Origin of the sequence: Afifella aestuarii (assembly GCF_004023665.1) — a bacterium.
GTDB classification, from domain to species: Bacteria; Pseudomonadota; Alphaproteobacteria; order Rhizobiales; family Afifellaceae; genus Afifella; species Afifella aestuarii.
The window spans coordinates 1-57,671 of the sequence record NZ_SAUF01000001.1; the positions used below are offsets into that span (position 1 = coordinate 1).

A 57,671-nucleotide genomic window follows, 5' to 3' on the forward strand; every position below is an offset into this window, starting at 1 on the left:
CCCCCCCCCCCGTATCCGGGTCATCTCCTGTGATGAAGGATCCTCCTTAACGTCTCACTGCACCGACCCCGCCGAAGGTGAGTTCGGCGATCGCCGGCGGTGCGGCTTATGCTGCCGCAGCGTCACCAACGCCTTAGAAAAGGCGATCTTGTGGAGACACAATTAAGTTCGAGAAAGATTTGGCCGAGAGGGCGCGGCCTCCGCGCGGAGAGCAGGTTGGTGGCCGAGCTTCGTCCCCTCACCAGACCGGCGGCGTGGTGACCCAAAGGATGCGCGTCCTCGCCTCTGCGAGGTTGCGGAAGCGGTGCGGCAGTCGGCTTTCGAAGGCGAAGGCATCGCCCTCCTTCAAACGGTAGACACTGCCGTCGACGAAGAGCTCCAGGCGGCCTTCCAGCACGACGCCCGTCTCTTCGCCATCGTGGCTGTAGGCTTCCTCGCCCGAGCCGCCGCCAGGCTCCAGGACGATCTCCATCATTTGTAGCGTGCCTTCCTCGTTCGTCGTGAGGAAGGATTTGACCATGCCTTTGGCGCCGAAATCCACCTGCCGGCGCTCAGCCGCACGAACGATGCGCCGGGCTTCGAGTTCGGACTTCGCCTCCATGTCGCCGAAGAGCGTGAAGACCGGCATGTCGAGCACATTGCAGATCGCCCTCAGCGCCCGCACGGAAGGCGAAGAAATGCCCCGCTCGATCTGGCTCAAGAGACCGACCGAGATTCCGGCGCCGTCGGCGACCTGCTTCAGCGAAAGACCGCGGCCGCGGCGGGCTTCGCGGACCGCCGAGCCGAGCGAACGGTCCTCTTCCCCCGGCTCGTTGTCGAGTTCCTGAACGGCCAGGGCTTCGCGCGGGTTCGAACCCATCATCCGTGCGCTCTCTTTTTCATCACCATGAACACAATATGGGATTTCTGCTTTCTGGGAAACCGTTCGGCAGCGGGGTTCGCATTCTAACTCCCCCTGGCTCCTCGAAGCCAATGAACACGCCGACCCTGCCACAAAATCATTCAATTCGCGGGTTTGCGCGTTTATCGGATTTCATGATAATGAACGTATGCGCGTTTTCTTGACGCGTCCGATCGTTAGGCCTCGCTTCAGTTGCGGCGCTTTTATCGATCACAGCGGAAGAAATAAATGGGGAATTTCATGAATATGAAACACGTCGCCTCGCTCGCCTTCGGTCTCGCGATGGCGTTTGCAGCCCCTGCCTATGCCGAATCCGTCAATGTCGGCGTCACCACGACAGGCGTTCCCTTCACCTTCGTCGACACGGCAAGCCAAGAGCCGACGGGCGCGATGGTCGATCTCGCCAAGGCCATCACGGCGGATATCGGCGACGAGGCCGAGTTCAAGGTCGTGGCGTTTTCCGCGCTGATCCCGGCGCTTTCGAGCGGCAAGATCGACCTCATCTCGGCCGGCATGTTCGCCACCGACGAGCGCAAGAAGGTGGTCAACTTCTCCACCCCCGTCTATTCCTACGGCGACGCCATGTTCGTCGCGGCAGACGATACGACGGACTACACCCTCGATGATCTGAAGGGGGAGACGGTCGGCGCGCAGATCGGCACGACCTTTGCCGACAAGCTTCAGGCTCTCGGCACGTTCGGCGAGGTGAAGCTCTACGATTCCATCGCCGACATCATGCGCGACGTGAAGCTCGGGCGCATCAAGGCGGGCTTCGGTGACAAGCCGATCGTCGCCTACCAGATCTCTGAAAAGCCGCAACTCGGCGTGCGCCTCGTGGAAGGCTACGAGCCCATGCAGAAGGGCGATGTCGCTGTGGCCGTCTCCAAGGAAAATTCCGCCCTTCTGGAGAAGGTCAATGGAGCGATCGCGAAGCTGAAAGAGAGCGGCGAGCTCGACAAGATCTTCGCCAAATACGGCCTGTGAGAGGGGCTCTCGAACGTCGCGGTATGATGATCCTTCTCATGCGTGAGGCGGCCTTCGGGCCACCTCACCGGCGAGGTCTCGCATGAGCGACTTCTTCGTCAGTGCGCAAACCTACCTGCCCATCCTCCTCAAAGGCATGTGGCTGACGATTTCCGTCACGCTCCTGTCGCTGGCGCTTGCCACCGCGCTCGGGCTGGTCTGGGCGTTGTTTCGCACCTCGGGCCTCCGCTGGCTTTCCATCTCGACACGCATCGTGGTGGAATTCGTGCGCGGCATCCCGATCCTGGTCGTTCTCTTCTACATCTATTTCGTGATGCCGGAATTCGGCCTCGACCTCACCGCCTTCCAGGCGGGCGTGGCGGGCCTCGCACTCACCTATTCCTGCTATATTGGGGAAACCTTCCGGGCGGGCATCGAAGCCGTCGACCGGGGCCAGGTGGAGGCCGCCAAATCGATCGGCATGAAGACGCCCTTGATGATGCGGCGGGTGGTGCTGCCGCAGGCTTTCAGGATCGTGGTGCCGCCCTACGCCAACAACATGGTGATGCTTCTGAAGGATTCCTCGCAGGTGTCGGTGATTTCGGTCGCCGAACTCACCATGCAGGGCAAGATGCTCGCCTCCTCCACCTTCGACAACATGACCGTCTTCACGCTCGTCGCACTTCTCTATCTGTGCCTGACGGTCCCGCTCAATTTCGCCATGCGCTATGTCGAGGTGAAGATGGGGCCGGCGCGATGATCAAGCTCGAAAACGTCCACAAGAGCTTCGGCGACCATGAAGTCCTGAAGGGCGTCGACGCGGAGATCGACAAGGGGCAGGTCGTGTGCCTGATCGGGCCGTCGGGTTCCGGCAAATCGACGCTTCTGCGCTGCATCAACGGGCTCGAAACCTACCAGGCCGGCCGGATCAGCATCGACGACGAGACCGTCGACGTCACCGCCCCTTCGATCCACGATCTGCGCACGCGCGTCTCCATGGTCTTCCAGCGCTTCAATCTCTTCCCGCACAGGACGGCGATCGAGAACGTCATGGAAGGGCCGCGCTACGTCCTGAAGCAGGACAAGGCTGCGGTGCGGGAGAAGGCGGAGCGGCTGTTGACGCGGGTCGGGCTCGCCGACAAGCTCAACGCCTATCCCGCGGCCCTTTCCGGCGGCCAGCAGCAGCGCGTGGCGATTGCCCGGGCGCTCGCCATGGAGCCGGAGGCGATCCTCTTCGACGAGCCGACCTCGGCGCTCGATCCCGAAATGGTCGGAGAAGTCCTGCAGGTCATGCGGGCGCTGGCGGAAGAGCACATGACCATGCTCGTCGTCACGCACGAGATCCTGTTTGCGCGGGAAGTCGCCGACCGCGTGCTTTTCCTGGACGGTGGCCGCATCGTCGAGGAAGGTGCGGCCGACGAGGTGCTGCGGCAGCCGAAGAACGAACGCACCCAGGATTTTCTACGCCGCGTCACCCATCCGGTTTGATCATCGAACCTTCGGAGACTGCCATGTCAGAACATGTTGCTTCTCTTTGGGCCGCCACCGCCACGCCGGCGCCGGAGACACCGCCGCTCATCGGCGAGGTCAGTGCGGATGTCGCCGTCATCGGCGCGGGCTTTACGGGTCTTTCCACCGCGCTCAGGCTCGCCGAAGGCGGGGCCAAGGTCGTCGTCATCGACGCATACGAGCCGGGCTTCGGCGCGAGCGGGCGCAATGGCGGCCAGGTGATCCCCGGCCTCAAATACGATCCCGACACGCTCGACAAACTCTACGGCGAGGCCACGACAGAATTTGCCGGGCGCACGGCAGATACGACGTTCGCGCTCATCGCCAAACATGGCATCGCCTGCGATGCCGCCCAGCACGGCTGGATCCAGGCATCGCTCAAAGAGAGCCACCTGCCGCTCCTGCGCACCCGCATGGAAGAATGGCAGCGGCGCGGGGCACCGGTGGACATGCTCGACGCGGCGGGCATGGCGGAAAAGACCGGCAGCGAGCGTTTCGCCGGCGGCTGGATCGATCGCCGTGCGGGGCGCCTGCACCCGCTCAATTACGCCCGTGGGCTTGCCAAAGCCGCGATCGCGGCCGGCGTCCGCGTCTGCGGCGACAGCGAGGCGCGTTCGCTCACACGCACAGAGAGCGGCTGGATGATCGCGGTCGGCTCAAGGGGCAAGCTCCGCGCCAATGAGGTGGTGGTGGCGACCAACGGCTATACCGGCAGCTTGTGGCCCAAGCTGAAGGCGACGGTGGTGCCGGCCACCAGCATCCAGATCGCCACCAGACCGCTTCCCGAGGACCTTCTCGCCAAAATCTTGCCCGAGCGCAGCGTCGTCTCGGACAGCCGGCGCATCGCCAATTATTTCCGCATCGGCCCGGAGAACCGCTTCATGATCGGCGGGCGCGGCCCCTTCGGCGCCCCGGAAGTGCCAGGCCATTACCGCCGGCTGATTGCGGCCATGCACACGCTCTACCCGCAGACGCGGGAGCTCGCGATCGACTATTTCTGGGCCGGACGCGTGGCGATGACGCGCGATCACCTTCCGCATGTGCATCAGCCGGCGCCCAATCTCACCATGGCACTCGGCTACAACGGCCGCGGCGTCGGGCTTGCGACCTCGCTCGGCCAGGCGATCGGCGCGCATCTTCTCGACCGCTCAGCACCCCTGCCGCTGAAGCTCACCGACATCACGCCTTTGCCGGCGCACGGCCTGCACCCGATCTACGCCACGGCGATGATCAACTATTATCGGCTGAGAGATTTTTTCGAGAAGTAGGGGCGACAACTTTCGGCGCCCGTTCGCGAGGATGGGCGCCGAGCGTCTCCGCCAAGCCCCAAACCGCACGCCTACGCAGGCGGCAAAGCATCAAAAATGTCGTTGGATGAACGCTTTGGCGGGGTGCCGGCGCGCCGTATTCGGCGCGCCTCCCGAAGAGTGGTGCCCAGGAGAGGACTCGAACCTCCACGCCTTGCGGCACACGGACCTGAACCGTGCGCGTCTACCAATTCCGCCACCTGGGCTCGGGAGCGGGCACCCCCTTAAGCCCTGGCGAGGGGTGAAGTCAATCGGAAGTGTCGCTCGATGACGGACTTTCCGTCGCGCGCGGCTTATCGGCGATCTGAAGGGCCGGCGGGGACCCGGATGGGGCCGGCAAAGCGGGGTCTGCGGCCTGGCGGCTCTTCACCCTTTGCACCAGCCGTCCCTTGCGCCGCTCGCGGATCCTGACCCGCTTGATGCGGCGCGGATCGGCCTCCAGGATCTCGATCTCGAAACCGTCGAGCGCATTGACGATCTCGCCCCGGACCGGGATGCGACCAAGCAGCGTATAGATGAGCCCGCCCACGGTCTCGACCTCCTCGCCGAGCTCGCCCATCTGGAAGGCGGGGCCGATCACGTCGGCCAGCTCGTCGAGTTCGGCACGGGCATCGGCGACGAAGACGCCTTCCGCCACTTTGGCGATATCGGCATCTTCCTCGTCGTCGTGCTCGTCTTCGATTTCGCCGACAATGGTTTCCACGAGATCCTCGAGCGAAACGAGACCGTCGGTGCCGCCATATTCGTCGATGACGAGCGCCATCTGCGTGCGCCCCGCCTGCATCCGCTCCAGGAGCATGCGCGCCGGCATGGAAGGCGGCACGAAGAGAATGGGGCGGATAATGCCGGACGAGCGCAGCGGCTGGCTGAGATCAACGGGCGAGAAATCCAGCGAGGCTGAGAAACGGAAGCGGCGTTCCGTCTCCTCCTCGGCCGCCGCCATGCTTTCAGGCTGCTCCAGATCCTTGCGCGCATGCTCAAGCATCCAGCCCATGACGTCCTTCAGATGGACCATGCCCATCGGATCATCGAGCGTTTCGCGGTAGACGGGCAGGCGCGAATGCCCGGCCTCCTTGAAGGCCATCAGGACGGTGGCGAGCGGCACGTCATGGTCGACCGCGTCGATATCGGCGCGCGGCACCATGACATCGTCGACACGCATATCCCCGAGCTTGAGGACGGCGCGCAGCATGGCGCGCTCTTCCGGCGCGAAGGCTTCTCCGTCGACTTCGTCGGCGGCGAGCACATGTTCGATTTCGGAGCGCGCGGAGCCGTTCGACTTGCCGCCGATCAGGACCTTGAAGCTCGCGCGCAGGCGATCTCCCACACTTTCGGGCGTAGATTCATCGTAAGAAAGCCCCGCAGGACTTCGAGATCGGTCGTCGTTCATGATCCTGGGACCGGAAAGGCAGCATCGGCCTGACGATAGGGATCGGCAATGCCGAGCCGGGCCAGCGCGTCCTTCTCCAGCGTTTCCATCTCCTCTGCTTCACTGTCTATTTGGTGATCATGGCCCAGCAGATGCAAGCAGCCATGCACAAGTAAATGGGCGAAATGGTCGAGAAAAGCTTTCTTCTGCTCTTCGGCTTCACGCTCGATCGTCTCAAAAGCGAAGACGATGTCGCCCAAAAGCGGTCCCGGCGGCTGCGGATAGGACAAGACGTTCGTCGGCTTGTCCTTGCCGCGCCAATCGCGGTTGAGGCGCGCGATCGTCGCATCGTCGGTCAGGACGATGCTGAGCTCCACAGGCTCAAGGACACCTTGCGGAGGCGTCCAGCCGGCCACGGCAAGGGCCGCGTCAACGGCCTTGTCCATCAACGGGTCGAGCTCGCTCTGCGAAGGCCAGGCCTCCGTCTCGCGAATCACGTCGATCGCAACGGGAGACATGTGTCCTCAGAGCTCGCCCTTGGAGACCGCACGGCTTTGCTTGTCATAGGCATCAACGATGCGCTGCACGAGAGCGTGGCGCACCACGTCCTCCGCGCCGAAGCGCACGATCTCGATGCCTTCCACGCCGTTCAGGATGCGCGTCGCTTCCATGAGGCCGGAAATGTCGCCTTCCCTGAGATCAATCTGCGTCGGATCGCCGGTCACCACCATTTTCGACCCTTCGCCGAGGCGGGTCAAAAACATCTTCATCTGCATCGCGGTGGTGTTCTGCGCCTCATCGAGGATGACGACGGCATGGGAGAGCGTGCGCCCGCGCATGAAGGCGAGCGGCGCGATCTCGATCGTGCCGGAAGCGAGAAGCCGCTCCACCTTGTCGGCGGCCATCATGTCATAGAGGGCGTCGTAAAGCGGCCTGAGATAGGGATCGACCTTCTCGCGCATGTCGCCCGGCAGAAAGCCGAGCCTCTCGCCGGCTTCGACCGCGGGGCGCGATAAGATGATGCGTTCGATGTCGCCGCGCTCCAGAAGGGCGGCGGCGAAGGCGACCGCGAGATAGGTCTTGCCGGTGCCGGCCGGACCGATGCCGAAGATGAGCTCGCAACGGTCCATCGCCCGAATATACGTGTCCTGGCGCGGCGTGCGGGCGGTGACGGAGCGCTTGCGCGTGCCGATCTGGGCAAGCTGCACGCGCGAGCCCGTCTCCAGGCTCGGCAGCGACCATTGTGCGCCCGGCGTATCGGCCATGCGGATCGCACCCTCCACGTCGCCCTGCAGCACGTCGTGACCTTCCAGGAGACGCTGATAGAGCGTGTTGAGGATGGCGCGCGCCTGACGCAGCTCGTCCGGCTCGCCGATGAGGCGCACGACATTGCCGCGGGCGACGGCTTCCACGCCGATCCGCCGCTCGATCAGGGCAAGGTTCTGGTCGTATTCGCCGAAAAGAGCGCTCGCCAGACGGTTGTCGTCGAAGACGAGTTCGATCTCTTCCGAAGTCGCGGATCTTTCCCGCTTCGGCCGCGGACGCGACACTGCCATCAGGCGGAAAGCCTTTCCAATGGGGGGCTCATCAGGCTGGCGAAAAGAGAGTTGGCGCCGATCTCATCCACCTTCACGGTGACGATCTCGCCGATCAGATGCGCCGGCGCATCGACATGCACGGCCTGCAGGAAGGGCGAGCGGCCGACGAGCTGGCCTGGACGCCTGCCGGGCTTTTCCAGGAGCACATCGATGACCCTGCCCTGCATGGCCGCATTGAAGCGCGTCTGCTGTTCGCTCAAAAGCGCCTGAAGGCGCTGCAGACGTTCCGACTTCACGGCTTCGTCCAGCTGCTCACGCTCGGCCGCCGGCGTGCCGGGACGAGGCGAATATTTGAAGGAATAGGCCGAGGCATAACCCACGCGGGCGACGAGATCCATCGTGGCGGCGAAATCGTCCTCGCTCTCGCCCGGAAAGCCGACGATGAAATCGCCCGACAGAGCAAGATCGGGGCGCGCCTCGCGCAGCCGGTCGACGAGACGGAAATACTCATCGCGCCCATGACGGCGGTTCATGGCTGCCAGGATCTTGTCGGAGCCCGACTGCACGGGAAGATGCAGATACGGCATCAGCTTGTCGCAGTCGCGATGGGCGGCGATCAGATCGTCAGCCATGTCGCGCGGATGCGAGGTCGTGTAGCGGATGCGCTCCAGCCCCTCGATCTCCGCCAGCTCAAGCACGAGACGGGCAAGCGACCAGTCGGACCCGTCCTCGGCCTCGCCGTGATAGGCGTTGACGTTCTGGCCGAGAAGCATGATCTCGCGCACGCCGGAGCCGACGAGACGCCGCGCTTCGGCGAGGATCTTGGCGACCGGACGGGAGAATTCGCCGCCGCGCGTATAAGGCACGACGCAGAAGGTGCAGAACTTGTCACAGCCTTCCTGCACCGTGAGGAACGCCGTCGGATTGAGCGCGAGCCCGGGACGTGCGCGGGCGCGCGAGGGAATATGGTCGAATTTGTCTTCCGCCGGGAATTCGGTTTCCACCGCCGCGCCGCCTTCACGGGCGCGCGTAAGCGCGGCGCCGAGACGATGATAGCTCTGCGGGCCGACGACGACATCGACGATCGGCGCGCGGCGGATGATCTCCTCGCCTTCGGCCTGCGCCACACAGCCGGCGATGGCGATCTCCACGCGCCGGCCTTCCTCCTTCGCCGCCTCTTTCAAGGGGCGCAGGCGGCCGACCTCGGAATAGACCTTCTCGGCGGCCTTTTCGCGGATATGGCAGGTGTTCAGGACAATAAGATCGGCGTCTTCCGCCGTCTCGACAGCATCATAGCCGTCACGTGCCAGCACGTCCGTCATACGATCGGAATCGTAGACGTTCATCTGACATCCGTACGTCTTGATGAAAACTTTGCGTCTCGCCGTGTTCATGAAAAACGGCGCGTGCTCCTCGCCAAGCGCATCATATACCAGCTTTAACCGAATTGAGCCGCGCTCGCTAGGCCCTTTCAGGCTTAGGTTCAAGCGATATTTCTTCGGCCATGCGCATCACTTTTTGGGGATCGCGGCCGGCATTGAGCTCAGCCACCACCTCTTTGACGAGCGCGCCCGCCGCGCGGGTGACACGCTTGCGGTCCCCGTCGCGCGTGATCGTCACGGGCGGCAGGAAGGCGACATGCACGTCGACGGCCCCCTGTGACATCAAACGGCTCAAATGCGGCAGGAGATCCATATCGCCATACCAGGCGACCCACGGCCGGTGCTGGCGACCGAAAGGCATGCCGAGCATACGGGTATAGGCGATCGCGACCGGCTGCAGCGTGACGGGCCTGCCGTCCGAAAAACTGCGCTGGGCGGCACCGACGATGGCGGAGCGAAAGGCGAGCACCTTGTTGCCATCGGACGAGGTACCTTCCGGGAAAAGCACCATGACATCGCCAGCGACGAGACGCCCTGCGATCTCATCGGCCGCCTTGCCGGTCTGATGGCGCCTCTCCCGGTCGATGAAGACGGAACGCTGCAATTTGGCGAAGAGACCGAAAAGCGGCCAGTCTGCCACCTCCTTCTTGGCGATGAAGGAGACCGGGGCGATCGCGCTCAAGACCGGGATATCGAGCCAGGAGATGTGATTGGCGAGGAGAAGCAGCGGGCGTTCGCCGGCGATCTTCCCATGCACGAAAAGGTGGATATCGAAGAGGCGCAGAACGAAGCGGTGCCAGTAAAGCGGCACGATCTTCGCCCAACGGCCACCGAGCCAGAGGCCCAGCGCCTGTGCCGGAATGGCAAAAGGCAGAGACAGGAGGAAGAGAAAGGCCGCCGCGGCAAGCCGGAGATGTGCAAACATCCGAGCCCTACCCTGCGATCGGCGCCGGCACGGCGCGCACCAAGCGTAGCGAGAGACCGCCGCAACGGCAGGCACTCGCAGGATGCGGACAACGCGGCGTGTCGTGCATGGGCTTGCCTCCGGAGCTGCGGCTAGAGGAGATCCCGGCGCATGACAAGCGCCGGCAGGCGGGTCTGATCATCGCGGGCATAATAGGCCGGCCTTTTGCCGACCTCCTCGAAGCCGAGCTTGCGGTAGAGCGAGACGGCCGCCGCGTTGCCGGCCTCCACCTCCAGATGCAGAGTCGCCACCCGCTCGTGGTAGAGCCGGCGCATCGTCTCTTCGACGAGCCTCTGGGCGATGCCGCGCCGCCGATAGGCGTTCAAGACGGCAAGCGTCAGAACCTCCGAATCGTCCGCTGCCTGACGATAAAGGATGAAGCCGGCCGGCGCCCGACGCGTCACGCGGCCGGTATGGAACGCCACCAGCGCCTTCACGCCATTCTGAGACAGGAAGGACGCGAAATCGCCATCGGTCCAGGCGTGACGGAAGGCGTCGGCGTGGATGCGGGCGAGAATCGGGCTGTCCTCGGAGGTCGCCTCGCGCAGGGTAATCTCGGTGCGGGGTATCATGATGTCTTAAGGCGCCGTCTCAGGGATTTGTCCGTCTGCGGTTTGGCGTCGGGAGGACGCAGGTAAAGCGGTCTTGGCGGGCTCACCGCATGCCCTGAAAGGGCAAGACGGGCGACCATGGCGATGTCGGCGGAGGGACGCGCATCGGCGACGATCGCGGGAAGACCGTCGGCTGCGAGCATCCCCGCAACACCATTGGCGCCCGCGCCACAAAGCACGAGCCCCTCGAACGCATAGGGCGCAAGAAAGGCGGCCGCTTCGTCCTGCACCTCCCGTTGCGAGGCGATGATCTCCTCTCGGGAGGAAATCTCTTCCATGCGCAGGAAGACGTTGCCACGGCCGGCATCAAGGATCGCTGCGACGAGACCTGCCGCACGATGCGCGGCCTCGCCGTGGCGCACGCCCTCGCACAGCGCCTCGAGGACATCGACGCCGAGGGCAGGGATTTGGAGTGCGAGCGCAAGCCCGCGGGCGGCCGCAACGCCGATGCGGATGCCGGTGAAGGAGCCCGGGCCGAGCGTGGTCGCAACCGCCGTCAGGTCGGAATAGGTGGCGGAAGCGTCAGCCAGGCATTCCTCGATCAAGGGGAAAAGCCGCTCGGCATGACCGCGGCCGATCTCCACCTCGCGGCGGGCATGACAATTGATCTTGCCGTCTTGGAGGGTTGCGAGCGCGACGGCGCAAAAAGGTCCGGCAGTGTCGAGGGCGAGAAGCATCACCCCCGCTCTACTCACGGGGGCAATCGCTGTCGAGATGAAGAAAGCGAAGGGCTGACCCGATCAGACCGGGCGCACCTCCTGAACGTCCGGCACGAAATGACGCAAGAGGTTCTCGATGCCGTGCTTCAACGTCGCCGTCGACGACGGGCAGCCGGCGCAGGCGCCCCGCATGTTGAGAAACACGACGCCGTTCTTGAAGCCTTTGAAGGTGATGTCGCCACCATCATTGGCCACGGCCGGGCGCACGCGCGTCTCGATCAATTCCTTGATCATGCCGACCGTCTCACTGTCGGCATTGTCGAAGAACTCGTCGCCGTCCTCTTCCTCATGCGCGTCGGCGAGCACCGGCTCGCCGGAGAGGTAATGCTCCATGATGGCGCCGAGGACGGCCGGCTTCATGTGCTGCCATTCCGCATCGTCCTTGGTGACGGTGATGAAATCCTGGCCGAGAAAGACCCCGGCAACGCCGTCCACGGCGAAGATCCGTTCTGCCAAGGGCGAGGAGGCGGCTTCTTCCGCTGTGCGGAAATCGCGCGTATCGGCCGGCAGCACGTCCCGCCCGGGCAGGAACTTCAGAGTTGCTGGGTTAGGCGTTTCTTCGGTCTGGATGAACATCGAAACCTCATCGCACGCGACAAATGCGCGCCTTCACGTCGTGGACCGGAAATGGACCCGGCGCCCCTCTTCGTCAAGGGCGGCGCAACGAGCAGCATCTCGCGGCAAACCCCTGATCCGCCTGCCGAAGCGGCAGCCCGTCAGGCAACGAGGGCGAGAACGAAGCCGTCCCAACCCTTGGCGCCGACGGTCTGGATCGCCGTCGCGGAGAGCCGCGGCTCTTCACCGATCATCTCCAGGAAGCGGCGCGTGCCGACGACACCCGGCTCGGAGGATTGCGGGTCTCTCACCTTCCCGTCGCGCACGACATTGTCGCCGAGGATGACGGTGCCGGACCGCGAAAGCTTCAGCGCCCATTTAAGATAGGCCGGGTTGTTCGGCTTATCCGCGTCGATGAAGATGAAATCGAAGGGGCCTTCTCCCTCCTCGACAAGGCGCGGCAGCGTCTCGAGCGCCGGGGCGACACGGATCTCGACCTTCTCCGCCAGCCCGGCGCTGGCGATGTTGGCGCGCGCCACCCCGGCATGCTCTTCCGCCGCTTCGAGGCTCACGAGACGGCCATCGTCCGGAAGGGCACGGGCAAGCCAGATCGTCGAATAGCCGCCGAGCGTGCCGATTTCGAGAATGCGTTTCGCTCCCGCCATGCGGGCGAGAAGGTGAAGGAGTTTGCCCTGGGCCGGGGAGACATCGATCGCCGGGAGGCCGGCCGCCTCGTTGGCGGCGAGCGCCGCCCGAAGCGCGTCATCCGACCCCACGACGGTCGCTTCGAGATAGCTGTCGACCGCCTGCCATTCCTTTGTCGTCATCGTTGTCTCCCGCTCGGCCGTCAGACTATGCGGATGGGCTGTCCCGAGGTCCAGCCTGAGCGAGACCTGCGGGCGGCTTCAACCCTTCGTGAGGAGCCCCGATTCCCAGCCGAGCATGGCGCGCTTGCGGGTGATGCCCCAATGATAGCCGGTGAGCGCGCCCTTCGCCCCGACGACGCGATGACAGGGCACAACGAAAGAAATCGGATTGCGGCCGACGGCGGCACCGACGGCACGGGCCGCCTTCGGCCGTTCGAGCTTTTTCGCCAAAGCGCCGTAGCTCGTCGCCGCGCCCACCGGAATTTTGAGGAGGCTCTCCCAGACGCGCACCTCGAAGTCGGAGCCGATGAAGACGACGCGCAGAGGCTCCTCGGCTCGCCAGGCGGAGGGTTCGAAGACGCGCTCGGCATAGCGCGCCGTCGCGTCCGGGGCATGGCGATAGCGGGCCTGCGGAAACCGCCCCGTCATTTCGGCAAGTGTCGCCTCTTCCTCGCCCGGATCGGCGAATGCGAGGCCGGCGAGGCCGTAATCCGTCACCAAAAGCAGAGCCTTGCCGAAGGGCGAGGCGTGGAACCCATAGGCGATCTCCAGCCCCTCGCCCCGGCTCTTATATGCACCCGGCGTCATGGCATGGTGGGTGACGAAGAGATCGTGCAGGCGCCCAGGACCCGAAAGGCCGAGCTCGTAGCTCGCGTCGAGAAGATTGGCGGATTGATCGAGAAGCCGCTTGGCGTGATCGAGGGTGACCGCCTGCAGAAACCCCTTCGGCGACAGGCCGCACCAGCGCGTGAAGAGCTTGTGCAGGCGCGTCGGGCTCATGCCGACCTCGGCGGCGATCTCCTCAAGTTCCGGCTGGTCCCGGTAATTCCGGCTGAGATAGGCGATCACCGCGCAGACGATTGCGTAGTCGGTCTCGGGGTTCGCCGGGTCGCGGTTCGTCGGGTCACTGGGCGTCATGGAAGAAGCAAGGGGGCTGTGCATGGTCATAGCGGTCCTCCAGGCTGTACGATGACCGCGCTTCGACGCCGCTGCCACCCGTTTCTTGCGCACCGGGCGGTGGACTAACCCGCCTCCATCATGGTTTCGGCAAAGGCAGGCGGACGCCTGACGGCATGGAGCGCGTCGCGCAGCGCATCGGCAAGGCTCGCCCGGTCGTCGGGATTGAGGAATTCACCGATTGTCACGTTCTCGCCCCGGCTGACGAGGTGAAGGCGCACCACGCCTTCGTCTTCGAGCTCGCGCACCTCCAGCCGGCTCCAATAGGGATCGAGCCTCAGCTCCCGCGCCCGCCCGTTCGGGGCGACCTTGCGGATCAGGAGATCTCTGCGGCTCACGGTCACGTCCTCGAAGGCACGGCCGGAGCGGTAACTGAGCGCGAAGGCGCCCCACAAGATCAGGAAGTCGAGGCCGAAAAAGGCGCCGATCGGCCAGGCTCCGAGACGCCAGAACAACAGGCCGGACAGAAAACAGGTCGCGCCGAAGACCGCCATGACCGCAACGAAGCCCCGCGGGCCGAGCGAACGGTGCGGCGTCAACGTGACCGAAAAGATCTCCGCGTCGCCGGACGTGGCGACAGGCGCGTTGCTCTCATTCATTTGGAATGATTATAGGGAGAAGATGGGCAAAAACACGAGTGTCAAAAGGAAGAAAGCGGCGCCCGCCGCCTCCCTCCTATCCAAAGACGAGATCGTCACCTTGTTCTCGCGGCTGAAGGCGGAGCGGCCGGAGCCGACGAGCGAGCTCTTGCACACCGACCCCTACACGCTGCTCGTCGCCGTGGTTTTGTCGGCGCAGGCGACGGATGCCGGGGTCAACAAGGCGACGAAAGAGCTCTTCCGCGTCGCCCCGACACCGGACAAGATGGTGGCGCTCGGCGAGGAGGCCGTGCGCGAGCACATCAAAACGATCGGGCTTTACCGCAACAAAGCGAAGAACGTCGTGGCGCTGTCGCAGCAGCTCATCGACGAATATCAGGGCGAAGTCCCGCCGAGCCGGGAAGCGCTGGAAAAGCTGCCGGGCGTCGGGCGCAAGACCGCCAATGTCGTCATGAACGTCGCCTTCGGCGAAAAGACCATCGCCGTCGACACGCATATTTTTCGGGTGTCCAACCGGACGGGGCTCGCGCCCGGCAAGGATCCGCTCGCCGTGGAGCTGATGCTCGAAAAAGTCGTGCCCGACGATTTCAAGCTCCACGCCCATCACTGGCTGATCCTGCACGGGCGCTATGTCTGCGTGGCGCGCAAACCGAAATGCCCCGATTGCGTCATCGCCGATCTCTGCCGTTACGGGGCGAAGACGGAGCCGGCCGGATTGGTGCTGGACAAGGGATAAGCGGTCCGATGTGACCGCGCGGCTCTTTCCTTCGTTTCTGAAAGGGGGAAGGCCGGCACCTGTCACCCACCCCCCGACGAAAAAGCAGCCACTGAAAAAGGCGGCCCGAAGGCCGCCTTTCCCGAAGCCCGTGTCGGCGTCGATCCTGTCTCTTACTCGCCGAGACCTTCGAAAAGCGGCGTCGACAGATAGCGCTCGGCGAAGGAGGGGATGATCACGACGATGTTCTTGCCCGCAAATTCCGGCCGCTGACCGAGCTTCACGGCAGCCGACAGGGCCGCGCCTGAGGAAATGCCGACCGGCACGCCTTCAAGCTGCGCCACGAGGCGGGCATATTCGAAGGACTCGTCATTGGTCGCCGGAATGATCTCGTCATAGACCGACGTGTCGAGAACCTTCGGGGCGAAGCCTGCGCCGATGCCCTGAATCTTGTGCGGGCCGGGATTGCCGCCGGCCAGAACCGGGCTGTCGGCCGGCTCGACCGCAACAATGCGGATATCGGGCTTGCGCTCCTTCAGCACCTGGCCGGTGCCGGTGATGGTGCCACCCGTGCCAATGCCGGCCACGAGAGCATCGATCGCGCCGCCGGTATCGTTCCAGATCTCCTCGGCCGTCGTCTTGCGGTGGATCTCCGGATTGGCCGGATTGTCGAACTGCTGCGGCATGACGGAATTCGGCGTCTGCTCGAGAAGCTCCTCCGCCTTGGCGATGGCGCCCTTCATGCCCTTCGGCCCTTCGGTGAGGACGAGCTCGGCGCCCAAGAGCGCCACCATCTTGCGCCGCTCGATCGACATCGTCTCGGGCATGACGAGGATCAGCTTGTAGCCCTTGGCGGCCGCTGCGAAGGCGAGCGCGATGCCGGTGTTGCCGGATGTCGGCTCAATCAGCGTGGTCTCGCCGGGCTTTGCCTTGCCGTCGCGCTCCAACGCTTCCAGCATGGCAACGCCGATGCGGTCCTTGACCGAGGCGATCGGGTTGAAGAATTCGAGCTTCGCCAGAAGATTGGCTTTAACGCCCTTCTCCTTGGCGAGCTTGTCGAGGCGTACGATCGGCGTGTCGCCGATCGTCTCGGTAATCGAATTGTAGATGCGGCCACGACCCGGCTTGCGGGCAGTGACGTCGCGCTGAAGCGCCTGATCGTTCATGGCGTCCTCCGTCGGAAATTTCGGAAATCTCTAGGCCAACAACCTAGGCCCCGCCGCTGTTCCCGGCGAGGTGCAGCTCCGCAATTCGGACCGCCACGAAAGAACGCCATTTCAGAAACACACCCGCGGGGAGCACCAGATTCCATTTCGGCAAAGCACACATGCGTACTGAAGTTTCAGGGCGCCGGCGTCCCGCGACGATGCCTTATCGGCGGCGGCGCTCGATCATGTCGGTGGCGAGCGCCGTCGCCACGCCGAAGATGATATGCATGCCGAAGCGCTTGCCGGCCTGACCCTCGGGAGCGCGAAAGCGGCCATGGGCGATGCCGACCGCACGGCCGAGGCCCGCCGAGGTCACGACATGCAGGAGCGCGCCGAAACCCGCGCCGAGGAGCGCCGGCGAAACCGTCGGAAAGCGCTCGCGAACAACCGAATAGGCCTGACCGAAGCCCGCGGCGGCGAGGAGATGGTTGCCCTGGGCCGATGCCCAGACACGCGCATCGTGCCGGCGCGAGAGGGCCTGCGAAGGCCGATCGAAAAGCGCCTCCTCCTCTTCAGGAAGCGCGATGTCGGCCAATCCGCTTTGACGGCCGGCCGCGATCACGGCGGTCACGATCGCGCCGCCGATGAGGCCGCCCAACATGGCATTGATGGTGCTAGTCAAGGGCTGCTCCTTTTCTTCCGCCTCATGGTTGTCGATACCAACTGCCGGGCTCCCCAAAAGGATGCACGAGGAGCTTCCGGGCAAGAAACGCCCCGCTCACAGCGTCGTGTTTCCTCCCGGGTGGTGCGGGGCGGGTCAGCAGCCGAACACTGCAAAGCCATGCGCCGGCACCACGGCGACACGGTCCGTGCCGTCACCTTCGAGGATCGCCTCGCCCGCAAGCAGCTCACGCGCGGTCGGGACTGGCAGGCGGGCGGGCGCCTCCTGCAGATTGAGGGCGACGAGAATCTTCTCTCCCTCCGCGGCGCTCTCATAAACGAGGGCCTCGTTTTCGAGGTGGTGCACCGTGACCCGCGCGCCGTGCAGCCAGGCATGGCGCCGGCGAAGGCCGATCAGCTCCTGATGCAGGCGGAAGATCGGAGCTCCGAGGCCTGAAAGCTCACCGGGGCTGTCGGGAAACGCCGGGCGGATCGCATCATCGCCGCCGATCCGATCTTCCTTGATGCCGCGGAAGGCCTGTTCGTCGCCATAATAGATGAAGGGCGTGCCAGGCAGGGTGAGGAGGAGCACCAGGGCATGCGTCAGATGACGCTCGTCGGTCAGCTTGGAGGCGATGCGTGTCACGTCGTGATTGCCGAGGAAGGTGACGGGCACGAAATCGTCCAAGAGCGCATCATTGCGCTCCAAGGCCCAGGCCAGCTCGAAGAAATTGCGGTCGTTGAGGGCGCTCCATAAGGCCTTCCACAATTCGTACTGGGTGAGCGAATCAAAGCCCGATTCCCGGACGATGGCCGGGTAGTCGCCGTGAATGACCTCGCCGAAGATGAAGGCGTTCGGGTGCTTTTGACGAAGTTCGGGCAGGATCTTTGCCCAGAACGCCGGCGGCACCGCATAGGCCGCATCCAGGCGCCAGCCATCGGCGCCGCGCGCCAGCCAATGATCCATGACCGAGGCGACGTATTCTGCCACCACCGGCTCGTCGTGATTGAGTGAGACGAGCTGATCGTGGCCTTCGAAATTCTCGTATTGCGGCTCGCGCCCAGGCTGCCAGTCCTGCGGCCATGTCAGGCGAAACCAGGCTGCCTTGTCGCTTTGCGGACCGTGCTCGATCACATCGCGGAAGAACGGGTGGTCACGGCCGACATGGTTGAACACGCCGTCGAGAATGATCTTGAGGCCGCGGGCATGAGCCTCGTGGACGAGGCGATCGAAGTCGTCCTCGTCGCCGAGGCGGCGGTCGACGGCAAAATAATCGAGCGTGTCGTAGCCGTGCGTGGCCGACTGAAAAATCGGCCCCAGCGCAAGTGCCGACGCGCCGAGCTCCACGGCATAGTCGAGGTAGGTCTCGAGCCGCGGAAGGCGGTGCGCCACCGGCGCCGCGCGATCATTCTCCGCCTCAGAGCCCGCAAAACCCAGCGGATAAACATGCCATGCAATGGCGTGTCTCACCCAATCGACCATGCTTCGCCCCTTTTCGCGTCAGCCTGTCGTCGTGCCACCGCAAAGAGCGCGGTCCCGAGATTTGACCACCCCTACGCGGTCGAAAGAACCCGCACGCGGCCCAAGAAGCGGGCAAAGAAAAAGGCCGGCTCGCTGTGAGCCGGCCTTCCGGAATTCTTGGATGCGGCAACGCGGCCGCATCCTGGTGGGCTGTCGCTTACTCGGCCGCGGCGCGAGCCTGGTCCAGCCAATCGTTCCACTCTTCCTGGTGGCCCTTGATCCAGGCATCAGCGTGACGAGCGATGTCTTCCTCAGAATCCTCGCCATCACGCATCAGAAGGTTTTCAGCCGAGATGTCATTGGCCGAAATCTTCATGAGGGAGAAGAGCTTCGCAGCCGCCGGATTGGCTTCCGCAAATTCGCGGTTGGCAGCGATCTTCTGCTCGTTGGCCTGGAAGCCGTAGTTGGAGCCATCCGGCAGCGAGGTGTCGACGTCCTTGCGCTCACCCGGAAGCGAGGAGAACGGCACGTTCAGCCAGACAACGTCTTTGCCCGGAACGAGCACGCCTGAGACCCAGTAAGGCGTCCAGGTGTAATAGAGGACCGACTCACCCTGCTTGTAGCGGGTGATCGTGTCGGCGATGATCGCGGAATAGGAGCCCTGCTTGTGGGTGACCGTGTCGCGCAGGTCGAACGCATCGAGCTGATGCTCGATCACCTTCTCGCAGCCCCAGCCCGGGGTGCAGCCGGTCAGATCGGCCTTGCCGTCGCCGTCATGGTCGAAGAGCTTGGCAATCTCCGGATCCTTGAGCTGGCCGAGATTGGTGATGTTGTGCTCTTCGGCCGTCTTCTTGTCGATCAGATAGCCCTGCAGCGCACCCGGTGAGTAGACGCCTTCGCGGTAGATCTTATCCGTACCGCCAGCTTCCTCGAAGAAATCCTTGTGCAGCGGATCCCAGCTGTCGGCCATGAAGGTGCCGTCGCCATTGGCGAGCGCCACATAGGCCGTCGCATATTCCAGCTCCTTGATCGGCTGGACGTCGTAGCCCAGCTCTTCAAGCGCCTTGTTGACGAGAACGGTCTGGAACGTCTCCTCCGCGATGGAGGATTTGAGCGGAATCACTTCCACGCCTTCGCCCGGCTTGTCCTGGGCAAGCGCAGAGCCCGCTGCGAGTGCGGCCGTGAGGCCGGCAGCAGCCGCAAGCCCGCGCAAGGCTTTCGGTGTCATCGGGTAGTTCATGATGTGATCTCCCTTCGGGGTTTTCATCGTGGCCGCAGAGCGGCCGTTTCTGCAGGTCCGGCTGGGTGCCGCCGGGCCTACGCTTCTTTGGGGTCGGTTTTCGCCTCCTGCGACGCGGCAGAGCCACGTCCGGTGAGGCGGCGCACCAATCCAACAGGACCGGTTTCGTACCATGCGACATTGCCGCGGTCCCGCTTGGTGATACCGAGCGACTGTGTCATCCGATCGATGATGATGGCCAAAAGTACGATGCCGATGCCGCCGACGGTGGCAAGGCCCATGTCGAGCCGGCCGATGCCGCGCAGAACCATCTGACCGAGGCCGCCGACCGCGATCATCGAGGCGATCACCACCATCGACAGCGCCAGCATCAGCGTCTGGTTCACGCCGGCCATGATCGTCGGCATGGCGATCGGCAGCTGCACCTTGTAGAGGAGCTGCCGCTTCGAAGAGCCGAAGCTCTTCGCCGCCTCGATCAGATCGCCCGGAACCTGGCGGATGCCGAGATTGGTGAGGCGGATCAGAGGCGGCAGCGCGAAGATGATCGTCACGATGACGCCCGGCACGTTGCCGATACCGAAAAGCATTACGATCGGCACAAGATACACGAAGGCCGGCGTCGTCTGCATCGCATCAAGGATCGGGCGGATGATCTTCGCCGCTCGGTCGTTGCGCGCCAGGAAGATGCCAGTCGGCAACCCGATCAGAATGCAGAAGAAAACGGATGTGAACACCAGCGCCAGTGTCACCATGCTCTGGTCCCAGGCACCGATCGCGCCAATGAAGGTCAGAGCGATCACCGCGCCGATACCAAGCCGTGGTCCTGCCGCCTGCCAGGCGAGCAGACCAAGGAGGACGATCATGATGACCGCCGGCACGCCGAGAAGCGCGCTTTGAATGGCCGACAGCACCCAGTCGATCGGCAGGCGAACGGCCTGGAAGATCGGGCGGAAATTGGCGACCACCCAGTCGAGGAGGTGCTCAACCCAGTCTTCGATCGGAATGATCGCCCGATCGAACGGATGCATGATATCGAAATGGTGCTGCGGCGGGGGGGCCGCCTGGCTCAACCAATCCGGGGTCGAAGAGCCCGCCCCGGCTGGAACGCCGGCATCGGTGCCGCCGCTCGCGCCCCAGGGATTGGCCGCTCCGGCAGCCGCATCAGCGCCCCCGGAGGCGGCTCCGTCTGGTGTCTGTGCAACAGCGTCGGCGCCGGAAGAGGCCGCGCTGTCAGCACCGCTTTGGGCCGACGAGGCCCATGGATTGCTGGTCTCAGGCATCTTGCGCGGTCTCCCTGTCCAAGGCTTGCAGAAGCAGCGCCCTTGAGACGACGCCGAGATAGCGCCCATTGTCGTCGACCACCGGCAGGCCGCAGGGCGCGGCCGCAACGGCGCCGATGATCTCTCCGATCCGCGTATCCGCCTTCAAAGGCTCGATATCGGGGAGGAAGGCATTCCGCAGTTCGGGCTTTCCCGATTTCACCTGCTCTTCGAGCGAGGCCGCGGAAACCACGCCGTGGAAGTGCTTGCGGCGATCGAGGACATAGGCGTAGTCGCGGTCGGCCTTGCCGATACGCTGCAGAATGCTGCGGATCTGGCCGTCACGCTCCACCGTCGTCACCTGTTCCCTCACGGCCACGTCACCGGCGGTGAGGACGTTCGACACGTTCACGCCGCGGAAGAAGGAGGCGACGTAATCATCGGCCGGATTGTTCAAGATCTCATCAGGTGTACCAACCTGCACGACGCGGCCGCCTTCCATGATGGCGATGCGATCACCGATGCGCATGGCCTCGTCGAGATCGTGAGAGATGAAGATGACGGTGCGCTTCTGCTCTTCCTGCAACGTCACCAGCTCATCCTGCATCTCCGTGCGGATCAATGGATCAAGGGCAGAGAACGCCTCATCCATCAGAAGGATGGACGGATCGACAGCAAGCGCGCGCGCCAGACCGACGCGCTGCTGCATGCCGCCAGAGAGTTCGTTGGGGTAACTGTCGCCGCGGGCCTCAAGCCCGACCTGGGCGAGCGCAGTACGTGCCCGCTCCTCGCGCTGCGCTGCCGGTACGCCGGCCAGTTCCAGCCCGAAAGCCGCGTTCTGCACCACAGTGAGATGTGGCAGCAGTGCGAAGGATTGGAACACCATGCTGATGTGCTTGCGACGGAAATGCATGAGCTCCTTGTCGGACATAGCCGCAATGTCGGAGCCCTTGACGATGATCTCGCCAGCGGATGGATCGATCAGCCGGTTCAACATGCGCACGAGCGTCGATTTGCCGGAGCCGGAAAGCCCCATCACAACAAAGATTTCGCCCTCGTGAACCGTAAAACTGGCGTCGCAGACGCCGACCGTCATCCCCGTCTTCTCGTAAATCCCGTCTTTATCGAGTCCCTCGCGGTGGAGGGAGATCGCCTTAGCGGGGTCGTCGCCGAAAACCTTGAAAAGATTTTTGACAACAAGCGTCTCGCTTTCGCTCAAGTCGCTTGGTCCTTTGCGATTTCAACTAAAAGAGGATTGGGTAGCAGGACAGGTATGGCCGAGGGGCTAGCGAGTCAACAGTTAGCTGCCATCTTTCCGCCTCAATGGAGCCAAGATCGGCGGCTTCCCGGGGCTGCGCGCCGCCTCGAAGAGGGGCGCACAAATTGCGCATCACGGAACAATTTTCATCTCGTGAAACGAGTGCGCGCGGTCTTGTGAATCGATGCGGCGAGGTCAGCCCGTCGAGCCGAAACCGCCCTCACCCCGCTCGCTAAGGCCCGAAAACTCTGCCACTTCCTGCAAACGCGGGGTCAGGACCGGCACGAAAAGCATCTGCGCGATGCGCTCTCCGGGCTCGATCAGAATTGCCTCCCCCGAGGCGTTGCGGTTCCAGGCGCTGATCATGATCGGACCGTGATAGTCCGCGTCGATCAGCCCCACACCATTGCCGAGCACAAGACCCCGTTTATGCCCGGCCCCGGAGCGCGGCAGGATCAGAGCTGCAATGTGGGGGTTGGCAATCGAAAGAGCGAAGCCCGCCGGAATGAGCACCGCGGGCGCTCCGGCATCGAGCGTAAGAGGCGCTTCGAGACACGCCCTGAGATCGACGCCGGCCGCCATTGCGGAATGCGCGAGCGGCAGGCCCCAATCCCGGAGACGTTCATCCAGGATCTTGATTTCAACGCGGGGCGACGCATCGACGCTCATCAGCATTCTTCCTCATCACAGCCGGACATGGCTCATCAAGGCCGGACAGGACGCCGGCGCGTCTGGCGGCAGGCGCTCTTCGCAGGCCATCCCGATCGCCACGGCGTTGCAGGAAGGGTCTCGCGGGTCAAGGGAGCAGACGCCGGACATCACATTTGCAATTTTCTGAATGTGATCCATGTGGTGGGCGTCAGAAACAAGAGAGGATACGATGCGCCATTCCGCAAAGCCCGCCGTCACCGCTTTTTTCGATAAGCGAACGTTTTCCGTGCAGTATGTCGTGGCAGATCCCGCAACGAAGCGCTGTGCGATCATCGACCCGGTGCTCGATTACGACGAGAAGTCCGGGGCGACCGCCAACTTCAACGCCGACAAGATCCTCGCTTTTATCGAACGCGAAGGGCTCGTCGCGGAGTGGATCCTCGACACGCATCCGCATGCCGACCATCTGTCGGCCGCCCATTACCTGCAGGAAAAGACCAGCGCTGCCCGCGCCATCGGTGCGCACGTCACCGACGTGCAGAAGCTCTGGAAGGACCTCTACAATTGGCCGGATTTTCCGGCTGACGGGAGGCAGTGGGATCGGCTCTTCGCCGACGGCGACGATTTCCGCATCGGCGAGTTGGAAGGCCGCGTCATGTTCTCTCCGGGCCACACGCTTGCCTCTGTCACCTACGTGATCGGCGATGCGGCCTTTGTCCACGATACGCTGTTCCAGCCGGATTTCGGCACGGCGCGGGCGGATTTTCCCGGCGCCGATGCCGCAACGCTTTGGACCTCGATCCAGGAGATTCTGAAGCTTCCCGAGGAGACGCGCCTCTTCACCGGCCACGATTACATGCCGGACGGGCGCGAGCCGCAATGGGAATCGACAGTCGGCGAACAGAAGGCGAAGAACAAGCATCTGCAACAGGCGCAGACGCAGGCTGCCTATGTGGAACTGCGTAACAAACGCGACAAAAGCCTGCCGATGCCGAAGCTCATCCTGCACGCGCTGCAGATCAATATGAACGGCGGGCGCCTGCCGGAGCCTGAGGCGAACGGTCGGCGCTATCTCAAAATTCCACTCAACACGCTCGAAGGCGCGGCCTGGGATTAGGGCTTCAGGCCGCGCTTTCCTCCTCACACAAAGGCGTCACCACTCAGGTGATGACGTCGGGCTCGGTGCGGCCGGTGTGCTTTTCGATGCCGGCCACCTCGCCCGCGGCGGTGATGATCTCGGCGAGCGCCTGCTGCGGTTCCTGAGTGTGATCGCCGCCCGCCGGCTCGAAGCGCTCCAGGTAGACACGCAAGGTCGCACCCTCCGTGCCGGTGCCCGACAGCCGGAAGACGGCGCGGCCGCCGCCCTCGAAGAGGATGCGAAGCCCCTGATGCTCGGCGAGGGAGCCATCGATCGGGTCATGATAGGCGAATTCGTCGGCGCCTTCGATGGTGAGGGAGCCGGCTGTCTCACCCTTGAGAGAGCCGAGGCGTGCCGTCAGCTCCGACATCAGCGTTTCCGCACGCTCCGTCTCGATCGCCTCATAATCGTGGCGCGTATAGTAATTGCGCCCGAAGCGCGCCCAATGCTCGCGCACGATCTCGGGAATCGACTGACGGCGGACGGCGAGGATGTTGAGCCACAGAAGCACCGCCCACAGACCGTCCTTCTCGCGCACATGGTCGGAACCGGCCCCAGCACTTTCCTCGCCGCACATGGTGATTTTTCCGGCGTCCAGAAGATTGCCGAAGAATTTCCAGCCGGTCGGCGTCTCGTAGAGGGAAATGCCGAGCTCTTCGGCCACGCGGTCGAGGGCGCGGCTCGTCGGCATGGAGCGCGCCACGCCGGCAAGGCCACGCTTGTAGCCAGGCGCGAGATGCGCATTGGCGGCAAGGACCGCGATGGAATCGGACGGCGAGACCGGCAGGCCGGGGCCGAGCACGAGATTGCGGTCGCCGTCGCCATCGGAGGCGGCGCCCATATCGGGCGCCTCCGGCGCGGCCATGAGGTCGAAAAGCGCCTTGGCGTGGACGGGGTTCGGATCGGGGTGCAGGCCACCGAAATCCGGCAGCGGCTCGCCGTTTCGCACCGTTCCCACGGCCGCCCCCAGGCGACCTTCCAGGATCGCCTTCGCATAGGGGCCGGTCGCGGCATGCATCGCATCGTAGGCGAGGCGGAAGCCGGAGGCGAAGAGACCCGAGATCGCATCGAAATCGAAGAGCTCTTCCATGAGGGCGGCATAATCCGTGACCGGATCGATCACTTCGATCACGAGGCCGTCATGCTCGACCGTCGCCACTTTGGAGAGGTCGATCTCGTCGAGATCGGCAATCTTGTAAGAGGAAAGCGTCTGCGTCGCCTTATAGATCGCGGAAGTGACGTTTTCGGGGGCCGGCCCGCCATTGGCGAGATTGTATTTGAGACCGAAATCGCCGTGCTCGCCACCGGGATTGTGGCTGGCGGAGAAGATGAAGCCGCCCGTCGCCTGGCGCTTGCGAATGACGCAGGAAGCGGCCGGGGTCGACAGAAGCCCGTTCTGGCCGATGATGAGATGCTTCGCGCCCGCGGCGGCAAGCATCCGCACGAGCGTCTTGATCGCCTGACGATTGCCGAAGCGGCCGTCACCGCCGATCACCATCGTGGCGCCTTCAACGCCGCCGATACCTTCGATGATCGCAGCGATGTAGTTTTCGAGATAGCCGGGCTCCAGAAAGGCCGCGGTCTTCTTCCTGAGACCCGAGGTGCCGGGCTTCTGTCCGGCGATCGGCTTTGTCGACACGGTCTCAATGTTCACCTTGTCTCTCCCATCTTCTTCTGGCGCGCGTCTTTGAGCATGCGCCGGTAGAGGTTTCTGTAGAGCCGGGCCGAGGCGGACCAGCCGAAATCGGATTGCATCGCGGCGCGCCGGGCAACACGCCAGGCTTTTCGGTCGGCCCAAAGATCGAAGGCACGGTCGAGCGTATGGCGCAGCCCTTCAGGGGTTACCGGCGCGAATTGGAAGCCGGTCGCCGTTCCCGCCTGCACCGCGGCGGCATTGGCATCGATGATAGTGTCGGCGAGCCCGCCGGTGCGCGCAACGATCGGCAAAGTGCCGTAGCGCAGGCCGTACAGCTGGGTCAGGCCGCAGGGCTCGTAGCGCGAGGGGATGACGATCGCATCCGCGCCCGCCTGCAGGAGATGCGACAGCGGTTCATTGTAGCCGATGACGGTCGCGACGCGGCCCGGATTGTTGAACGCCGCCTGGCGGAAGCCCGCTTCCAGATGCGCCTCACCGCTGCCCAGAACGGCAAGCTGCCCGCCCCGCCATAAGAGCTGGGGCAGGTTTTCTAAAAGAAGGTCCATGCCCTTTTGTTGAGTCAGGCGACTGACGACGCAAAGGAGCGGCGCGTTCGGATCGCTTTCGAGGCCGAGACGCTCCTGCAGCGCCTCCTTGTTGCGCGCCTTGCCCGCCGGCTTCTCGGCCGAATAGGGCGCCGCGATCAACGGATCGTTCGCCGGATCCCAGACGCCGACGTCGATGCCGTTCAGGATTCCGCACATGTCCGCCTGGCGGTGGCGGATGAGGCCGTCGAGGCCCCAGCCAAATTCGGGACTTTCGAGCTCGCGTGCATAGGTCGGGCTCACCGTCGAGACCTTGCTCGACATGGCCATGCCCGCTTTCAGGAAGGAGATCTGGCCCCAGAATTCGGTCAGGTCGCGGTGGTAATAGCGCCCCGGCAGACCGAGCCGTGTGATCTCCGCCGCCGGAAAGACGCCCTGGAAGGCGATGTTGTGAATGGTGAAGAGGGTCGGCAGATTGATCTCATCCGCAGAGAGATAGGCCGGCACGAGGCCGGCCTGCCAATCGTGGATATGCAGAAGCTGCGGTCGCCATCGACCGACGCCATGGGCGGCGATATCGGCGGCGACGCGCGACAAGGCCGCAAAGCGCAGATGATTGTCCGGCCAGTCGTGCCCATTCGGCCCGACATAGGGATTGCCGACGCGGGCGAAAAACGCCGGCACATCGAGCGCCCAGACCTTGAGCCCTTCCTCTGTCGTCGCGGCGAGAAGGTGGCCTTCCTGGCCGAGAACTTTCCCGCCCGGCAAGGGAAGCGCTTCCGCTTCTGTAAGCCTTTCGCAAACTTCCGGGTAAGCCGGCAGCAGAACACGCGCATCGACCCCATCCCCGGCAAGCGCGAGCGGCAAGGCGCCGATGACATCGGCGAGCCCCCCGGTCTTGACCAGCGGATAGCATTCGGAGGCGACGAAAAGGACTTTGTTCACGGCGACAACTATGCCTCGGAATCGAGGCGGTCGAGCATCCGCTGCGTGATCAGACATATGCCACTTTCCGTGCGGCGGAAGCGGCGCGCATCTTCTTCCGGGTCTTCGCCTACGACGAGGCCGCGCGGAATGACGACACCGCGGTCGACGACGACGTTGGTGAGGCGAGCATGCCGGTTGATCGTGGTGTGCGGCAGAACCACAGTGCGGCAAAGCTCGCTGTAGGAATGGGCGTGAACGCCGGTGAACAGGAGCGATTTGTCGATGCGAGCACCCGACAGGATGCAGCCGCCGGAAACCAGCGAACTCACGGCCGAGCCGCGGCGCCCCTCTTCGTCATGCACGAACTTTGCCGGAGGCGTGACCTCGCTGTAGGTCCAGATCGGCCAGTTGTGATCGTAAAGGTCGAGGCCGGGGACGAAATCCGTGAGATCGATATTGGCTTCCCAGAAGGCATCGATGGTGCCGACGTCGCGCCAATAGGGTTCGGGCTCCGCGCCCGACATGACGCACGATTCGGCGAATCGATGCGCCACCGCGCCGCCTTCCTTGACGATCCGGGGAATGATGTCGCGGCCGAAATCGTGACTTGAGTCCGGATCGTCGGCGTCGCGGCGCAAATGCTCGAAAAGCACCTTCGTATGGAAAACGTAGATGCCCATGGAGGCGAGCGCGAGGTCCGGGTTGTCGGGCATGGCGGGAGGATCGGACGGCTTTTCGACGAAATCCACGATGCGGTTGCCGGCGTCGACATGCATGACGCCAAAACCCGTCGCTTCCATGCGCGGCACGGCGATGCAACCGACGGTAACCTCAGCACCGCTATCGACATGCTGCGCCAGCATGATCTCATAATCCATCTTGTAGACGTGATCGCCCGCAAGAATGATGATCAGTTCCGGCCCATAGTCTTCGACGATATCGATATTCTGCGTCACCGCATCGGCGGTGCCGACATACCATTTGTCTTCCGCCACACGCTGTGAGGCGGGCAAGAGATCAAAGGTCTCGTTGCGCTCGGGCCGAAAGAAATTCCACCCTCGGTTGAGATGTCGGATAAGGCTGTGGGCCTTGTATTGAGTCGCAACCGCGATGCGCTTGATGCCGGAATTCAAGGCATTCGACAGCGCGAAATCGATGATTCGGCTCTTACCGCCGAAATAGACGGCGGGCTTCGCTCGATTGTCCGTCAGCTCCATCAGACGGCTGCCCCGGCCCCCAGCCAAGACAAAAGCCATCGTGCGCCGGGCCAAGCGGCCGCCCAGCGCATCCGGATCGATTCTGCTCATTGAAAATCTCCCCCGCCGAACCATCCCCCGCCGGCGCGCGGACTCACCATGGGCCGAACGCAAGCGAGGCTCAAGGGCGAGACCGCGTTCTGCGTGAACGTCTTAAGGCTGCACATCGGGTTCCCGCCAGGACATCACCGCATCACGGCTGCGGCCTTTCTTCGCGGAGCGCTTCGATGGTGCGCCGATAGAGTTCACTGGCGCGCAATTCGTCGAGATCGACGCGAAGACGCCGACGCCAATTCGGGTGTTCGTCCATGGTCCCCGGCACGTTCGGCTGATCGCGCGCTCCAGCAAGATCGTCGAGGGAAACGGCAAGAAGCCGCGATGGGCTTCGCGCCAGAAGCCTGGAGATTTGCACGGCGGCCTCGCCTGCGGAACCTTCCGCATCGTCGGCGTCGATCTCGCCAAGCCCGTGCTCGGCAAGAAGCCGCGCCACCGCACGACGGTCTCCCGCCCGCTGCTGCCTTTCATTGTCCGCCTGATCCGGGCGCAGGAGATCGAGCCCCAGGCGCACGTCGATGTCGTGCCCGGTCCACCAGCCACGGAGGCTCGGCGTGTCGTGGGTGGTGACACAGGCAAGCGCAGCCGGCGGATATTCCTGCGGTCCCCGGAAACGGCTCTCCTCGCGCTCGAACAGGAATACCTTGTAGGCATGGAGCGCCGTATCGCGCATCACTTCGCGGAAACCGTCCGGCACCACGCCCAGATCCTCACCGATCACGAGACTCTCATAGGCCTGCGAAACATCAGCCAGCACAGCGAGCATCTCCTTCAGCGGATAGCGCATATAGGCGCCCTTCGCGGGGCCTAGTCCCTGCGGGATCCAGAACTGACGGTAGAGCCCCATCGCATGGTCGATGCGGATCGCGCCGGCATGGCACATCATGCTGTCGAGCAGCGCCCGGAAGGGTTCGAGATCGTCGTCCAAGAGCCCGGCGGGCGAGAGCGGCGCCAGCCCCCAATCCTGGCCATTGGCGTTGAAATAGTCCGGCGGCGCTCCGACGGTGATGCCGTTCACCGTGGTGCGGGTGTCGGTCCAGGTGGCCGAGCCGTCGGGGGCGACACCCACGGCGAGATCGAGGTAAAGCCCGATCCGCATGCCCGCGCGCCGCGCCCGCCGCTGCGCCTCGGCCAGCTGCGCGTCGGCGGTGAATTGCAGCCATATCTGAAAGAGCACGGCATCGCTGTTTTCTTCCGCGTAGCCGCGAGAGGCAGCACTCTCCGGGCTGTGAAACTCGTCACTCCAGACATGCCAGCCGCCAGGCGTCGGTGAGGCGAGCCCCCCGAGCGACAGGGCCTCGAACAAGGCATGGTCGTAGAGCGCCTGGCCCCCACGCTCGCGAAACCGCGCGAAATCCTGATCGACCAGGATCCGCTCGCGCTCGCGGTTGAAGATCCGCCACAACGCTGAGAGCTTGTGGCGCGTCACGCCCGGATAATCGACGAGCGTCGCGGCACGCGCCTCATTAAGCCAGCTTTGCGGCGGCCGGTCCTCCTGCGTGAAGCCCGGCACGTCATCGACGGCGATATAGAGCGGGTTCAAAAAGCGCCGGCTCGAAGGATAAAATGGGCTCACCCGCTCCGGCAGAGCCAGAAAGAGGGCGTGCAGCGGATTGACGCCCAAAAAGTCGGCGCCATCGGCGGCGAGCATTTCGGCAAGCCGTGCGAGATCCTCAAAGTCGCCCATGCCCCAGTTGCGCAACGTGCGCAGCCCATAAAGCTGGCAGGCGACGCCCCAGCAGCGACCGTCTTCGAGAAAGCCGGGCACGAAACAGGCCTTATCCGGCGCCTCGAGCCCCCCGAGAGCCGGCCGCAGGCTTGGCCGTTCGCCGGTTTCCGCGGCGTCGATACCAAGCGCGGTCAGGATTGCCTCTTTGGTGTCATCGCCCGCGAAGACTTCTTCGCCTGACAATGCCCAATAGCGCGTCTCGATCCCGAGGGCGTCGGCCAGCCTGTCGAGAGTGTCACTCATTCCTTCGCCCTTTCGCCGAGGTCAGCCCCGGTCTCTTTGGTCAGCCCTCAAGAAGAATCATCGAGCGCGCAACCATCGTCACCTCCGCGTCAGGTGCAAATTCCGCGCCGCCAACTTCGCCGTGAACCGTTTCAAGCCGCCTCTGCCACATCTCGACGCCCTTGGCCTCCGGCAGCCGGAAGCTCAAATCGTTCGGCGCAGCGTTTATGATAATCAACACGCAGCTCGTGCCTTCGTCGCACAGCATCAGGCCGATGCATTTGCGCAAACCATCCTGCCAATCCTCCGCAGACATGAAGCCGCCCTCGGGCTTCAGCCACTGCACGTTGGGGATGTCGCGGCCGGGAACCTCCTCGCCGTGCAGAAAGCGGGTCTGGCGCAGGAGCGGATGGGCCTTGCGGAAGGCGATCGCGGCCGCGGTGAAATCCCGCAAGGCAAGATCGCGTTCGGGCAGGTCGGCCCATTTCATCCAGCTCGTTTCATTGTCCTGGCAATAGGCGTTGTTGTTGCCGTTCTGCGTACGCCCCTGCTCGTCGCCCATGACGATCATCGGCGTTCCCTGGGACAAAAGAAGCGTCAGAAGGAAGTTGCGCCGCTGCTGATCGCGCAGCTGCAGGACGGCGGGATCATCCGTCGGACCTTCGACGCCGCAATTCCAGCTGCGATTGTCGTCGTGCCCGTCGCGGCTGTCCTCGCCGTTCTCCTCGTTGTGCTTGTCGTTGTAGGAGACGAGGTCGTTCAGCGTGAAACCGTCATGCGCGGTGATGAGGTTGATGCTCGCCCACGGCTTGCGGCCACGATGTTCGAAGAGGTCGGCAAAGCCGAGAAGGCTGCGTGCGAGATCGGGCAGCATGCCGTCGTCGCCCTTCCAGAAGGACCGCACCACATCGCGGTAGGCGCCGTTCCATTCCGTCCAGCCTGGAGGAAAATTGCCGAGCTGATAGCCGCCCGGCCCGATATCCCAGGGCTCTGCGATCAGCTTGGTGCGCGACAGGACCGGATCCTGGCGGATGGCATCGAAGAAGGCCGCATCGTTGTGGAAGGTGTCGCGGTCGCGCCCGAGCGCCGTCGCGAGATCGAAGCGGAAGCCATCGACATGGCATTCCTCGACCCAATAGCGCAGCGAATCCGTGACCATCTGCAGAACACGCGGATGGCGCAGATTGAGCGTGTTGCCGGTGCCGGTCGTGTCGAAATAATAGCGAGGATCGTCGCCCAGAATGTAATAGCTCGAATTGTCGATGCCGCGGAACGACAAGGTCGGGCCGAGCCGGTTACCTTCGGCTGTGTGGTTATAGACCACATCGAGGATCACCTCGATATTCGCCTCGTGCAGCTTGCGCACCATGGTCTTGAATTCATGGATGCTGGCGCCCGGCGAGATGAAGCGGGGTGCCGGGGCGAAGAAGGCCGCAGTGTTATAGCCCCAATAGTTCGACAGGCCTTTGCGCACCAGGAATTCGTCATCGAAGAAGGCCTGAACCGGCATGAGCTCGATGGCGGTGACGCCGAGCTTGACCAGATGGTCGATGACATCCGGATCAGTGAGAGCGCCGAACGTGCCGCGCACCGGTCCCGGGATTTCCGGATGCAGCGCCGTCAAGCCACCGACATGGGCTTCATAGATGATGGTGTCGGACCAGGGTGTCTTCGGCGCCACGTCCGCGCCCCAGGTCACAGCCGGGTCGATGACCACGCATTTCGGCATCGAGCGCGCCGAATCACGCCGATCGAAGGAAAGATCCTCCCGCGACGAGGACACACGATAGCCGAAACAGGCCTCGTGCCAGCGCAACTCGCCGTAGAGCGCCTTGGCATAAGGATCGATCAGAAGCTTGTGCGGATTGAACCGGTGGCCGGCCTTGGGCTCGTAGGGACCGTAGACGCGATAGCCGTAAAGCTGACCCGGACGCAGGTCCGGAAAATAGCCGTGCCAGACCTCATGCGTGTGTTCCGGCAGAGGGATACGTTCGAGCTCGCGTCGTCCTTGCCGGTCAAACAGGCACAGCTCGACCTTTTCGGCATGCGCCGAAAAGAGGGCAAAATTGACGCCAGAGCCGTCCCAGGTCGCCCCCAATGGATGGGGCGTACCGGGCCTCACGCGAAGCCGCGACATGCATTGATCCTTCTAAAAAGAAAGTCGAAATAGGTTTCAGGGCTGGTATCTCAAGACGATCACGCCGAGCGGCGGCAGGGTGAGAGCGGCCGACGCCGGCTGGCCATGCCACCCGACATCCTCGGCGCGCACTTCGCCGTCATTGCCGACATTGGAGCCGCCATAGACACCCGCATCGGTGTTGAGGCATTCCTCCCAACGTCCCTGGAAGGGCAGGCCGACCCGGTAGCCGTGCCGTACGACCGGCGTGAAATTGCAGATGACGGCAACGACATCCTCGCCGCGCTCGCCGCGACGCAGATAGGAAAAGACGCTCTGATCGGCATCGGAGGCGTCGATCCATTGGAAACCGGCAGGCTCGCAATCGCGCTGATGGAGTGCGGGCAGATCGCGATAAAGATGGTTGAGGTCGCGCACGAGCCGCTGCATGCCCGCATGCCCCTCGCCGCCGAGGAGATGCCAGTCGAGCGACTGATCGTGGTTCCACTCTCGCTCCTGAGCGAACTCGCAGCCCATGAAAATCAGCTTCTTGCCGGGATGCGTCCACATGAAGCCGAAATAGGCTCTGAGGTTGGCGAAGCGCTGCCATTCATCGCCCGGCATTTTGCCGAGGAGCGAGCCCTTGCCGTGCACCACTTCATCGTGGCTGATCGGCAGAACGAAGTTCTCCGAGAACGCATAAAGCAGGCCGAACGTCATCTCATGGTGATGGTAACGGCGATGCACCGGGTCGTTGTGGATGTAGGCGAGCGTGTCGTGCATCCAGCCCATGTTCCACTTGTAGCCGAAGCCGAGGCCGCCCGTTTCGACGGGCCGCGACACACCCGGCCAGGCGGTCGATTCCTCGGCAAACGTCGTCGCACCCTCGAAGCCCCCGAAGACATTGGTGTTGGTGTCGCGCAGGAACGAGATGGCTTCGAGATTCTCGCGGCCGCCATGGACATTGGGAACCCAGTCGCCCGGCTCGCGGCTGTAATCGAGGTAGAGCATGGAGGCCACGGCATCGACGCGCAGCCCGTCGATGTGGAACTCATCCATCCAGTAAAGAGCGTTCGCCTCCAGGAAGTTGCGCACCTCCCGCCGACCGAAATTGTAGATGAGTGTGTTCCAGTCGCGATGAAAACCCTGGCGCGGATCGGCATGCTCGTAAAGTGCGGTGCCGTCGAAACGGGCGAGTCCGTGCTCGTCCGTCGGGAAATGCGCCGGCACCCAGTCGATGATGAGGCCGATGCCTTCTGCGTGGCAACGCTCCACGAAGCGGCCGAACGCCTCCGGCGAGCCGAAGCGCGAGGTCGGGGCATAGAGCCCGATCGGCTGATAGCCCCAGGAGCCGGAGAAGGGATGTTCGGAAACAGGCAAAAGCTCGATATGCGTGAAGCCCATATCCTTCACATAGGGGATGAGCTGATCGGCAAGCTCATCGTAATCGAGATAGGTGTTGCCGTCGCCGCGGCGCCACGAGCCGAGATGCACCTCGTAAATCGAGATCGGCTGGGCGCGATCGTTGCGCGCGCGCCGGGTCTGCATCCAGTGCTCGTCGTGCCATTGGCGATCGGGAAGACCTGTGACACGGGACGCTGTCGAGGGGGGCACTTCCTGAGAGAAGGCGAAGGGATCGGATTTCAGCGGCAGGAGCCGCCCTTCGTGCGAGAGGATTTCGTACTTATAGTATTCGCCCGGCCCGATACCCGGAAGGAAGATTTCCCAGACGCCGCTTTCGACGCGCTTGCGCATGACGTGGCGGCGCCCGTCCCATTCGTTGAAGCTGCCGACGACGGACACACGCTGCGCATTCGGAGCCCATACCGCAAAGGTCGTGCCCTGAACGCCGTCGATCGTGGCCGGATGCGCGCCCATCTTCTCGTAGAGGCGGCGATGATTCCCCTCCGAAAAGAGGTGCAGATCAAGCTCGCCGAGGATCGGCGGAAACCGATAGGGGTCGTCGACGGTCCAGGATTGATCGCCGGCATAGAAGCGGATGCGGTAAGGAAGGCTCGGATCCTGTCCCTCGAGCAGGGCCGCAAAGAAGCCCGCCTCGAGGCGCTCCATCGGGGCCAAAACCTCATCGCCTCCCATGCTGAGGATTTCCGCCCTCTCGGCGCCGGGATGAAACGTGCGGATGCTCAGGCCGGCAGAGGCCCGGTGCGGACCGAGAAGCGAAAACGGGTCTCCATGGCGCCCTTCGATCAGCGCAGCGATCGCAGAACGGTCGATCTCCGGAAAGGAGATCAGGATCTCTTTGCGCCAGGTGTTCATAGCTTTGCCTCAGTGGTGATCAGGTTAAGAACGCCGCGCAGCGGAATGTCGATCCAATCAGGGCGATTTGCCGCCTCATAGAGGATCTCATAAAAGCCCTTCTGTAGGAGGAAGAGCCGCAAGAGGCGCTCTGCCGCCGCCTCGTCGTTCGGAAGTGTCGGCACGCCTTCCATCCGGGCGAAGTAGCTCGCACGGAAATCAGCAACAGCCTTGTCGCGCCATTGCTGGGCGCGTTCGCGGATCGCCTCGGGCACTTCCATATGCCGTGCCAGAAACTGGCGTTCGGCTGCGGCTGCGGCATAGTCGAAGGAGCGCAGCATGCCGGCGACGTCCCGCAGGGGCGAGGACTTCGCGCGCCGTTCCGCGAGCGAGCGTTGCGGCTCGCCTTCGAAGTCGATGATGACGATATCGGCCTGGGAAACGAGGACCTGGCCCAGATGATAATCGCCGTGGATGCGCGACTTGCCACCCGACGGGGGGCTTGACGCCAGGTCTTCCAGCTCGGCCTGAAGCGCTCCGCGCCGTTCGGCGAGATCGGCCGCCATCTCGCGCGTTTCGGCAGGCAGCGTCGCCGCCATCGCCTCGAGCCGCTCGATCGCCTGATCGGCGAGGCTTGCGACATCGACGGCCATCGCGCCCACATCTTCCTGCTCCAAGGGCTCTACCTTGAAAGCCGGCAGATCAGTTTCGGCGGCAAGCGCCACATGCATTTCTGCCGTGCGCAGCCCCATATTCATGGGCAGGTCGAGCGGATGCCCGAAGGGAATCGGGGCTGCCGCCGGGGCGGGCTCCGCGGCGGCCACGGCGTTGAGCGCCGTCGCCTCCAGATCGCGGTCGAGCGCATCGACGAGAACGGCCCAGCCGTCGCCCTGATTGCGCACAAAGGAGAAGACCGCGGCAAGCGCCGTCGGCTCACCGTCGTTCGGACGGTATTCGACCGTTCCAAGGAGCTGCGGCGTGTTGTCGAAGCCGGCGACATCGGTGAGGAAACGCGCGACCTCGACCTCGGGCTGATCGCCCTCGCGCAGCCGGCGATAGACCTTCAGGAGCGCGCGGTCGCCGATAATGACGGAGACGTTCGACTGCTCGACGCCAAGCGGCCGGACATCCGTCTCCTCGGCGGCTTCTGCGAGATCGGCCTGACCGGCAAAGACGAGCTCGCCGTCGCTGGCGGCAACCGGCTCCCCGGCCGCCATCGCCCTCAACAGAGCTCTCGCGAAATCCTCGTCAAAGGCCGCATCGACAAGTGCGCCCACGCGCGGACCCCGTCTGATCTTGGCCAGCGTGTAGGAGAGCTTGGGTGCGCCAAAATGCAGGTTCTCTTCGCCCCACAGCGCGGAGAGCGGCAGGAAGTAACGCTGCGTCTCCTCGTTGCGAAGCGTCACGTCGACGGTCGCAATGACGGTGCGCCCCTCCGCCACGCTCGTCAGAGGCGACAGCGAAACCCCGTCGATGGTGCCGCCCTTGCCGGCGAACCAGCGCTGGCGCTGCAGGAACTCAGGCAGCGCCTGGGCTTCGAGCTGGCGGCCGTCGCGGCCGGAGAGCGCGGCGCTCAAATCGGCGCGTGTAGTGACGGTGATGAATTCGGGCATGACGTCGGGTGCGGGCGTGTGCCATTGCGGCACGTCCGTCTCCTCGGTGAGAAGAAACCAGAAGAAACCGTAACCGGGCAGCGTCAGCATGTAGGGCAATTCACCGATCGCCGGAAAAGCGGAATGGCCGGAAAGCTCTACCGGAACCCGGTGACGGAAGCGCGACAGATCGAGCTCGACGGCCTGGGCGGAGCGGGAAAGATTGGCGACGCAGAGAATGTCTTCGTCTTCGTAACTGCGGATATAGGCGAGGATCTTCCGGTTCCCCGGATAGAGGAAGGTCATCTCGCCACGGCCGAAGACCTTGTGCTGCTTGCGCACGGTCACCATGCGCCGCATCCAGTTCAGAAGCGATGACGGGTCGGATTGCTGCGCCTCGACATTGATCGCTTCATAGCCGTGGATCGGGTCCTGCACCGGCGGCAGATAAAGCTGCTGCGGATTGGCGCGCGAAAAACCGCCATTGCGGTCGCCCGACCATTGCATGGGGGTGCGCACGCCGTCGCGATCGCCCAGAAAGTAATTGTCGCCCATGCCGATCTCGTCGCCGTAATAGAGAACGGGCGTGCCCGGCATCGACAACAAGAGCGCATTCATCAACTCGATCTTGCGGCGATCGTTCTGCATGAGCGGCGCCAGACGGCGGCGGATGCCGAGATTGATGCGCGCCTTCTGATCAGACGCATAGGTGCGCCACAGATAGTCGCGCTCCGTATCCGTGACCATTTCGAGCGTCAGCTCGTCGTGGTTGCGCAGGAAAATCGCCCATTGGCAGGGATCCGGAATTTCCGGCGTCTGACGGATGATATCGGTGATCGGATGGCGGTCCTCCTGCGCCAGCGCCATGTACATGCGCGGCATCAAGGGGAAGTGGAACGCCATGTGGCATTCGTCGCCCTCGCCGAAATAGGGACGCGTATCCTCCGGCCATTGATTGGCTTCGGCGAGCAGCATCCGGTCGGAGTAATTCTCGTCGAGATCGCTGCGGATCTGTTTCAGGACGACATGCGTCTCCGGCAGGTTCTCGTTGTTGGTGCCGTCGCGCTCCACGAGATAGGGAATGGCATCGAGCCGGAGCCCGTCGACCCCCATATCGAGCCAGAAGCGCATCACCGACAGCACTTCCTTCATCACCCGCGGATTGTCGAAGTTGAGATCCGGCTGGTGGGAATAGAAGCGATGCCAGAAGAATCCTTCCGCGACGGGATCCCAGGTCCAGTTCGAGGTCTCCGTGTCGAGGAAGATGATCCGCGTGCCCTGGTATTTCTGATCGGTGTCACTCCAGACGTAGTAATTGCGCGCCGCCGATCCGGGCTTTGCGTTGCGCGCCCGCTGGAACCAGGGATGCTGGTCGGAGGTGTGGTTGATGACGAGCTCGGTGATCACCCGAATGCCGCGCTGATGGGCCTCCGACACGAAGCGGCGGAAATCGCGCATCGTGCCGTAAGACGGATTGATCGCGCGGTAGTCCGCGATGTCGTAGCCGTCGTCGCGGAGGGGCGAGGGATAGAACGGCAGGAGCCAGATCGCGGTGACGCCCAAGCTCTCGATGTAATCGAGGCGTTCGAGAAGACCGCCAAAGTCACCCACGCCATCCCCGTTCGAATCGAGGAACGCTTTGACGTGCAGCTGATAGACGATCGCGTCCTTGTACCATTCGGTGTCGGAGCGATCGATCACTCCGTCGATGCGATGATGGGGGCGCTCGGAACGATTGGATTTTTGCATGTTTTCTGTCGGACCTGCGTTCACGTGAGCCGCTCTTGAGGCGAAATCAGGCGCCAGGCCGCATAGGTGCGCTCGGACGGGTTGAGCCAGACATGTTGCATCTTGCCCTGCCAGGTGAAGCGCCGGTCGAGGACCAGATCCTCGGCCATGATCGGCGCATCGTCAGACAGCCCAAACTCCCAAAGCGGCACCTCGAAATGCGCGCCCTGCGCGTTCAAGGGATCGAGATTGACGGCAAACAGCAGGAAGCTCGACAGATCGTCGGTGTATTTGCCGTAGTAGAGAATGTTGTCGTTGTACGCGTTGTAGAACGACAGATTGGTGAATTGCTGCAGAGCCGGATGAGCCCTGCGCCAGGCATTGAGGCGGCGCACGTCGTCCTTGATATGACCAGGCCTGTCCCAATCCCAGGCACGGATCTCGTATTTCTCCGAATCGAGATACTCTTCCTTCCCAGGCATCGCCGCGGCCTCGCAAAGCTCATAGCCTGAGTAGATGCCGTAATTCGTGGCAAGCGTCGCCGCCAGGAAGAGACGCACCTGGAAGCCGGCGCGCCCGCTGTTCTGAAGATAGAACGGGTTGATGTCCGGCGTATTGGTGAAGAAGTTCACCCGCATGTAATGGCGGCATTCCTCGGTGGTGAGCTCCGTCAGGTATTCCGTCAGCTCGGCCTTGTTGTTGCGCCAGGTGAAATAAGAATACGATTGGGTGAACCCGACCTTGGCGAGACGTTTCATCATCTTCGGTCGCGTGAAGGCTTCCGCCAGGAAGATCGTGTCGGGGTGGCGTCGGCGCACTTCGGCGATCATCCACTCCCAGAATGGCAGGGGCTTGGTGTGCGGATTGTCGACACGGAAGATTTTGACGCCATGCTCGACCCAGAACAGCACGGTATCGCGTAATTCGTGCCAGAGCCCCGGGATGGCATCGCGGTAGAAATGGACGTTGACGATGTCCTCGTATTTCTTCGGCGGGTTTTCGGCAAACCTGATGGTGCCGTCGGGACGCCAATCAAACCATTCCGGATGCTCCTTGATCCAGGGATGGTCGGGCGAACACTGGATGGCGAAATCGAGCGCGATCTCCAGCCCGTGCTCCGCCGCCGCCTTCACCAGACGGTGGAAATCCTCAAACGTGCCGAGCTCGGGATGGATGGCCTTGTGACCGCCCTCCTCCGAGCCGATGGCATAGGGACTGCCGGGATCGTCGGCACGCGCCGTCAGCGAATTGTTGCGCCCCTTGCGGTTCGTCTTGCCGATCGGATGGATCGGCGGGAAATAAAGCACATCGAAGCCGAGATCGCGCACGTACGGAAGCTGCGCGATGACATCGTCGAAGGTGCCATGGCGGGCAGGATCCCCCGACTGGGAGCGCGGCATCAACTCGTACCAGCTTGAGAAGGCGGCGCGCTTGCGGTCGACGAAGAGATCGAGGAGCCGCAGGTAATACGAGAGGTTGCTTCGCGGTCCGCCGGCCGTCATCAGGCCAAGAAGATCCTCGCCCATGAGTACGGAAAACTGCTGCGCCGGATCGGCAAGGCGGGCGATATCTTCGGTGACGCGCTGCAGCCTTGCCCGCCTTTCGGGATCGAGCCGGTCGCTTTCAGACAGCGCCTTCTTCAGAATATGCAGCCCCTCCTTGAGTTCGGAGGTCACATCCTGACCGGCATTCTTCTTTTTTGAGACGTCGGAACGCCAGCTGCGAAAGAGATCGCGCCAGGCAATCACGGTATATTCGTAGGTCGTGTTCTCGACGGGTACGAAGGAGGCGCGCCAGCGATCGTTCTCATAGAGGCGCATCGGCGTTTCAGACCACGTCTTGTCACCCTTTCGGCGCGTCAGAAGCGCTGCGTCGATGAGGTCGTGGCCATCGGAAAAGATATCTGCCTCCACGACCACGACTTCCCCGATGGCGGCTTTGGCGGGAAAGCGGCCGCCGTCGATCTCGGGCGTCACCGCCTCGATGGCGATGCGGTTGTCGGCGAGGGCGTGCAGCAGGCGATCGGCGGGTTTGAGAGCCTGTTCCATGATCCTGTCGGCTTGGACGTTTCCAATAGGGCGCCACCGACGGAAGGCCGCCGGCGATACAATTCGAGCTAGGTCAGGCCGGAGCGAGGTCCAGCCTGTTCTCTAGGCTAACGAGGGAGTCGGTGGAGAGTTGCAAGCGTTTTGCCTGCAACTCTCCTCAACTGCCGGCGAGCGTCAGAAGCGTCGCATTTCCGCCCGAAGCGGTGGTGTCGATCGACACGACGCGCTCGGTGGCGAAAGCCGCCACGCCGTCCGCGAGAGACAGAAGCGGCAGCCGCGCGCCCTGGCGTTCGGCAAGGGCGATGCGCAACGTTCTCGCCTGCGTCCCGCCGCCCTCATACGCGACGAGGCCGAGCCCTTGAAGGCCAGCAGCAAGCGCCACGGCCTCGCCCTCCACCACGACGACGAGACCCGCCGGGGCGCCGACACGTTCCAGAGCCGTCTTGAAGGCCACCACGGCGGCATCGACGATGCCGGCCGGCACGACGGCGCGATTGCCAGCGGCCAGGGCCGTCACGACCTGCGCCAGAAGCGCGCCCGGCCGTGCTCCATCCTCATCTGCCGGGTTTTCATCGCGCTGGGGGGCGCCCAGACAAAGCGCCAGCCCACGGCCATGCAGCGACAGGCGATTGGCCTCACCCGTCGGGCCCGGCAACGCCACGACGCCGGCAATCTCGGGCCGCGCCGCCTCAATCACCTCATGCGCAACGTGTCGGGCAGGTTCCGGCAATTCACCGGCGGCGCTCGCCAGGACCATGATCCGGGCGGAGTTGGCCTCCCATTCGCTCATATCCGGCAGGGTCGCGAGATCGGCGGGGGCCAGGGTGGCGACCTGCGGCCGCTCATCGTCGCCCTGAAGCGGAGCGGCGGTCACCTCGACCGGCTGTGTGAAGCGGGCAAGATAATGCGGGCCACCGGCCTTCGGACCGGTACCGGATAGCCCTTCGCCACCGAAGGGCTGCACGCCGACGACCGCACCGATCTGATTGCGGTTCACATAGATGTTGCCGACATGGGCATGGTCGCAAATGCGCTCCACACGCTGGTCGATACGCGAATGGATGCCGAGCGTCAGACCGTAGCCCGACGCGTTGATGGCCGCCACGACCGCGTCGATCTCCTTCGCCTTGAAGGTGATGACGTGCAGGACCGGCCCGAAGATCTCGCGCTCGAGCTCGTCGAAACGATCGAGGCGAAGCGCAACGGGCGCAACGAAATTGCCCTCACCCGGCATTTTCTCGTGGGTGAAGAGGAGCCGGCCTTCGCTTGTGAGCTTTGCCACATGGGTTTCGATCGTCTGCCGGGCTTCTTCATCGATCACAGGGCCGACATCGGTCGCGGGATCCCACGGATCGCCAATGACGAGCTCTTCGGTCGCCCCCTTCAGCATCTTCAAGAGCGTCGGCGCGACGTCCTCCTGCACGAAGAGAGCGCGAAGCGCCGAACAGCGCTGTCCGGCCGATTGGAAGGCCGATTGCACGATATCGCGGACCGCATGCTCCGGGAGCGCAGTCGAATCGACGATCATCGCATTGAGGCCGCCGGTCTCCGCGACGAGCGGTGCCCGCACGGGACCCGCTTTCGCCAAAGCCCGGTCGATCAAGATCGCCGTATCCGTCGAGCCGGTGAAGCAGACGCCCCCGACCCTCGGATCGGAGGTGAGCGCGGCTCCCACCACGGCGCCCTCTCCCGGCACGAGATTGAGCACGCCTTTCGGCACGCCCGCCTCGTGCAGAAGCGCCACGGCCTTTGCCGCCGTCAGAGGCGATTGCTCGGCGGGTTTCGCGACGACGGCGTTGCCGGCCACAAGCGCGGCCGAAAGCTGACCGGTGAAAATCGCCAGAGGGAAATTCCACGGCGAGATGCAGACGAAAACCCCGCGGCCGTGCCGCTTTGCATCGCCTTCGGAGAAGAGCCGGCGCGCCTCATTTGCGTAATAGCGCAGGAAATCTGCGGCTTCGCGCACTTCCAACACACCGTCGAGGCGCGTCTTACCGGCTTCGCGGGTGGCAAGGGCGATGAGTTCGGCCGCGTTCTCCTCATAAAGCGTCGCGGCGCGCTCCAAAATCTCGGCGCGCGCATTCGCCCCGATCCCCTGCCAGGCCGCGACCGCATCGGCAGCGACGCCAAGGGCGTGTCTGGCCGTTTCCGCATCCGCATCAACGACGATGCCGACCTTTTCGGCCGGGTGCGCCGGGTTGAAGACATCTCGCGCGCTGCCGCCGCTTTCCTCGCCACCGATCACGGGAGCTGCACGCCATTCCGCCGCCTCGAAAGGCCTCATGGCTTCGGACAGCGCCTCCAGATCGAGCGGATTGTTGAGATTCCAGCCTTTGGAGTTCCTGCGCTCCGGCTCATAGATGTCGGGCGGCAGCGGGATCAGCGGATGGGCGACCGGCTTTGCCTGCTCGACCAGCGAGATCGGGTCTTCGACCAGCTTTTCCGCCGGCACGTCCTCATCGAGAAGCTGATGGACGAAGGAGGAATTGGCGCCGTTTTCGAGCAACCGGCGGACGAGATAGGCAAGCAGATCCTTGTGGATGCCAACGGGCGCATAGATGCGGCAGGGACGGCCCGTCTCTTTCCTCAGGCGTTCGTGCAGCGCCTCGCCCATGCCGTGCAGACGCTGGAATTCAAAGCGCGCGTCGGGCGGCGCGATTTCCAGAATGGCGCAGGCGGTATGGGCATTGTGCGTGGCGAACTGGGGGAAAATACGGTCACAGTGCGCGAGCAGGAAGCTCGCGCCGGCGAGATAGGAGACATCGGTCGATGGCTTGCGGGTGAAAACCGGATAGGCGGCAAGACCGAGGATCTGCGCCTGTTTGATCTCGTAATCCCAATAGGCCCCTTTGACGAGGCGCACGGCAAAGCGACGGTCGAGACGTTCCGCCAGATCCACGATCCAATGAAGGACCGGCAGAGAGGCTTTCGAGAACGCCTGGACGACGAAACCAAAGCCATCCCAATCGGCGAATTCGGCCTCAGACAGCGCCCGTTCCATCACCTGTAGCGAGAGATCGAGACGGTCGGCCTCTTCCGCATCGACGGTGAGACCGATGCCGGCGGCCTTCGCCTGGCGCATCAGCTGGACGAGCGTCGGTACCAGCTCGGCCAGAACCCGCTCCTTCTGCACCGTCTCATAGCGCGGATGGAGCGCCGAGAGTTTCACCGAGATCGACGGATTGTCCGTGACACGCTCGGCCTTGGCGGCCTTGCCGATGGCGCTGATCGCGTTCGAATAGGAGCGAAAATAGGCCTCGGCGTCTTCGCGCGTTCGCGCCGCCTCGCCCAGCATATCGTAGGAATAGCGATAGCCTTTGGCGCGCATCGGCTCGGCGCGGCGCAGGGCCTCCTCGATGTTGCGCCCAAGCACGAATTGCGCGCCCAACACCTTCATCGACTGTGCAACGGCGGCGCGCACGACGGGCTCGCCGACGCGCTGCACCATGCGACGCATCGTATGGATGAGATGCGCCTCGGTCTGCTCGTCCTGCCCTTCCGATCCGTAAAGGCGGCCGGTCAGCATCAGGCCCCAGGACGAGGCATTCAACAAAAGCGATTCACTTTGCCCGCGATGGCTGCCCCAATCGGCACCGCCGATCTTGTCGCGGATGAGCGCATCGAGCGTATGCGCATCCGGCACACGGAGATAAGCCTCGGCGAGGCACATCAGCGCCACGCCTTCGTCGGTGGAGAGACCATATTCGGAGAGAAAGCGCTCCATCAGATGCGGCGCCGGATCGGCCCGCAGGGCCGACACCATCCCCGCAGCCTTGGCGCCGGCGCGCTTGCGTGCCGCTTCGTCGAGATTTATCGCGGCGAGACGGCTTCTGACCACCGCCTCCTCGTCTTCATAGGGCGCGCGACGGATGGCAATACGAGAATCAGTGGCCATGGAGGCTCCGGAAGGCAGAATGGGTAAGGGTCGGTGACCTTCCGCAATGCTGCCCGCAAATAGGACTTCTTTTCAACTCACCGAAATACCAAGTCGGGCATGATCACCCGCGAAATCGCGGCAGCCGAGACTTCACTGACGAGAAGAGGCCGCCTGAGAGATTCCTGCCCTGTCCCGGCGCGCATAACGGCGCCAGGACGGTCCGGCGGGATGCTCAGCGGTTGTTGAATTGCGGCGAGCGCTTTTCTGTGAAGGCGAGCATGCCCTCTTTCTGGTCTTCGGTCGCAAAAAGGGCCTGAAAGATCCGACGTTCGAAACGAATGCCTTCCGCCATCGTCGTCTCATAGGCGCGATTGACGCTTTCCTTCGCCATCATGACGGCGGGAAGAGAGAAGGACGCAATCTTCTGAGCGGCCTTCACCGCTTCTTCCAAAACGTCCCCGACGGGCACGACACGGGAGACGAGGCCGGCGCGCTCCGCTTCGTCAGCCTCCATGAGACGCCCGGTCAGGCACATATCCATTGCTTTCGCCTTGCCGACGAAGCGGGTGAGGCGCTGGGTTCCGCCGGAGCCCGGAATGACACCGAGGCTGATTTCGGGCTGACCGAACTTCGCCGTTTCCGCCGCGATGATGAAATCGCACATCATCGCGAGCTCGCAGCCACCGCCGAGCGCATAGCCGGCCACGGCCGCGACCAACGGCTTTCGTCGCTGGCCGACCTTGTCCCATTCGGAGATGAAATCGTCACGATAGGCGGTGACGAAATCGAGCTCCCTCATTTCATTTATGTCGGCACCCGCGGCGAAGGCTTTCTCCGAGCCGGTGATGACGATCGCACCGATCTTGTCGTCGGCCTCGAATTCGTCGAGTGCTGAATTGAGTTCAGCGACGAGACCGGCCGACAAAGCATTGAGCGCATTCGGGCGGTTCAAGGTGATGAGCCCGGCGCGTCCGCGCCGCTCCACCAGGATATAATCGTAGGCCATGCCCCCTCCTGACTGACGTTCCCTGGCGATAGCCGTAAAGCGGTTGCACAAAACCGGCAAGGCAACCTTGGCCTTACCTCTGACAGACAGGACAATAGAACGTCGACCGGCCCGACTGCACGATACGGGAAACCACACCCGAACAGGTCGGCCGCGGGCACGGGAAATCTTCCCGGTCATAGACGGCAAAGCTCTCCTGGAAGCGGCCGACGGAGCCGTCGGCCTGGACGTAATCGCGCAAAGAGGAGCCGCCCGCGGCGACCGCATCGGCGATGACGGCGCGCACCGCCTCCACCAGCCGTGTCAGACGCGAGCTCGGCTCCCCATCACGGCGGACCAAGGTTCCGGTCGCGCGCCGGGGTGAAAGCCGCGCACGCCAAAGCGCTTCGCAGACATAGATGTTGCCGAGCCCGGCGATGACGCGCTGATCCATCAACACCGCTTTCAAGGGCGCCTTGCGGCCGGCGAATTTCGTCGCGAGCAGCGCGGCGGAGAGAGCGTTGCCGGTCGGTTCCAGGCCGAGATGGGCGAAAAGCGGATGCTCCTCAAGATGGCCCGCTTCGCCGAGGGCCATGAAGCCGAAGCGGCGGGCGTCGTTGAAGACGAGGTCGAGACCTCCATCCAAATGGAACACGACGTGATCATGGATGGTCTTCTTTTTGTTGTCGAAATAGCGCCCTTCGGCCGGCGTCAGATTGAGGGATCCCTCAAAACGGAAGGACCCGGTCATGCCGAGATGCATGATGAGAATCGGGCCACCGGCCTCGATGTCGGTTTCCACCAGGAGATATTTCGCGCGGCGGCCGACATGGTCGATGCGGCGGCCTTCGAGAGCGGCGGCGAAGCCCGGCGGGAGAGGAAACCGCAGATCCGGACGCCGCAACTCGACTTTCTCGATCGAGCGACCCTCCAGGACCGGCGCCAGTCCGCGCCTGATCGTTTCCACCTCCGGCAATTCCGGCATCGCCACTTATCCTTCATCTTTCCGCGTCACGCCGCATGGCGTGTCGCCAACGCTTTCGTTATGGTCCGCGACAACCGCGCCGCAACACCGGCGCCTCCGGATTTGTCCAGAGGATCAGCTATGAGTGAAAAGACCCAGTTCGGCTACCAAGAGGTGCCGATGGAGGAAAAGCAGGGGCGTGTCGACGACGTCTTCCATTCGGTCGCCCGGCGCTATGACATCATGAACGACCTGATGTCGGGCGGTCTGCATCGGCTTTGGAAGAACGCCATGGTCTCCTGGCTCGCGCCGCCCCATTCGGGACGGCCCTACCGGGTGCTCGACATGGCGGGCGGCACCGGCGACATCGCCTTTCGCATCTCCGACCGCTCCCGCGGTCACGCCGAGATCACGGTTGCCGACATCAACGGCTCGATGCTGGAAGTCTGCCGCGAGCGGGCCGAGAAGCACGGCTACACCAACCTTTCTTATGCGGAAGCGAACGCCGAGGAACTGCCCTTCGAGGACAAGAGCTTCGACGCCTATACGATCGCCTTCGGCATCCGCAACGTGCCGCGCCTCGACAAGGCGCTGTCGGAGGCCTACCGCGTCCTGAAACCGGGCGGGCGCTTTCTCTGTCTGGAGTTCACGCCGGTTTCCACGCCGGTGATCGCTCAACTCTACGAGGCCTATTCCTTCCGCGTCATTCCGATGATCGGGCAGGTCGTCACCGGCGACCGCGAATCCTACCAATATCTGGTGGAATCGATCCGCGTCTTCCCGAACAAGGAGCGCTTCGCCGGCATGATCTCCGACGCCGGCTTTGAGCGCGTCAGCTATCGTGACTATACAACCGGCGTCGTCGCCCTGCATTCGGGCTGGAAGCTCTAACGCGATAAAGTTCTAAGGTCGCACAGCGTGCTCAATCTCATCCGCCTCACACAGGCGGGCTTTCATATCGTCCGCGCCGGCGCGCTCGGCTTCGTCGATGTCGACGAGGTGCCGCCGGTCGCGGCCCGTTTTGTACGTTTCGCGCGGCTTTTCGAGCCACGCGGGCTCTCGGATACCGAACGCGGCCGGCGCCTTTCGGCCCGGCTTCACCGGCTCGGTCCCTCTTATGTGAAGCTTGGACAGTTCCTGGCGACGCGGCCGGATATCGTCGGCAACGATGCCGCCGAAGCCCTGTCGGGCCTCAAGGATGAGATGCCTCCCTTCCCGACGGAAGAGGCAAAGGCGATCATCGAGATCAATCTCGGCCGCAAAGTGGAGGCGATTTTCACCTCCTTCTCAGAGCCCGTGGCGGCCGCCTCCATCGCCCAGGTCCACCACGCCACACGCTTCGTCGACGGCGAAGAGCGGGAGGTCGCCGTCAAGGTGCTGCGCCCGCATGTGCGGGGCGGCTTCCAGCGCGATCTGGAGACGTTTTATGCGGGGGCACGCTTCCTGGAGCGACTGTCGGCGGAAGGCAAACGGCTGAAGCCGGTCGCCGTCGTGCAATCGCTCGAGCGCACCGTGCTTCTGGAAATGGATCTCAGGCTCGAGGCTGCGGCCTATTCGGAGCTGTCGGAAAACATCATCGGGGAAACGGAATTCCGCGTACCGGCCGTCGATTGGGCCCATACCGGCCGCGACGTCCTGACGATGGAATGGATCGACGGCATCAAGCTCCGGAATACGGCGGGCATCATCGAGGCTGGAATCGATCGCCAGAACCTCGCCCGCATCGTCGTTCAGTCGTTCCTGCGCCATGCCCTGCGCGACGGGTTCTTTCACGCCGACATGCACGAGGGCAATCTCTTCGTGGACCGGGAAGGACGTCTCGTCGCCGTCGATCTCGGAATTATGGGGCGCATCGGGCCAAAGGAGCGGCGCTTCCTCGCCGAGGTCCTCTACGGCTTCATCAAGCGCGATTATCTCAAGATCGCGAAGCTGCATATCGAGATCGGCTATGTGCCGCCGATCCATTCGGCGGAAGATTTTGCGCAGGCGCTCAGAGCGATCGGCGAACCGATCCACGGCCAGCGCGCGAGTGAAATCTCTATGGCGCGGCTTCTCGGTCTCCTCTTCGAGGTGACGGCGCTCTTCAACATGCAGACGCGGCCGGAGCTGATCCTCCTGCAGAAGACCATGGTCGTGGTGGAAGGCGTCGCCCGGCGTCTCGATCCGGATTTCGACATGTGGGCAGCGGCCGATCCCGTCGTCACGGAATGGATCTCTCGCCATCTCGGGCCCGTCGGGCGTCTTGAGGAAGCGGCGGATTCCTTGCGCGAGATCGGCAAGTTCGTCGAGCATCTGCCGGACACGCTGACACGCGTGGAATCGGCCGTCGACCGTCTCGCGGCGTTCTCCGCCGGCGGCATCAAGCTCGACGATCAGACGGTGGACCGGCTCGCCGACGCCGGTACGCACGAGCTTTTCTGGACGCGTTGGGCGGTTCGGCTCGGCGGGCTCGCGCTCGTCGTCATGGCCGTCGCCTCTCTGTGGCGCTAAGACGGCCTGGGCGAGCGGCCTTTTCGACGGAGCGGCAGGCATGACGAAGCTCAAAGACAAGCGCATCCTGCTCGTCATCGGCGGCGGGATTGCCGCGTATAAATGCCTGGAGCTCATCCGCCTCTTGAAGAAGGCGGGGGCCTCGGTCAGCACCGTGATGACCAAGGCAGCGCAGGAATTCGTCACGCCGCTCGCCGTCGGCGCCTTGAGCCATGAACCGGTCTTCAGCGAACTCTTCGACCGCCAGGCGGAGGAAGATATCGGGCATATCCGCCTGTCGCGGCAGGCGGATCTCATCGTCGTGGCGCCGGCGACAGCCGACCGGCTGGCGCGGCTTGCCACGGGCCTTGCCGACGATCTCGCAGGCGCGGTGCTACTTGCAAGCGACAAGCCCGTGCTTCTCGCCCCTGCCATGAATCCGAGGATGTGGGCGCATCCGGCCACACGGCGCAACGTCGCGCAGCTTCACAGTGACGGATACGGCTTCATCGGCCCGGAAGCCGGGGAAATGGCGGAAAAAGACGAGAGCGGCGAAGGCCGGATGAGCGAGCCGCAGGCGATCTTTTCGGAGATCGAACGGCGCCTCTGCGGAGCGCCGGAAGGCATGGGGGCATTGTCCGGTCGGCGCGTTCTCGTCACCTCAGGCCCGACGCATGAACCCATCGATCCGGTGCGCTATCTCGCCAACAGATCTTCCGGGCGGCAGGGGCACGCCATCGCTGCCGCCTTCGCCAAAGCGGGTGCCCATGTGACGCTCGTTTCCGGGCCCGTCGCAATCCCGGCACCTGCGGGCGTGGACCTCGTGGCCGTGGAAACCGCCCGGGAGATGCTTGCGGCGGTCGAAGCCGCACTTCCCGTCGACATCGCAGTTCTTGCCGCGGCCGTCGCTGACTGGCGCACGGCGGAAGAAGCGAACCGCAAGCTGAAGAAGACGCAATCGGGCGCTCCGGCCCTCACCCTGGTGGAAAACCCGGATATCCTGGCCACGCTCTCCCGGCACGAGAGGCGTCCGCGCCTCGTCGTCGGCTTCGCTGCGGAGACCAACGACGTCGTTGCCCATGCCCGCGGCAAACTTCAGCGCAAGGGCTGCGACTTCATTCTCGCCAACGATGTTTCGCCCGCCACCGGCATCATGGGCGGCACGGAAAACGCCGTGCAGCTCATCGGGCCCGCGAGCCACGAAGAATGGCCGCGGATGAGCAAGGAGGCCGTGGCGGAGCGGCTCGTTGCACGGCTCGGCGCGGAGCTTTCCACCAGGATGTGATGCGCCTCGGCCGCGCCGATCGCGGCCGGGCTTTCACATCTCGTCGGCTACTTGCCGCCCTTATTGATCTCGTCCGCCGAAGGCGTCTCGACGTTCCAGATCTCGCGGGCGTAGTCGCGAATGGCACGGTCTGCGGAGAACCAGCCGACCCGCGCCGTGTTCAGGATCGTACGCCGCGTCCAGTCTTCCGTGTCCATGAACGCCCGATCGACCTTGCGCTGCTCCTCGAGATAGGCGGCGAAATCCGCCGTGACGAAGAAATAATCGTCATAGGAGAGCCGATCGACAATGGCCCGGAAGCGGTTCGGATCTTCCGGCGAGAAAACGCCTGAGCCGATCGCATCGAGAACCGTCTTGAGGGTCTCGTTGCCTTCGATGACGGCGCGCGAATCGTATCCGGAGATGCGATAATTGGCGACGTCCTCCGCCGTCAGGCCGAAGATATGGATGTTTTCGCGCCCGACCCGATCGCAGATCTCGACATTCGCGCCGTCGAGCGTGCCGATGGTCAAGGCCCCATTGAGAGCCAGCTTCATGTTGCCGGTGCCGGAGGCCTCCATACCTGCCGTCGAGATCTGCTCGGAGAGGTCGGCGGCGGGGATGATGCGCTCGGCGGTCGAGACGTTGTAGTTCGGCAGGAAGACGATCTTCAGGCGGTCGCCGACGACGGGGTCGCTGTTGACGGCCCGTGCGACGTCGTTGATCAGCTTGATGATCAGCTTCGCCATCTCGTAGCCGGGCGCGGCCTTGCCGCCGAAGATCTTGACGCGCGGCGTCCAATCGGCCGCCGGATCGTTGCGGATGGCAAAATACTGCGCCACCGCCTCCATGATGTTGAGAAGCTGGCGCTTGTATTCGTGCATGCGCTTGATCTGCACGTCGAACATGGCATCCGGCGAGACATGGATGCCGACGCGGCTCTGGATCTCCGCCACCAGACGGCATTTGTTCTCGTGCTTGGCGGCTCTGAAGCGCTCGCGGAAGGCGGCGTCCTCCGCATAGGGCGCCACCGCTTCGATGGCCTCCAGATCGCCGATCCAGTCCTCGCCGATGGTCTCGATCAGGAGATCGCTCAACGGCTTGTTGCAGGAATGCAGCCAGCGGCGCGGCGTGACACCGTTGGTAACACCGAGGATACGGCTCGGATAAAGCGAATCGAGATCGTGGAAGACCGTCTGCTTCATCAGATCCGCATGCAGAGCCGAAACCCCGTTGACGCGGTGGCTGCCGACGAAAGCGAGATGCCCCATCCGCACGCCGTGGCCGTTGCTGTGGTCGACGATGCGCACGCGTTCCAGATCGAGCGTGCGCTTGGCAGCGGCCGCTGTTCGCAGATGCTGCTCGTCGATCCAGCGAATGATGTCGAGGTGGCGCGGCAGGACGGAGCCGAAAAGCTGCAGCGACCAGCGCTCCAGAGCTTCCGGCATCAAGGTGTGGTTGGTGTAGGAGAGCGTGTTGCGGGTGATCTGGAAGGCAACGTCCATCGACAGGCCGTGCGCATCGACGAGAAGGCGCATGAGCTCGGCAACCGCGATCGCGGGATGCGTGTCGTTGAGCTGGATCGCCACCTTCTCCGGAAGCTTCGTGATGTCGTCATGCGAGGACAGGTAGCGACGCAGAAGGTCCTGCAGCGATGCGGAGGTGAAGAAGAATTCCTGGCGCAGGCGGAGGTTTTTGCCCTCCTCGGTGGTGTCGTCCGGGTAAAGGATGCGCGAGACCGTCTCCGCGCGCACCGCCGCCTCCATCGCGGAGAGATATTCGCCGCGGTTGAAGCGATCGAGATCGACGCGCTTGGCGGGCTTGCCGGCCCAAAGCCTGAGCGTGTTGACGTGGCGCCCGCGCCAGCCGGCGATCGGCGTGTCGTAGGCGGCGGCGAGCATGACCTCGGCCGGCTGCCAGATCGGCTTGCCCTCCTGGGTAGTGATCACGTCACCGCCGAAGGGAATGTTGTAGACGACCTCGGGGCGCTCGAATTCCCAATTGTGGCCGGTGACCAGCCAGTCCTCCGGCTCTTCCGCCTGCCAGCCGTCACGAACCGACTGACGGAAGAGACCGTTCTCATAGCGGATGCCATAGCCATGGGCCGGGATGCCCAGGGTCGACATGGAATCGAGGAAACAGGCGGCGAGGCGCCCAAGGCCGCCATTGCCCAAGGCTGCGTCGGGTTCTGAGCGCAGGATCTCGTCGTAATCGGCGCCAAGCTCCGTCAGCGCTTCGCGCACCGGCGCCTCGAGCCCGAGATTGATGATCGTGTCTTTGAGCAGACGGCCGATCAGAAATTCCATCGACAGATAATAGACCCGCTTCTGGTCCTGCTCGTAGGCACGGCGGGTTGAGGCCATCCAGTGATCAACCAGCTGATCGCGTACCGCCAGAATGAGCGCTGCGCTCCAATCCTGCCGGACCGAATGCTCCGGATCCTTGCCGACTGCATATTTCAGCTTCTCGATGATGAGCCTTTTCACATCTTCCGCATCCTCGATGCGGCGCGAAAGAGTGACGGCTGTCGCTGCATTCATGATCGCGCTCCTCGCGATTGTCGCCCGGCGCGTCTGCGCTTCGAGGCAAGTTGTCACCCACACAACGGGCCGTGACAGCTGACCGGCCGGGCGGGTTCAATGACGTTTGTGTTCGTGGCGTTGCAATCTTCGGGCAAAACCACCCTATGATTGCTTGCCTACAGGAATTGGCCGGTCCTTGCCTGCCTCAATTTCCTGCAGCACGTGACTGAATTGCGCGCGCAACTTGCTCTTTTCGACCTTCCCCATGGCGTTTCGGGGCAGGTCTTCCACGAAAATAAGGGTCTTCGGTTGCTTAAAGCTTGCGAGTTTCTGGACAAGAGCGGCGCTCAGCTTTTCCGCTTCGGGCGCTTTCCCCGGCGCGGGAACGACGAGCGCGATCACCGCCTCCCCGAAATCGGGATGCGGAACCCCGATGACTGCTGACTCCAAAACGCCGGCGCAGGCATCGAGGACAATTTCGATCTCCTTCGGATAGATGTTCAGACCGCCGGAAATGATCAGGTCCTTGGCCCGCCCGACGATGTGAACATAGCCGGCTTCGTCGATCAGGCCGAGATCTCCGGTGCGAAACCACCCATCATGGAATTCCTCCGCCGTCTTCTCCGGCATGCGCCAATAGCCTTTGAAGACGTTCGGTCCTTTCACCTCGATGACGCCGATCTCGCTCATCTTCTTCGGCGAACCCGTTTCCGGATCGGCGATGCGAAGATCGACGCCTGGCAAGGGCAGGCCGACCGTTCCAGGTCGGCGGTCGCCCTCATATGGGTTCGACGTGTTCATGCTCGTTTCCGTCATACCGTAGCGTTCCAAGACGGCATGGCCGGTCCGTTCGAGAAAGGCAGCATGGGTTGCAGGCAGGAGGGGTGCGGAACCGGAAATGAAAAGTCGTACTTCCTGCACCAGCTTGTGCACAAGGCGCGGATCGTCAAGAAGACGGGTGTAAAAAGTCGGCACCCCCATCATCACCGTGGCTTGCGGCAGGGCCTCGATCACCAGGTCGAGATCGAAGCGGGGCAGGAAAATCATCGACGCCCCGGCGGCAAGAACGACATTGCACGCCGTGAAAAGACCGTGAGTGTGGAAGACCGGCAGCGCGTGGAGAAGGACGTCATCTTCCGAAAACTGCCAAAGGTCCGTCAAGGTGAGGGCGTTGGAGACGAGGTTGTCGTGGCTCAGCATCGCGCCCTTGGAACGGCCGGTCGTGCCGGAGGTGTAGAGGATCGCAGCGAGGTCGTCGTCGGCCCGCGCCACCGTCTTGAATTGATCGCCGGCCGAAACACCGAGGCGATCGAGACTGCCTGAGGCTTTTTCGCGCTTCTTGCGCACACCGAGCGTCTCAAGCCGTGCCCCGGCTTCTTCCGCGACCGGTGAGAGGATCTCCGCTTTAGCGGGATCGCAGACGAAGAGTGCCGGCTCGGCATCTTTCAGAAAATACGCGACCTCGGCCGGCGTATAGGCGGTGTTGAGGGGCAGGAAGACGGCCCCGGCGCGAACGGTCCCGAGATAGAGAAGCACCGCCTCAATGCTCTTTTCGACCTGCACGGCGACTCGGTCGCCGGGCTTTACGCCAAGTTTGACGAGCGCATTGGCAAAGCGGGCGGAGCCGTTCTCCACGTCGGCATAGGTCAGCCTTCGCCCGTCCGTCAGGCGCGCAAAGGGCGCGGCTTTGGTCGCGGCGGGAAAAAGGGCGGCGAGACGGGTATAGAGATTGCGATCCATGACCGCCATTCAGGCAGCTCACACGTTTTTGAACAAGAGGTGGCGCGGCCGCAGGCACAAAGACCTTCAATCGCCCGTGATCGCCTCAGCAAGAAGACGCTTGCCGTCCTTCACGTCGCGCGCGAAATCGCGCCAGCTCGATTCCACTGCGACGGCCAACCATTGGTCGAGCGCGGAGCGCGGCATCTCTTCCACCTCAGCGCCCGCCTTCCGATACATCTGCACCAGTCGATCGTCCTGGGCGCGGGATTCCCGCGCAGCCCAGGCCGTGACTTTTTCGCCCGCCGCTTTGAGGGCAGTGCGTTCGTCCTCACTCAAGGCTTCCCAGCTCGGGCGCGCGATGACGATCGGCTCGTAGCTGAACCAGAGAGCGTCGCTGCCGGGCGCCGTCAGACATTTGGCGGCACGCGCCAGTTCGGGGTCGGCAAGGACGGAGGACGAGGCAAGCGCGCCATCGATGACCCCGCCCGCAAGGGCTGCAGCGAGACGCGCACGCGGCGCCCGCGCCACCGACGCTCCGGATTTCGTCAGGACGGTACGCAGAGGCTCGCCCTCGGCATGCAGGGTCTTGCCGCTCGTCGATGGCGGCCCTTCAAGACAGGCCCCGGAAGAGACGAAACCGCCGGCAAGCCAGGCATCGGCGAGAACGATCATGCCGGCATTGTCGAGATGGGTCTTGAGGTCGGCCATGAAGGCCGACCGGGCAAGGGCGTCCGCATCGGCATGCCGGCGCGCCAGACCGGGCATCGACGCCGCCCCGAAAATTGGATCAGAAGAGGTGGCCGCAGCGAGCGGCAGAGCCGCAACATCGACGCGGCCGGTTGCGAGCCGGTCCCAGAGAGCCTCGGGCTCGAAGGCCTCCGGCTTTCCGTCCCCTGCCTCGCCCCTCGCCAGGCGCCTCAAGACGAGGTCGGCCTTCTCTTCGCCGAGCGCATGTTCGAGTTCGTCGATCATCGCCCCGGAAAAGCTCTCCGCCCCGCCCGCCGTCACCTGCCCGGTGCGGAGCATGGCTGCCGCGGCCGGGAATTCGGAGGCGAGGAGGCCGGCGAGGCTCAAGACCGCGACGAGAGCGTGGTGAACAGGTCGGGTGCGGACAGATGCGGCACGGACGGAGGAAATGACAGCACGGGCTCTTTGAAAAGGCATCGAGGCTCCAGGCAGGCTTCCGTCGACCGCCTTGCACCTTTTGGGGCTCTGGCGCTGAAATCGGCCGGCGATGGTTACGAAAACGCACCGTCCGCGGCGAATTGGACGATTGAAGGGCGGGAGGGGGAAAGCCCGGCTTGATTTCGCGCGGCTTAGGCCGTCATCTCGCGAACGCACCGGCAAGCGATTCGAGTTGCACATGAATAGGCTCGCTCAGGCGATCATTCTTTCATGGGGGTGGCGCCGACGGGGCATCGCTTTTTCGGCCGGAGCGGTTTCGGCCCTCGCACAAGCGCCCTTCTTTCTCTTCCCACTCCTGTGGCTGACGCTGCCGGTTCTAGTCCTTCTTGTCGACGGCGCCGTGTCGTCGCGGTTTTCCGGACGCACCGGCCGGTTGATGGCCGCTTTCGGGGCCGGATGGTGGTTTGGCTTCGGCTATTTTCTCGCCGGCCTCTGGTGGGTCGGATCGGCGTTTCTCGTCGAGGCTGACCAGTTCGGCTGGCTGATGCCCTTCGCCGTCGTACTTCTGCCTGCCGGCCTTGCGATCCTCTGGGGCCTCGGCGTCGTGGCGGCGCGGCTCATCTGGTCGAGCAGCAGCTGGCGGATCTTCGCGCTCGCTTTCGGGCTCGGCAGCGCCGAATGGCTGCGCGGCCATCTCTTCACTGGGTTCCCTTGGAACGCCCTCGGTTATGCCCTGACGGCCGGCGAAGTGATGATGCAGTCGGCTTCGCTTGCCAACATCTATGCCTTGAGTTTTCTCGCCGTCGTCGTCTTCGCCGCGCCCGTCACGCTCCTGAGCGGCGAACGACGCAAATACGTGGCGCCACTGCTCTCGGTGGCTGCGGTTCTGGCACTGGCGGGCTACGGGCTTGTGCGCCTCGGCTCTGCCTCCGATGCGACCGTCCCAGGCATCAATCTGCGCATCGTCCAACCAGCCGTCGACCAGGCCCAGAAATGGCTGCCGGAGAACCGAAACCGCGTCTTTCAGGATTATCTGACGCTGAGCGCCGAGCCGGGCGGCCATCCCCTCGACGGGCAGACGCTGGTGGTCTGGCCGGAAACTGCCCTGCCCTTCATCCTGACGGATGAGCCCGCAGCCCTTGCCGCCATCGGCAGGCTGCTGCCGCAGGGCGCACATCTCGCCACCGGCGCAGCGCGGCTTGAAAACGAAGCTGACGGAAGCCGCCGGGTTTTCAACTCGATCTACCTTGTCGACAGCGACGGAACGATCGTTGGATCGTACGATAAGGTGCATTTAGTACCGTTTGGAGAGTACCTTCCGCTGCAGAATTTGCTCGATCGCATCGGGCTTCGGCAGCTGTCTCTGCTTGGTGGCGGCTTCTCGTCTGGCACCCGCCGACGGACCCTCGCTCTGCCGTCGACGCCGCCTTTCGTCCCCCTGATTTGTTACGAAATTATCTTTCCTGGTGAGATTCTCGCCGACGACGGGGATCGCCCAGGTTTCTTTTTGAACGTCACCAACGACGCCTGGTTCGGGAACACTCCGGGGCCCTATCAGCATCTTCATCAGGCTCGCGTGCGTGCGGTGGAAGAGGGCGTACCAGTCGTGAGAGCCGCCAATACCGGCATTTCGGCGATCATCGACGCCTATGGCCGCGTTCGGGTGAGCGCAGCACTCGGCACCAAGACGTTCATCACCGGCGGTCTCCCTGAACCTGCTGAAATCCCCCTGACCGCACGCTGGGGTGGCATATTAACGTTAGTTCACTTGTTAATCTGTTTTTCCGCCGGATTTTTGGCTCTCAGCCGAGAAAACGCGCGCGTACCATTGACTCCTAGGTCCACCCGGCAGAAACGGTGACCTTAGGTTACGAAGTGATCGGACGCCACGAACCGACCCAATCGCGGGCATGATCAGCCCGAGAAAAATTGGCCGTAGCGTGTAAGGAAAAACATGAACGATAAGCGGAAGCCGAAGTCGCCGGACGAGATCGACGCTCATATCGGCAGGCAGGTCCGGATGCGCCGCAAGATGGCCGGCCTGTCTCAAGAGAAGCTTGGCGAACAGCTCGGCGTCACGTTCCAGCAGATACAGAAGTACGAAAAAGGTGCAAACCGTATCGCTGCGAGCCGCCTCTTCCAGATCGCAGAAGTTCTCGGAAGCCCTCTGTCTTATTTCCTGCCCGACAACACAGGAAATGGCGGCGAGGAAGGTTTCGCGGAGCGTCAGACTGCTTTCGTGATGGACTTCGTCTCAACGGCCGAGGGCGTAGAACTTAACCGTTCTTTCACCCACATCAAAAGCAGCAAGGTTCGCCGCCGCCTGATCGAGTTGGTTTCTGAAATCGCTCGCGACCAAAGCGACGAGCCGAGCCAGCAATAGCTGACGGACGCCGCCACAACCGGCGATCTGCGTCCCAGCTTCTACGGTCTTTCCGTCGAAAGCAGCGTCGAGGTCGCTCACAACCCCTGAGCGGCCGCCCGGCCGATGCGGTGAAGTTCGGCACCGTGACGGCGCAGCCATCCGCGTGCCTCTTCGTAGCCGGGATACGCCTCGCCAACGAGGCGCCAGAAGCGCGGTGAATGGTTCATTTCCCGCAGATGGGCGACTTCGTGGGCTGCGACATATTGCAGCACTCGTGGCGGCGCCAGCACGAGGCGCCAGGAAAACGACAGCGTTCCGGTCGATGAACAGGAGCCCCAGCGGCTCGTGGTGTCGCGCACGGCGATGCGCCGGTGCCGCACGCCCAGCGCAGTGCAATAGCCGGCGACCGCCTCGTCGAGATCGTGGCGCGCCTGGCGCTTCAGCCAATCCGAAAGTCGCCGCTCCAGGTGGCGCGGATCGCCCGGAACGATGACACCG

The 57,671-nt window shown here is 63.6% G+C and carries 45 protein-coding genes and 1 tRNA gene (1 of these 46 running past the window's edge); 11 read left to right on the plus strand and 35 right to left on the minus strand.

The window, feature by feature from the left end:
* Nucleotides 1-238: 238 nt before the first annotated feature.
* On the minus strand, nt 239-862 hold the full coding sequence (locus EO094_RS00005; protein ID WP_205649791.1) for a cupin domain-containing protein: 624 nt from the start codon (nt 860-862) through the stop codon (nt 239-241).
* Between the two features lie 279 nt (nt 863-1,141).
* On the opposite strand from EO094_RS00005, the gene EO094_RS00010 reads away from it, so the two are divergent.
* The 4 genes from EO094_RS00010 (at nt 1,142) to EO094_RS00025 (ending at nt 4,641) form a co-directional block, all read left to right on the plus strand.
* Nucleotides 1,142-1,885 (plus strand): substrate-binding periplasmic protein, encoded by a 744-nt coding sequence (locus tag EO094_RS00010; RefSeq protein ID WP_128290321.1) that lies wholly within the window; start codon nt 1,142-1,144, stop codon nt 1,883-1,885.
* 82 nt (nt 1,886-1,967) lie between these two features.
* Nucleotides 1,968-2,624 (plus strand): amino acid ABC transporter permease, encoded by a 657-nt coding sequence (locus EO094_RS00015; protein WP_128290322.1) that lies wholly within the window; start codon nt 1,968-1,970, stop codon nt 2,622-2,624.
* Nucleotides 2,621-3,352: an amino acid ABC transporter ATP-binding protein gene (locus EO094_RS00020; RefSeq protein WP_128290323.1), complete on the plus strand. Its 732-nt coding sequence runs from the start codon at nt 2,621-2,623 to the stop codon at nt 3,350-3,352. The genes EO094_RS00015 and EO094_RS00020 overlap by 4 nt, the downstream gene beginning before the upstream one ends.
* A gap of 23 nt (nt 3,353-3,375) precedes the next feature.
* Nucleotides 3,376-4,641 (plus strand): NAD(P)/FAD-dependent oxidoreductase, encoded by a 1,266-nt coding sequence (locus EO094_RS00025; RefSeq protein WP_128290324.1) that lies wholly within the window; start codon nt 3,376-3,378, stop codon nt 4,639-4,641.
* A gap of 160 nt (nt 4,642-4,801) precedes the next feature.
* Here EO094_RS00025 and EO094_RS00030 read toward each other — a convergent pair.
* From EO094_RS00030 to EO094_RS00085, 12 genes are all read right to left on the minus strand, one after another.
* Nucleotides 4,802-4,886: transfer RNA gene (locus tag EO094_RS00030), tRNA-Leu, on the minus strand.
* Nucleotides 4,887-4,927: 41 nt separating this feature from the next.
* Nucleotides 4,928-6,007, minus strand: a complete 1,080-nt coding sequence (locus tag EO094_RS00035) for a hemolysin family protein (protein WP_164879493.1) — start codon at nt 6,005-6,007, stop codon at nt 4,928-4,930.
* Nucleotides 6,008-6,066: 59 nt separating this feature from the next.
* Nucleotides 6,067-6,567 carry an rRNA maturation RNase YbeY gene (gene ybeY, locus EO094_RS00040; protein WP_128290326.1) on the minus strand — a complete coding sequence of 167 codons (501 nt, stop codon included), beginning with the start codon at nt 6,565-6,567 and terminating at the stop codon, nt 6,067-6,069.
* 6 nt (nt 6,568-6,573) lie between these two features.
* Nucleotides 6,574-7,605, minus strand: a complete 1,032-nt coding sequence (locus EO094_RS00045) for a PhoH family protein (protein WP_128290327.1) — start codon at nt 7,603-7,605, stop codon at nt 6,574-6,576.
* Complete coding sequence (gene miaB, locus EO094_RS00050; RefSeq protein ID WP_128290328.1) at nt 7,605-8,981, minus strand: tRNA (N6-isopentenyl adenosine(37)-C2)-methylthiotransferase MiaB; 1,377 nt, start codon at nt 8,979-8,981, stop codon at nt 7,605-7,607. The genes EO094_RS00045 and miaB overlap by 1 nt, the downstream gene beginning before the upstream one ends.
* 67 nt (nt 8,982-9,048) lie before the next feature.
* On the minus strand, nt 9,049-9,894 hold the full coding sequence (gene olsA, locus EO094_RS00055) for a lyso-ornithine lipid O-acyltransferase (protein WP_128290329.1): 846 nt from the start codon (nt 9,892-9,894) through the stop codon (nt 9,049-9,051).
* A 131-nt stretch (nt 9,895-10,025) separates the two neighbouring features.
* Complete coding sequence (locus EO094_RS00060) at nt 10,026-10,505, minus strand: GNAT family N-acetyltransferase (protein ID WP_128290330.1); 480 nt, start codon at nt 10,503-10,505, stop codon at nt 10,026-10,028.
* Nucleotides 10,502-11,239, minus strand: a complete 738-nt coding sequence (gene tsaB, locus EO094_RS00065) for a tRNA (adenosine(37)-N6)-threonylcarbamoyltransferase complex dimerization subunit type 1 TsaB (protein ID WP_164879494.1) — start codon at nt 11,237-11,239, stop codon at nt 10,502-10,504. Before tsaB ends, EO094_RS00060 begins: the two co-directional genes overlap by 4 nt.
* Nucleotides 11,240-11,284: 45 nt before the next feature.
* Complete coding sequence (locus tag EO094_RS00070; RefSeq protein ID WP_128290332.1) at nt 11,285-11,839, minus strand: NifU family protein; 555 nt, start codon at nt 11,837-11,839, stop codon at nt 11,285-11,287.
* A 140-nt stretch (nt 11,840-11,979) separates the two neighbouring features.
* Complete coding sequence (locus tag EO094_RS00075; RefSeq protein WP_128290333.1) at nt 11,980-12,645, minus strand: O-methyltransferase; 666 nt, start codon at nt 12,643-12,645, stop codon at nt 11,980-11,982.
* A 78-nt stretch (nt 12,646-12,723) separates the two neighbouring features.
* On the minus strand, nt 12,724-13,602 hold the full coding sequence (locus EO094_RS00080) for a bifunctional helix-turn-helix domain-containing protein/methylated-DNA--[protein]-cysteine S-methyltransferase (protein ID WP_246008402.1): 879 nt from the start codon (nt 13,600-13,602) through the stop codon (nt 12,724-12,726).
* 104 nt (nt 13,603-13,706) lie between these two features.
* Complete coding sequence (locus tag EO094_RS00085) at nt 13,707-14,240, minus strand: DUF2244 domain-containing protein (protein WP_128290335.1); 534 nt, start codon at nt 14,238-14,240, stop codon at nt 13,707-13,709.
* A gap of 22 nt (nt 14,241-14,262) precedes the next feature.
* On the opposite strand from EO094_RS00085, the gene nth reads away from it, so the two are divergent.
* A complete protein-coding gene (nth, locus tag EO094_RS00090) occupies nt 14,263-14,976 on the plus strand; it encodes an endonuclease III (protein WP_246008317.1) in 714 nt (237 codons plus the stop codon).
* 152 nt (nt 14,977-15,128) lie between these two features.
* On the opposite strand, the gene cysK is transcribed toward nth, so the two are convergent.
* The 7 genes from cysK to dut all read right to left on the minus strand — a co-directional run bounded on the left by cysK (nt 15,129) and on the right by dut (nt 22,651).
* Complete coding sequence (gene cysK / locus EO094_RS00095) at nt 15,129-16,121, minus strand: cysteine synthase A (protein ID WP_128290337.1); 993 nt, start codon at nt 16,119-16,121, stop codon at nt 15,129-15,131.
* A 205-nt stretch (nt 16,122-16,326) separates the two neighbouring features.
* Nucleotides 16,327-16,785 carry a hypothetical protein gene (locus EO094_RS00100; RefSeq protein WP_128290338.1) on the minus strand — a complete coding sequence of 153 codons (459 nt, stop codon included), beginning with the start codon at nt 16,783-16,785 and terminating at the stop codon, nt 16,327-16,329.
* A gap of 135 nt (nt 16,786-16,920) precedes the next feature.
* A complete protein-coding gene (locus tag EO094_RS00105) occupies nt 16,921-18,246 on the minus strand; it encodes an alpha-amylase family glycosyl hydrolase (RefSeq protein ID WP_128290339.1) in 1,326 nt (441 codons plus the stop codon).
* A gap of 196 nt (nt 18,247-18,442) precedes the next feature.
* Entirely contained in the window at nt 18,443-19,465 is a 1,023-nt protein-coding gene (gene proX / locus EO094_RS00110; RefSeq protein WP_128290340.1) for a glycine betaine/L-proline ABC transporter substrate-binding protein ProX, read from the minus strand.
* A gap of 77 nt (nt 19,466-19,542) precedes the next feature.
* Nucleotides 19,543-20,745 (minus strand): glycine betaine/L-proline ABC transporter permease ProW, encoded by a 1,203-nt coding sequence (gene proW, locus EO094_RS00115; protein WP_128290341.1) that lies wholly within the window; start codon nt 20,743-20,745, stop codon nt 19,543-19,545.
* On the minus strand, nt 20,738-21,943 hold the full coding sequence (gene proV, locus EO094_RS00120; protein ID WP_128290342.1) for a glycine betaine/L-proline ABC transporter ATP-binding protein ProV: 1,206 nt from the start codon (nt 21,941-21,943) through the stop codon (nt 20,738-20,740). The genes proW and proV overlap by 8 nt, the downstream gene beginning before the upstream one ends.
* 234 nt (nt 21,944-22,177) lie before the next feature.
* Nucleotides 22,178-22,651: a dUTP diphosphatase gene (gene dut, locus EO094_RS00125; RefSeq protein WP_128290343.1), complete on the minus strand. Its 474-nt coding sequence runs from the start codon at nt 22,649-22,651 to the stop codon at nt 22,178-22,180.
* 211 nt (nt 22,652-22,862) lie between these two features.
* On the opposite strand from dut, the gene EO094_RS00130 reads away from it, so the two are divergent.
* Entirely contained in the window at nt 22,863-23,750 is an 888-nt protein-coding gene (locus EO094_RS00130; protein ID WP_246008318.1) for an MBL fold metallo-hydrolase, read from the plus strand.
* Between the two features lie 43 nt (nt 23,751-23,793).
* Here the strand turns inward: EO094_RS00130 and EO094_RS00135 are convergent, their stop codons facing one another.
* The 11 genes from EO094_RS00135 to mutM form a co-directional block, all read right to left on the minus strand.
* Entirely contained in the window at nt 23,794-25,425 is a 1,632-nt protein-coding gene (locus EO094_RS00135) for an alpha-D-glucose phosphate-specific phosphoglucomutase (protein WP_128290345.1), read from the minus strand.
* Nucleotides 25,422-26,897, minus strand: coding sequence for a glycogen synthase GlgA (glgA, locus tag EO094_RS00140; RefSeq protein ID WP_246008319.1), 1,476 nt, complete (start codon nt 26,895-26,897; stop codon nt 25,422-25,424). Before glgA ends, EO094_RS00135 begins: the two co-directional genes overlap by 4 nt.
* Before the next feature lie 8 nt (nt 26,898-26,905).
* Nucleotides 26,906-28,186 (minus strand): glucose-1-phosphate adenylyltransferase, encoded by a 1,281-nt coding sequence (gene glgC / locus EO094_RS00145; protein WP_128290347.1) that lies wholly within the window; start codon nt 28,184-28,186, stop codon nt 26,906-26,908.
* Nucleotides 28,187-28,328: 142 nt separating this feature from the next.
* Complete coding sequence (gene malQ, locus EO094_RS00150; RefSeq protein ID WP_128290348.1) at nt 28,329-30,161, minus strand: 4-alpha-glucanotransferase; 1,833 nt, start codon at nt 30,159-30,161, stop codon at nt 28,329-28,331.
* Nucleotides 30,162-30,201: 40 nt separating this feature from the next.
* A complete protein-coding gene (gene glgX / locus EO094_RS00155; RefSeq protein WP_128290349.1) occupies nt 30,202-32,277 on the minus strand; it encodes a glycogen debranching protein GlgX in 2,076 nt (691 codons plus the stop codon).
* 36 nt (nt 32,278-32,313) lie between these two features.
* Nucleotides 32,314-34,533: a 1,4-alpha-glucan branching protein GlgB gene (gene glgB / locus EO094_RS00160; protein ID WP_128290350.1), complete on the minus strand. Its 2,220-nt coding sequence runs from the start codon at nt 34,531-34,533 to the stop codon at nt 32,314-32,316.
* Entirely contained in the window at nt 34,530-37,805 is a 3,276-nt protein-coding gene (gene treS / locus EO094_RS00165) for a maltose alpha-D-glucosyltransferase (protein WP_205649845.1), read from the minus strand. Before treS ends, glgB begins: the two co-directional genes overlap by 4 nt.
* A 68-nt stretch (nt 37,806-37,873) precedes the next feature.
* Nucleotides 37,874-39,880 carry an alpha-1,4-glucan--maltose-1-phosphate maltosyltransferase gene (locus EO094_RS00170; protein WP_128290352.1) on the minus strand — a complete coding sequence of 669 codons (2,007 nt, stop codon included), beginning with the start codon at nt 39,878-39,880 and terminating at the stop codon, nt 37,874-37,876.
* A 157-nt stretch (nt 39,881-40,037) separates the two neighbouring features.
* On the minus strand, nt 40,038-43,775 hold the full coding sequence (gene putA, locus EO094_RS00175) for a bifunctional proline dehydrogenase/L-glutamate gamma-semialdehyde dehydrogenase PutA (RefSeq protein ID WP_128290353.1): 3,738 nt from the start codon (nt 43,773-43,775) through the stop codon (nt 40,038-40,040).
* 214 nt (nt 43,776-43,989) lie between these two features.
* Complete coding sequence (locus EO094_RS00180) at nt 43,990-44,763, minus strand: enoyl-CoA hydratase (protein ID WP_128290354.1); 774 nt, start codon at nt 44,761-44,763, stop codon at nt 43,990-43,992.
* Nucleotides 44,764-44,836: 73 nt separating this feature from the next.
* Nucleotides 44,837-45,727: a bifunctional DNA-formamidopyrimidine glycosylase/DNA-(apurinic or apyrimidinic site) lyase gene (gene mutM / locus EO094_RS00185; RefSeq protein WP_128290355.1), complete on the minus strand. Its 891-nt coding sequence runs from the start codon at nt 45,725-45,727 to the stop codon at nt 44,837-44,839.
* A 120-nt stretch (nt 45,728-45,847) separates the two neighbouring features.
* Between mutM and ubiE the strand changes: the two genes are divergently transcribed.
* Genes ubiE through coaBC form a run of 3 tightly spaced genes read left to right on the plus strand, consistent with a single transcriptional unit; the run spans nt 45,848 to nt 49,460 of the window.
* Nucleotides 45,848-46,597 (plus strand): bifunctional demethylmenaquinone methyltransferase/2-methoxy-6-polyprenyl-1,4-benzoquinol methylase UbiE, encoded by a 750-nt coding sequence (ubiE, locus tag EO094_RS00190; protein WP_128290356.1) that lies wholly within the window; start codon nt 45,848-45,850, stop codon nt 46,595-46,597.
* A 27-nt stretch (nt 46,598-46,624) separates the two neighbouring features.
* A complete protein-coding gene (gene ubiB / locus EO094_RS00195) occupies nt 46,625-48,196 on the plus strand; it encodes a 2-polyprenylphenol 6-hydroxylase (protein ID WP_128290357.1) in 1,572 nt (523 codons plus the stop codon).
* A gap of 40 nt (nt 48,197-48,236) precedes the next feature.
* Entirely contained in the window at nt 48,237-49,460 is a 1,224-nt protein-coding gene (coaBC, locus tag EO094_RS00200) for a bifunctional phosphopantothenoylcysteine decarboxylase/phosphopantothenate--cysteine ligase CoaBC (protein WP_128290358.1), read from the plus strand.
* Between the two features lie 47 nt (nt 49,461-49,507).
* On the opposite strand, the gene EO094_RS00205 is transcribed toward coaBC, so the two are convergent.
* The 3 genes from EO094_RS00205 to dctP form a co-directional block, all read right to left on the minus strand.
* Nucleotides 49,508-51,979, minus strand: coding sequence for a glycogen/starch/alpha-glucan phosphorylase (locus EO094_RS00205; protein ID WP_128290359.1), 2,472 nt, complete (start codon nt 51,977-51,979; stop codon nt 49,508-49,510).
* Nucleotides 51,980-52,123: 144 nt separating this feature from the next.
* Nucleotides 52,124-53,701, minus strand: coding sequence for a malonate--CoA ligase (locus EO094_RS00210; protein ID WP_128291739.1), 1,578 nt, complete (start codon nt 53,699-53,701; stop codon nt 52,124-52,126).
* A 66-nt stretch (nt 53,702-53,767) separates the two neighbouring features.
* Complete coding sequence (dctP, locus tag EO094_RS00215; RefSeq protein WP_164879495.1) at nt 53,768-54,847, minus strand: TRAP transporter substrate-binding protein DctP; 1,080 nt, start codon at nt 54,845-54,847, stop codon at nt 53,768-53,770.
* Nucleotides 54,848-55,046: 199 nt separating this feature from the next.
* Here dctP and lnt point away from each other — a divergent pair, with 199 nt between their 5' ends.
* Nucleotides 55,047-56,669, plus strand: coding sequence for an apolipoprotein N-acyltransferase (gene lnt, locus EO094_RS00220; RefSeq protein WP_164879496.1), 1,623 nt, complete (start codon nt 55,047-55,049; stop codon nt 56,667-56,669).
* A gap of 93 nt (nt 56,670-56,762) precedes the next feature.
* Entirely contained in the window at nt 56,763-57,191 is a 429-nt protein-coding gene (locus EO094_RS00225) for a helix-turn-helix domain-containing protein (protein WP_128290362.1), read from the plus strand.
* 77 nt (nt 57,192-57,268) lie between these two features.
* Here the strand turns inward: EO094_RS00225 and EO094_RS00230 are convergent, their stop codons facing one another.
* Nucleotides 57,269-57,671, minus strand: the 3' portion of a protein-coding gene (locus tag EO094_RS00230; protein ID WP_128290363.1) for a M48 family metallopeptidase. It continues 344 nt past the right edge of the window; 403 of the gene's 747 nt are visible here — the last part of the coding sequence; its start codon lies beyond the right edge, outside the window; the stop codon is at nt 57,269-57,271.

Bases quoted from the DNA above. Each gene is read 5' to 3' on its own strand.
- dut (WP_128290343.1), bottom strand. From the start codon at position 22,651: ATGAGCGTCGATGCGTCGCCCCGCGTTGAAATCAAGATCCTGGATGAA.
- ybeY (WP_128290326.1), bottom strand. From the start codon at position 6,567: ATGTCTCCCGTTGCGATCGACGTGATTCGCGAGACGGAGGCCTGGCCT.
- nth (WP_246008317.1), top strand. From the start codon at position 14,263: ATGGGCAAAAACACGAGTGTCAAAAGGAAGAAAGCGGCGCCCGCCGCC.
- EO094_RS00060 (WP_128290330.1), bottom strand. From the start codon at position 10,505: ATGATACCCCGCACCGAGATTACCCTGCGCGAGGCGACCTCCGAGGAC.
- lnt (WP_164879496.1), top strand. From the start codon at position 55,047: ATGAATAGGCTCGCTCAGGCGATCATTCTTTCATGGGGGTGGCGCCGA.
- coaBC (WP_128290358.1), top strand. From the start codon at position 48,237: ATGACGAAGCTCAAAGACAAGCGCATCCTGCTCGTCATCGGCGGCGGG.
- glgC (WP_128290347.1), bottom strand. From the start codon at position 28,186: ATGAGCAGAATCGATCCGGATGCGCTGGGCGGCCGCTTGGCCCGGCGC.
- EO094_RS00170 (WP_128290352.1), bottom strand. From the start codon at position 39,880: ATGGAACAGGCTCTCAAACCCGCCGATCGCCTGCTGCACGCCCTCGCC.
- EO094_RS00085 (WP_128290335.1), bottom strand. From the start codon at position 14,240: ATGAATGAGAGCAACGCGCCTGTCGCCACGTCCGGCGACGCGGAGATC.
- EO094_RS00075 (WP_128290333.1), bottom strand. From the start codon at position 12,645: ATGACGACAAAGGAATGGCAGGCGGTCGACAGCTATCTCGAAGCGACC.
- EO094_RS00005 (WP_205649791.1), bottom strand. From the start codon at position 862: ATGATGGGTTCGAACCCGCGCGAAGCCCTGGCCGTTCAGGAACTCGAC.
- EO094_RS00080 (WP_246008402.1), bottom strand. From the start codon at position 13,602: ATGACGCCCAGTGACCCGACGAACCGCGACCCGGCGAACCCCGAGACC.
- mutM (WP_128290355.1), bottom strand. From the start codon at position 45,727: ATGCCGGAATTGCCGGAGGTGGAAACGATCAGGCGCGGACTGGCGCCG.
- dctP (WP_164879495.1), bottom strand. From the start codon at position 54,847: ATGCCTTTTCAAAGAGCCCGTGCTGTCATTTCCTCCGTCCGTGCCGCA.
- EO094_RS00015 (WP_128290322.1), top strand. From the start codon at position 1,968: ATGAGCGACTTCTTCGTCAGTGCGCAAACCTACCTGCCCATCCTCCTC.
- glgB (WP_128290350.1), bottom strand. From the start codon at position 34,533: ATGAACACCTGGCGCAAAGAGATCCTGATCTCCTTTCCGGAGATCGAC.
- glgX (WP_128290349.1), bottom strand. From the start codon at position 32,277: ATGTCGCGGCTTCGCGTGAGGCCCGGTACGCCCCATCCATTGGGGGCG.
- proX (WP_128290340.1), bottom strand. From the start codon at position 19,465: ATGAACTACCCGATGACACCGAAAGCCTTGCGCGGGCTTGCGGCTGCT.
- EO094_RS00020 (WP_128290323.1), top strand. From the start codon at position 2,621: ATGATCAAGCTCGAAAACGTCCACAAGAGCTTCGGCGACCATGAAGTC.
- proW (WP_128290341.1), bottom strand. From the start codon at position 20,745: ATGCCTGAGACCAGCAATCCATGGGCCTCGTCGGCCCAAAGCGGTGCT.
- olsA (WP_128290329.1), bottom strand. From the start codon at position 9,894: ATGTTTGCACATCTCCGGCTTGCCGCGGCGGCCTTTCTCTTCCTCCTG.
- EO094_RS00045 (WP_128290327.1), bottom strand. From the start codon at position 7,605: ATGGCAGTGTCGCGTCCGCGGCCGAAGCGGGAAAGATCCGCGACTTCG.
- EO094_RS00070 (WP_128290332.1), bottom strand. From the start codon at position 11,839: ATGTTCATCCAGACCGAAGAAACGCCTAACCCAGCAACTCTGAAGTTC.
- cysK (WP_128290337.1), bottom strand. From the start codon at position 16,121: ATGAACGATCAGGCGCTTCAGCGCGACGTCACTGCCCGCAAGCCGGGT.
- ubiE (WP_128290356.1), top strand. From the start codon at position 45,848: ATGAGTGAAAAGACCCAGTTCGGCTACCAAGAGGTGCCGATGGAGGAA.
- EO094_RS00210 (WP_128291739.1), bottom strand. From the start codon at position 53,701: ATGGATCGCAATCTCTATACCCGTCTCGCCGCCCTTTTTCCCGCCGCG.
- EO094_RS00180 (WP_128290354.1), bottom strand. From the start codon at position 44,763: ATGGCCTACGATTATATCCTGGTGGAGCGGCGCGGACGCGCCGGGCTC.
- putA (WP_128290353.1), bottom strand. From the start codon at position 43,775: ATGGCCACTGATTCTCGTATTGCCATCCGTCGCGCGCCCTATGAAGAC.
- EO094_RS00010 (WP_128290321.1), top strand. From the start codon at position 1,142: ATGAATATGAAACACGTCGCCTCGCTCGCCTTCGGTCTCGCGATGGCG.
- EO094_RS00130 (WP_246008318.1), top strand. From the start codon at position 22,863: ATGCGCCATTCCGCAAAGCCCGCCGTCACCGCTTTTTTCGATAAGCGA.
- EO094_RS00205 (WP_128290359.1), bottom strand. From the start codon at position 51,979: ATGAATGCAGCGACAGCCGTCACTCTTTCGCGCCGCATCGAGGATGCG.
- EO094_RS00105 (WP_128290339.1), bottom strand. From the start codon at position 18,246: ATGGTCGATTGGGTGAGACACGCCATTGCATGGCATGTTTATCCGCTG.
- EO094_RS00025 (WP_128290324.1), top strand. From the start codon at position 3,376: ATGTCAGAACATGTTGCTTCTCTTTGGGCCGCCACCGCCACGCCGGCG.
- miaB (WP_128290328.1), bottom strand. From the start codon at position 8,981: ATGAACACGGCGAGACGCAAAGTTTTCATCAAGACGTACGGATGTCAG.
- malQ (WP_128290348.1), bottom strand. From the start codon at position 30,161: ATGAGTGACACTCTCGACAGGCTGGCCGACGCCCTCGGGATCGAGACG.
- EO094_RS00225 (WP_128290362.1), top strand. From the start codon at position 56,763: ATGAACGATAAGCGGAAGCCGAAGTCGCCGGACGAGATCGACGCTCAT.